The sequence below is a fragment of the Cognatishimia activa genome, assembly GCF_001458335.1.
Taxonomy (GTDB): domain Bacteria; phylum Pseudomonadota; class Alphaproteobacteria; order Rhodobacterales; family Rhodobacteraceae; genus Cognatishimia; species Cognatishimia activa.
Genome location: NZ_CYTO01000009.1, coordinates 167,203 through 222,696, shown reverse-complemented (window position 1 = coordinate 222,696; position 55,494 = coordinate 167,203). Strand labels below are relative to the sequence as shown.

Genomic DNA, 55,494 nt, shown 5'->3' with positions numbered 1-55,494 from the left:
GCCGCCTCTTGCATTGGCCCGTATGGTGGCTTTCCCGCATGCCAACCGGCGGTGCCCGCACTGTCGGTCTCAGCAGTCGTCATTTCGCGAAACACGCCCTCTGCCGACGGGCTGCGGCAAATATTGCCCAAACAGACGAACAAGACTTTCATGACGGGTCTCCGAAATTGCGATATGTCCCAGATAACGCAGCGCAGTCGTGACACGCAAGGAGCCCAAATGACGAATATCGTGATCCTCACCGGCGCGGGAATTTCAGCGGAAAGCGGCCTTGGAACGTTTCGCGACGAAGGCGGGCTTTGGGCGCAACATCGGATCGAAGATGTCGCCACGCCAGAAGGCTTCGCACGCAATCCTCAATTGGTGCATGACTTTTACAACGCGCGACGCGCGCAGGCCGCAAAAGCCAAGCCCAACGCAGCACATGTCGCGCTTGCGAAACTGGAGCAAAACTTGGATGGCGAAGTCCTAATCGTCACCCAAAACGTTGATTCTTTGCATGAAAAAGCAGGCAGCAAGAATGTCCTTCATATGCACGGAGCTTTGAACAAGGCTTGCTGCGCCGCCTGTGACCTGCGTTGGGATGCCCCCATGGTCATGTCCCCCAGCGACCCTTGTGCAGGCTGTGACACCCCCGCCACGCGACCCGAAGTGGTCTGGTTTGGCGAGATGCCATTTCATATGGAAGAGATTGGTCTCGCGCTGTCAAAAGCGGATGTGTTCGTATCAATCGGAACGTCAGGAGAGGTCTACCCGGCGGCCAATTTTGTCGCCGAAGCAGATCACTTCGGAGCCCATACGATCGAGTTAAACTTAGAACCATCGGCAGGCGCGTCACGGTTTTCCGAATGCCGGTTTGGCCCTGCAAGCAGCATTGTGCCGAAATGGGTGGAGGAAGAGCTAAATAGATAAGGCCGGGTCACCCCGGCCTTTGATTTAGTGATGTTTGTGTTTGTCGCCGTGGCCTTCGTGACCATGATCGACGTGACCATGCTCCGCCTTACGCTCAAGATCGACTGGGATTGTGACCGCAATCTCACCGGCCTGTTCAAAGACCAGGATCGCCTCCACTTCATCACCGTGTGCCAGACTGGTTGTCAGCCCCATCAGCATCAAGTGGTCGCCCCCGCGTTCAAGCATATGGCTACCACCGGCCGGGATCTCGAAACCCTCTTCGACTTCCATCATTTTCATGATGCCATCGCCCATCTCTTTATGGGTGTGCAGCTCGTTGCGCGCAGCAACATCGGTACGCACCGCGATCAGACGATCAGCGGAATCACCCAAATTGTGGATTTCTAAGAAAGCCGCACCGGACTTTGCCATTTTGGAAGAGACGCGCGCATATGCGTCTTTGATCATGATTTTGCTCTCTGCAAATGCAGGGGACGTCAACGCGATTGCCGCCACTGCAGCCAAGGTAAGTGATTTGAAAGACATAGCTTTCTCCGTTCTTTTAATTTGATTGTTAGGGGGAAATCAAACCAAAGAAGGAGGCGCCCTCGCATTAAGACGCAGGATTTTATTCGTCGTGCTCTCAATAGAATCAAAAGGTGCAGTGAACGCGAAAGCGACGGATTCAGGGACAGCTGGTCCAGCGCTCGTGTCAGGAAGCCCCAAAGCCAGAAGCGTGCAGTCCAGACAATGATGCTGCGCGTGAGTCGGTTCTCCATTCGCATCAATAGCGATGATCACCGTGTGCTGGCCCGAACAGATCTCCATCGTGCCGACACTCAGCGGCATACCCCGTGCCATCGCCAAAGCTTGGCCCGTAAAGAGCATAAGCGCGATTAGATAGGCGGACATATGAACACGCAGCGATGTCATTACTGAATATATAGGCTGCGTTTCGCGTGAAGGAAAAGCGACAAAATGCAACAGCCCCGCCTGATGTCAGGCGGGGCTTTCTTCACTGTCCAGTGAAAGAAAAACGCTTTAAAAGCAGCCGGCTTAAGCTTGAGCCGCCTGTGCTTTTGCGATTTCTTTTTTAACCTTCAGAGCGTTCGCAGACAGCTCGGTGTCCTTAGCTTTTGCCAGGAACGCGTCCAGACCACCGCGGTGATCAACGGAACGCAGAGCAGATGCAGAGATACGCAGTTTGACGCCGCGACCCAGTGTTTCGGATTGCAGAGTCACGTCGTTCAGGTTCGGCAGGAAACGACGCTTGGTTTTGTTGTTGGCGTGGCTGACATTGTTGCCAGTCATCGGGCCTTTTCCGGTCAATTCGCAACGGCGCGACATGGGTTCATCCTCGTTTTACGGTCTACGGGGATAACAACCCCGATAAAGCAAAAAGGCGCCGCCACGGGCAGCACCCAGAAATTCGTTGGGCGTCTTTAGGCCTGAATCCGGGCGGCGTCAAGTGATTCACGACAAGGAAATGACAAACCACGCGGGTATTTTTGCATTTCCCCAACAGAGGCCGAACGGCGCTATCGCTTGCGAATATCCAGCGCCTTCAGAACCTTATCGGCAGCCGCAGACGGGGTAATCGCTTGACCTGCAACTTTTGTCGCCAATTCAGCGATTTGCGCCTTGGCATCGCCGGAGTCCAACTGTGCAAGAACGCCCTGTTTAACTTCCTCGAGGAACCAGAACTGCGCCTGTGCTCGTCGGCGTTTGTCCCAATGGCCGTTTTCGTGCCGCCAATCGCTAAGCGCACCCATTTCGCCCCACGCATCAGAAAGCCCCTGCTCTTCCAGTGCAGAGACAGTCATCGCCTTGGGGAAATCATCTGGGTCTTGCGCACGCTTGCGCAGCAACCTTAATGCCCCTGCGTAGTCGGCACAGGTGCGGGTCGCGGTGGCTTTCAGATCGCCATCGGCTTTGTTCACCAAGATCAGGTCCGCGATCTCCATAATGCCCCGTTTGACCCCTTGAAGCTCGTCCCCGCCGGCTGGCGCAAGCAGCAAGACAAAGAGGTCTGACATCTCCGCTACAACCGTTTCGCTTTGTCCCACGCCTACGGTTTCAATGAGAACAACGTCAAACCCAGCCGCCTCACAGAGCGCGACAGCTTCGCGGGTTCGGCGCGCCACACCGCCCAGATGCGTTTGACTGGGGGATGGGCGAATGAAAGCGTTCTTGTCGCGCGACAACCGCTCCATGCGCGTTTTGTCGCCAAGGATCGAGCCACCGGAGCGCGTGGATGATGGGTCTACCGCCAGCACCGCCACCCGTTTGCCTTGGGCCGTGAGAAACATGCCGAAGCTTTCGATGAAGGTCGATTTTCCGACACCGGGTGTCCCTGACAAGCCAATGCGCAATGCCTCCCGGCCGGATCCTCGCAGTTCTTCCAAGAGTTCCGCAGCCTGGGCGCGGTGGTCAGCGCGCCCGCTTTCCACAAGCGTGATCGCCCGCGCCAAAGCCCGGCGGTCTTGCTTCAAAATCCTGTCACGCAGCTCTGCGATGTCCATGCCACGGCCCTATTGATGACTGTCTTTTCGTATTTTGTTCTGGAGCAACGTCATGCCCCTTCGACGGCACCTGTGTCTAGCTTATTTTCGCGCGTTTCTGTGGATTGGCGTCTTGATGACGCAGGGTTGGATTCTCTCGACGCAGGCCGCAATGGCCAATGACGCACCCCTCACACAAACATGGTCGGTTCGGGTGCTGGGCGTTCCCGTGGGACAATTTGACCTGAAGGCAAAGCTCAATGAGACGACATACCGTGGCCGAGCGAAATTTCGAACCAAAGGCGCGGCGGGCATCTTGGCGCGTGTCCGGTTTGACCTGCAAGGGAACGGGTTCATCAAGAAAGCCGACCTGATACCGCTGGAATACCGAGAAGAAATGGAAACCGGACGCAGGAGTAGCACGGCGTCCCTCAGTTTTGCAGACGGAGAAGTGCGTGACATTTCTGGGCGTTTGAATGCCAGTGGGACCTTTGTTGACGACAAATCTTTAAAGCGGCCCCTTGATCCATTTAGTGCGATATTGTCGGCCTTCCGTCCCGCCCCCGCCGCACCAAGCTGTCAATTGGATCGAACGGTTTTTGACGGAGCACGCGTCACACGCCTGCGTTTTCATTCAAAGCGCAATGATGGAAAGCGCATCATCTGCCATGGCAAATACATTCGCGTTGCTGGCTACAGTCCTGCGCAATTGCAAGAAACCGAGTTTTTCCCGCTGCGGCTCACCTTTGATGCGAGCAATGGACATTGGCGTCCCGTACGGGCGCAAGTTGGCTCTCTCTTTGGTCCGGTCACATTGGTCCGCAAGGATTGAAGCTTTACCCGACGCCGACCTTTCGGGATAAGGCCATATGGTCACGCTTCCCATCAACGACGCCTTACCCGATCTGATCGCCGCCCTAAAGGCGCATGGCCGCGCGGTGCTGCAGGCACCCCCAGGTGCCGGTAAAACGACGGTTGTTCCGCTCGCCATGCGAGACGCAAAGATTGTGCCCGGCAAAACCGTTATGTTAGAGCCGCGCCGCCTCGCTGCCCGCGCCGCCGCTGAACGCATGGCTCAGACGTTGGGGGAGCCGGTGGGTCAAACGGTGGGATACCGGGTGCGGGGTGAGACCAAGGTTTCGAAAGCCACACAAATTGAAGTGGTCACCGAAGGCATTCTGACACGGATGATCCAGTCAGACCCGGAACTCGCGGGTATTGGAGCCATTATTTTCGATGAATTCCACGAGCGCTCTCTGAATGCTGATCTGGGTCTTGCCCTGTGTTTGGAGATCGCAGGCGCGTTGCGTGACGACCTAATGTTACTCGTCATGTCTGCGACACTCGATGCAGAGCCGGTGGCGGCATTGATGGGTGATGCGCCCATGATCACCTCTGAGGGCCGCAGTTATCCGGTAGAAACACGCTGGCTCGACAAACCTATGCGCAAAGAGGACCGTTTAGAAACCGCCACAGCGCGCCTTATTGAAAAAGCGGTCTCAGAGACCGAGGGCGGCGTATTGGTTTTTTTGCCCGGCGAGGGAGAGATCCGGCGCACGGCCAGCAATCTGAACCTGCCCAACAACTGCCATGTCCACACACTGTTTGGCGCGATGGATTTCAAAGCACAACGTGCCGCCATTCAACCAGCTGACACGGGGCGCAAAGTGGTTCTTGCCAGCTCCATCGCTGAGACCTCTTTGACCATTCAAGACGTGCGGGTCGTGGTCGACGCTGGTCGCGCAAGGCGCGCGCGTTTTGATCCGGGATCGGGCATGTCTCGTTTAGTGACCGAGAAAGTGACCAAGGCAGAAGCCACCCAGCGCCAAGGCCGCGCGGGCCGTGTGGCGGAAGGGGTTTGTTATCGCCTGTGGACCAAAGGTGAAGAAGGGGGCTTGCTGCCCTTCCCTCCAGCTGAAATTGAAGCTGCTGATTTGGCGGGGCTTGCTTTGGAACTCGCGGCTTGGGGGGCGGCGCCTTCTGATCTGCCGTTTCTGACGCAGCCGCCATCAGGCACGTTCCAAGAAGCGCAAAACCTTCTGCAAATGCTGAACATCTTGGACAAAGACGGGCGCATCACACCGCATGGCGAGACCGTCTCTCGCATGCCGCTTCACCCGCGTTTGGCCCATATGCTTGCGCTTGCTGGCAAAAAAGCCGCGCCGCTCGCAGCTCTACTAGCGGCCCGCGATCCATTGGCGCGGCAGGCACCGGTGGATTTATCTTTGCGGGCCGAGGCCATCGCAGACCTCAAACGGTTTGAGCAAGCGCGCCCTTATCAGGTGAACCGAGGCGCGCTGCACACGATCCGCGATGAAGCAAAAAGACTTGCGCGGCTTGCGCCCGAAACGAACGACATGTCTTTGGCGGAAATGGCCGCCTTGGCCTACCCGGACCGCATTGGGTTGCGACGAAAGGGCGATGCCGCGCGCTTTGTTTTGTCCGGAGGGAAAGGCGCTGTCTTAAACGATGAAGACCCGCTCGCAAACGAGCGCTTGATTGTTGCAACAGACCTTGACGGCAATCCACGAGAGGCACGCATCCGGCAAGCCATCGCGATCTCGGAAGCAGAGGTACGCAGTCTATTCGCCGATCAGATCTCTTGGGAAGACACATGCGCATGGTCCAAACGCGACGGGCGTGTGGTGGCGCGGCGCCAAGAACGGCTAGGCGCAGTCACTCTGGATGATCGCATCTGGAAAGACGCTCCTGACGACCAGCTTGCCAAAGCGATGCTTGATGGCGTTCGCGAGATTGGCTTGCGCCCCAGACCAGCAGCGCTGCGTTTTATCGCCCGTGTTGAGCTTATTCGGAAAGCTGGTCACGCCCTTCCAGATATGACTGAAGCCGCCCTAATCGACAGCATCGACGACTGGTTGCTCCCGCATCTCAATGGCGTCAAAACATCTGACCAATGGAAGAAGTTCGATATTCTGGACGCCCTGCGTGCCATGCTCGACTGGCCCCAGATGCAGCTCTTAGACAAAGAAGCCCCGGCGCATTTCACCACACCTCTCAATCGCCAGATCCCAATCGATTACGCGGGCGAGCACCCCGAGATCACCCTGCGCCTGCAAGAGATGTTTGGCCAAAAAACGCACCCAATGGTCGGTCACACGCCGCTGAAAGTCACCCTATTGTCCCCAGCCCAGCGTCCGGTGCAAACAACCATGGACATCCCCGGATTCTGGGCCAGCAGCTACGGTGATGTGCGCAAGGACATGCGTGGGCGCTATCCCAAACACCCATGGCCCGAAGACCCAACCGAGGCCGACCCAACCCTGAAAGCAAAACGGCGCTCATAAGCGCCGCTTCTTACCTTCTTCTTTGAGACAATACTCTGGGGGTCGGCATTGGTTGCGCCATTGGTCCGAGTGACCAATGACGACGGGTGAAACCCCGGGTCTCGCCGCAAGCGATTACTTCCCCAAGCACCAGCGCATCACCGCCTTTTGTGCATGCAATCGGTTCTCGGCTTCATCAAAGATCACCGAAGCAGGACCGTCCATCACTGCATTGGTGGCTTCTTCATCCCGGTGCGCCGGCAGGCAGTGCATAAACAGCGCATCAGATTTCGCCGCCCCCATTAGCTCTTCATTCACCTGATAAGGCCGCAACTGATTATGGCGACGCTCGCGCGCAGATTGCGGATCGTGCATAGAGACCCAAGTGTCTGTCACCACCAGATCCGCGCCTTCCACGGCTTTCAACGGATCGCGTTCAATGATCACATTGCTGCCTTTTGAGCGCGCCAGATCAATGAACTCTTGCTCTGGGTCCAGTGCTTCAGGTCCCGTAAATGTCAGATCAAAACCAAATTGGCCTGCTGCGTGCGCGAAGCTCGCGAAGACATTGTTGCCATCCCCGGACCACACAACCTTTTTGCCTTTGATCGGGCCATTATGCTCTTCAAAAGTCAGAATATCGGCCATGATCTGGCAAGGATGCGTGCGGTCGGTCAGGCCGTTGATGACAGGCACATCAGCATATTCCGCCAGTTCCAGCAGAGTTTGCTCCTCAAAGGTCCGGATCATGATCAGATCCACGTAACGGCTTAGAACCCGCGCTGTATCCGCGATGGTTTCGCCATGACCCAACTGCATTTCTTTGCCCGACAGGACCATAGTTTGGCCGCCCATCTGGCGCACGCCCACATCAAAGGACACGCGGGTCCGGGTTGACGGCTTTTCAAAGATCAGCGCAACCATATGATTTTCCAAAGGTTTCCCTACGTCGAGTGTACCCTTAGGCAGACCCGCGCGCGCGTCCTTCATAGCCTTCGCATTGTCGATGATGGCCCGCAATTCCGCTGGGTCGGTTTTGTGAATATCCAGGAAATGGTTCATGGCACTTATCCTTTTTGCGCCGCATCAACAGCGGTGGCGGCTTTGGTGAGGCGCGTGATGGCCTCATCAATTTCATCGTCAGAGATCGTCAGCGGCGGCAACAAACGGATCACATTATCCGCTGCCGGAATGGTGATCAGGTCTGCATCATATGCCGCCTGCAACACATCGCCCTGCGCCGCTTTGCATTTCAAGCCCAACATCAGGCCGCTGCCCCGGACGAATTCGAAGACGTCCGGAAATTCCGCAACAAGGCCTTCTAGTTTTTGACGCAGCAATCCAGCCTTGCGGTTCACATCATCCAAAAATTCCGGCGTGGTCACGATGTCCATAACCGCATTGCCAACCGCACAGGCCAGAGGGTTGCCGCCATAGGTCGAGCCATGGGAGCCTGCGACCATACCGCTTGCAGCGTCTTCGGTGGCCAGCACAGCCCCCAACGGAAAACCGCCGCCGATGCCCTTTGCAACCATCATGATGTCCGGCTGGATGCCCGCCCATTCATGTGCAAAAAGCTTGCCCGTCCGGGCCACACCACATTGCACTTCATCTAAAATGAGCAGAACGCCGGCGTCATCACAGATCGCCCGCACCGCTTTCAGGTCCGCGTCATCCATGGGGCGAATTCCGCCCTCGCCCTGTACAGGCTCGAGGATCACTGCGCCGGTTGTATCAGTGATGGCCGCTTTCAGCGCATCCAAGTCGCCCCAAGGCAGATGCTTGAACCCAGGCAGCAACGGGCCAAAACCCTTCACCATTTTCTCAGAGCCAGCAGCGGCAATACCCGCGGAACTGCGTCCGTGGAAAGCCCCTTCAAACCCGATAATATCGGTCTTCTCAGGCTGGCCTTTCTCATACCAGTATTTGCGGGCCATTTTCACGGCCAATTCACAGCTTTCGGTGCCGGAGTTCGTAAAGAACACGGTGTCCGCAAAGCTGTGCGCAACCAGCTTGTCAGCCAAGTCCTGCTGCTCGGGGATTTGGTAAAGGTTAGAGACGTGCCAAATCGCATTGGCTTGGCTTGTCAGCGCATCAACCAAGGCCGGATGTGCGTGCCCAAGCACGTTCACCGCGATCCCAGCGCCCAGATCCAGAAAACGTCGCCCATCGGCCTCGTATGCCCAGCAGCCTTCGCCTTTCACGAAGGTCAACGGTGCCCGATTATAGGTCGGCAAAACAGAGGAGATCATAGTCTGGTCCTTTTGCATGAGCCCGGCAGTAAATCCCGAGCTTGAAAACAACGGGGTGCTATAGCTGGGCTGAGGTGTCAATGAAAGAAGAGTGGATTGATGCGCCTTTGCGCGTTTTTTGCAAAATCAAAGCGTTTGAAATTGCACGATGATGGGTCTCAGGCCTTTCGCTGTGTTCTTGTGAAACACAACAGGCTGAGCTTTAGCGTCGGAATCGTCGAGCGATTTTATGGCAAACTGACATCATCATGGGCGCTCTATAGGAGGGAATGATCCGCTTGAGAAGCAAAATCTTTCACCCCGTTAGGTTAGCGGTGGCACACGCATCGAGAAAAACTTGTAAGGCTCTGCGGCAATCGCCATCACTTTGCGCGCTGCGCGACCAACGATCCAAACCCGGAACATGCAATCAGGACGAGCCCTAGAAACGCATATGCGTCGGGCCAGTCTCCAAAGACCAGAACACCCGCAATGGTCGCCGAAATCAACTGAGTGTAGATGAGTGGCGCAATCAGGCTCGCCTCTGCAGCTTTATTGGCGACCACCAAAAGATAATTCCCAGCTGCAGACGCCGCGGAGCTGAGCACAATCAATGCGCCTAACGGCAAATCAAAGGCAGGAAACGGTGTCATCAATCCAAGAGGCGTCAGCACGGCAGAGCCCACAAGCAGCTGGGAAATCAACAAAAGCCGTGGGCGATAGATCCCGGACACGGTCCGTGTCATCGCCAAGAAACACCCATAGAACGTGCCTGACGCCAAGGCAAAAAGAATGCCCAAAGACGCGCCAAACCCCGGCTTCACAACGAACATTACCCCAATGAAACCAACCGCAAGCAAAACAGTTCGACTTTTGGACGGGCGCTCACCCAGAAACAGCATCGCAAGAATGTAGGAAACGATTGGGCCAATGAAAAAAGCGCCGAACACGTTGGCGATGGGTTCGGTTCGGAGCGCATTCATGATGCAGAAAATTGCACAGGCAATTAACCCCCCGCGCGCGAGAACGCGTGGGTCACGAAAATAGCGCAGCTCGCCCCTTGTAAGCCCGCTCAAAGGCAACAGGATGATCGCTGCCAAACCAAACCGCGTCCATGCGATGAAAATCGGAGCGACACCCTGCGCGGTCAACAATTTCCCAGCGGTATCGCCCACGACAATGAACGTGACCGCCAGGAACACCAAACCGGCGATGCGCAGCAATTTTGAGAGCGGCATGAGCTGTCCTGTCTAAGTCAGAGCTGTTTTAAATGACGATTGAATTATGGGCTGCATTGAACCGGTTTTGGCGTGCAAATCTACCCCAATGAACGGGTCATTACGCTGCTCATGACAGTTTTGAGCAGCAAAGTCCGCGCTCTCAAAGGTTTCTTTCAGACGCTCTGCCCGCTCAAAAAACTGCGCGCGCACCTGAGCTGCGAATGGATTTGAGGCCTCGATTGCTTGAAGCACCGTGGGCGGATCGTCTTTCACCATTTCAATTGCCTGAGACAGCAATTCAAAACTCGCCGTGGTCATGCGCGTTGGTAATGGGCCCATTTCGGTTATCACTTTCGCTATCAAATGAGTCAGCCCCTGCACCATGGCAGCCTCTTTGTCGTGCTCTTCAGGGGTGCAGGTGATCACCCTCAATTTCAGAACCCGTGACAGGAAAGAACGCACCATCCGCCAATCGCTGCCGCGTACAGGGCAAAGCGCGATGTTATGGCCAGCGATACCCGCTTTGGCGCTTTGCGGACCAAACAGTGGATGCGTGCCGACGATTTGAACATGGTCAGGCAGGCACTCAACCATATCGGCAATCGGACTGATCTTCACCGAACCAACATCGACGACCATCGCGCCGGGTTTCAGGAAGTCTCCGATATCTTCGCAGATCCCGCGCACCTCGCTGACGGGGACGGAGAGGATCACAACGTCAGCTTCTGCCGCCTCGATCAAACTTACGCCTCCGAAAACAGAGGTGTAGGGGTCATGGATCCTCAAATCCACATGGGGCGCGAGATGATCAGCAATCAGCTGACCAAAGCCCCCAAAGCCAAACAAACCAACGGTTGGCCGTGCGGCAGTTTCTGTTGCATTACGCATGTCTTCAGCCCTTCGGGTCAGAGCCGCGAGCCGATGCGTGTGATGTTGGGAAGTTACGTGATCCACCGGCCAGCGGCGGTCACGTCAAATGCCCCGCCGTTATTTAGGCAGGGGATAATAGGTTACAAAGATGTTGGTCATCCGTGTCATGCGAGGATTGGTGCCACCCAAATCCTCGCAAGTCAACTGGTTGTTTTTTAGCCTAGTTTTGACCCAGCAGTTTCAGAAGCTGATTGCCAACTTCTTTCTCAAGCTTTTCCTTGGCAGCGTCTTCAAGCGATTGGCCTTCTTCCGCCTGCACGCCCAGCTTATCAGCCACCGCCTGCTTTGCCTTTTCTTCAAGCTGTTTGGTCTCTTCTTTGAAGTTCTGATTCACCACAGCTTCCAAATCTGGCCAGATGCGAGGATCTGCCCATGGCCCTTTCACCCGCACAGGGATCGCAATGCCTGTATCGGTGTCGTTCTTCACTTGCGGTGTGAACGTGTAGTCGATGTTTTGCGGCCCTAGGCCAATCGTGCCAGCCCCTTTCGCTTGGACGTTTGGCAGGTCCATCAGCAGATCGTTATTCGTCAAGATGCCGCTGGCGATGGTCCAGCTACCGGTCATGTTGTCAAAGACGGTGGTGCCGCCACTTGGGGTGCCCCGGAACAGCTGATCCAGATCGATACCGGAAATGGTCCCCTGCCCGACTTGGACATTACCGTCCCCGTCAAGCGAGTTCATGATCGCGTGCAATGAATTTCCGGAAGCGAGAAACCCAAGGGCCGCATCCGCTGCGCCGGTAAAGCGCGAGATATCGGCAAAATCTGTCAGCAGACCTTGCAGCTGCATCCCGGCCACGTTGATCTTACCACCGACAGACAAACCATTTCGGTTATTGGCCACAAACTGACCCGAGATTTTTCCGTCATAGCCGTTCAGCTCTTTCAAGGTCGCAACCGCACGAGAGCGATCCACGTCGACAATCAGTTGCGACGCGCCAAAGTTCAAAGTGCCGGTTGCAATCGAACTCGCGCTGATCGTGATCTGACCATCAAACAATCCAAGCGCACTGGCATCGATGGGGTCTTTCGACCAGCCTTCAGCGCTTTCAGATGACGCGCCTTCGCCGCCCGTTCCAGTGAATTGTGTCAGCTCGAAATCCCCGGCGTTGATCTTCGCGGTTACGACAGGTTTGCCTTTCAAATCCACATCGGCGTCGGCGGAAAAGCTGTTGCCTGAGAGTTTGATTTTACCCCCCCGCAGGCTAAAGATTTGGTCTTTGGTGAAGGTGACATCGCCACTAAAATCCGTCGCCGGGGCGCCCGCTCCTGCGAGGCCAAGCGCCGCCATGAAGGCGTCTGGATTTGGCACACTGGCACTTGCAACCCCTTGAATTTCTGGAATAATTGATGCGCGACCGTCAAATTTGACAGTATTGCCAGCAGCACTGACCTCGGCCAGCAGGGTTGTGATATCACCGCCCAGAAGCGTGTCTAAATTTCCAATTGTGGCTTCAACAGATACCGCCTCGCTCGCCGGGCGGGCCGTCAACGAAATCACCGCGTCGCTGCCGCCCCAATCTAAGGAAGCATTTACGTCATTCAACGTAATTTCTTGGCCGGCACCATCAAGGTAACGCACGGACGCATCGGAAATCGTAAGTTTATCAAGCGTGAAACCCGCGCCTTCTTCTGTAGCCGCGCTGTCAGATGTCGCCACGTCTGCGCTTTCGCCCGACGGCAACAGATCCCAATTCGCATGACCTTCACCGTCTTGCTCAAGCAGGACCTTCGCGCCGTCTAGTTCGATATTCTTGATCTGGACCGCGCCACCGATCAAAGCCATCAAATCAACACCAATCTTAGCCCCATCGGCTTCAAACATCGGCCCTTTATCGGACCAATCCGCATTGCTCAATGAAACAGCACCGGTAGAGACGCCGAGCGTCGGGAACACGCTAAAGTTCACATCACCAGTGAAGGCCAAATCCCTGCCAGTGCGCGCTTTCACCTGATCCGCTGCCAAATTGGCTATTTTCTCGCCCGGCAACACAAAGACCAGACCGACCACAGTCAGCACCAGCACCACAATGACAGAGAGAAGAATTTTGATGATCCGCATCTTTTTAACCTTCTGAAGGAACCCTTGCCTAAAGAGGTAAGCCCTCCCAAGGAGTCTCGCAAGACAGAGCGTGGTTTATCGAGCTTTGTCTGTCAGTTTTGTCGGATGGATGCCGGGCTGAAGCCCGGCCTACGTTTCTGGGTATTGCGCAGCACATTGTGCCAAGGCAGCGCTGCGTGCCCGCTCTTCTTGTGCAAGCCGCGCTTTGGCCGAGGCAAGTTTGCGACGTTCTTCATCCAAATCGATTGCCACGGGCTTGGACTTGCGCTTGAGGTCTTGTTTCAAACAGGTCTCGATCCGGTCGCCCCCGACACAAAGTCCGTAATAGAAATTTGGCTCAATCTCTGTCTGCAACCCATAGCCGCGCGCGAGATTGGCCTCGCTGTCAGCAATCGCTTGTTTGAGGGCTTTGATGTTGCCATCAATATTCGCCTCACACTGCTCCCGTGGTGTATCGCAGGCAGCAAGAGCAAGAAGTCCGGTGGTCAAAACAAAAGCACGGTACATAGGAACCTCTGATATCTCAAAATAAAATCGCGCGTTGCTAAGGGATGCTACCGAACAACGGGGGCGGGCTGCAAATCAACTCTGGTGTCAACCATCCAGATAAGCGTTTACGCAATCCTGCACACGCCGAAAGCGGTCTCCGCCAAGTTTGGTGCCGCCGTACCAGCGGGTGACAACGATCAAATGCTCCCGCAATTCCGCGCGCTCTAGCATGCGCACAATGACCATGCCCGCACCGCTTTCTCCGTCATCGCCTTTCATAGGCGTGCCATCCCCCAGGATCACGGCCCAAGTGTTGTGGGTTGCTTTGGCGAATTTCTTATCGCGTTTCAGCTGCTTAAGGGCGGTGTCGACTTCGGCGCGGTTGGTCACCTCAAACCCAGTCACCGCATATTTGCTGCCCCGGTCAGACACCACATTCAGGATTTGGCGCATTAGAAATTAGCAGCCGCCCAGCGCACGGTTGCAATGCGTTCGGCGTTTGGTGGGTGGGTGCCAAGGAACACATTGCCCGGATCAGGGATACGCTCAAAAAAGGCCGCGCCCATAACTGGATCATAGCCAGCATCGTGGGTGATGCGTGCCCCCAAAGCGTCTGCTTCGAGTTCGTGATCCTTTGAATAAGCCCGCGCACCCACGGTGCCGCCGAGGTTTGTGCCGATATCAACGGCCGATTGCCCGCCCCCCAAAAGGACAGCTATGCCGCCACCGAGAACGGCACCCAAGGTCGCGGTTTGCTGCATCTGCGGAATGTGGCCCGCAATATGGTGCGCCGCTTCATGGCCAAAGACAAAGGCCGCTTCGTGGTCGTTCTGCATCTCTTTGAGCAAAGCAACCGTGAACGTAATCACAGGCTGCCCGTCTCGTTCCAATGACTGATAGGCATTGGCTGGTTTATCGGGATCAGTGTCCAAAACCACTTTGAAATCGCAATTCACACCGGAACGCACCCGTTGCTGGCATGTGCGCTCAGACACGGCTTCCATCCGCGCGAGGACGCGGTTGTAACGCTGAACCGCCGGATCATTTGACGCCACAGCAGGTGAACGTGTGGTCGGGCCGCTGGGGGCCGTACTCACCGCAGAGCCGGTCGTTTCAACACAGCCACTGATCACGACCGCACTACAGATCGCCGCAACGGATTTCATTGTCTTAAAAGCCCGCATCTCTTCGCTCGTTTGTTTTTGCCCAATTGTTTCTTAGGAGTTTACGTCGCTGGCAGCAAAATCTCCAGAGCGCCTTCAGGCATGCGATTATTGAGCACGGCATCGCGCACGGTTGCACGACGCAGTGCGTTTGGAGGATGAGAATTCAGCGCATGCTTGCCGGGATCAGGGATGCGCAAGAAAAAGCGTGCGCCATTTATGGCATCAAACCCGGCTTCGCGCGCCATCACCGCGCCCAGCGCGTCCGCTTCCAACTCATATTCTTGCGCAAAGAGACGCCGACCTACGACCGCCCCAACCCGCCGCGCGTCGCGGACATCCTGGCGTGTCCCGCCCTTTCGTTCTGCAGCATTCGCGAGGATGGTTGCCCCTTGAGCCGCGTCAGATTTTTGTCGACCCAGATGGTTGAGAATATGGTGCGCGGCCTCATGAGACAGCACGAGCGCGATCTCGTCTTCATTGCGCAGCTCGTCGAGCAAGGGTCGGGTGACCAAAACCACTGGCCGGCCAAAACCATCTAGGGTTTGAAACGCGTTTGAAACATCATCCTCAGTCTCAACGACGAACAGCTTAAACCGACAACTGCGCACGAAATCAAAGGTTTCACAGGTATCCGTGACTATCGGACCGAGCCGCGTCACAACCTCCTCAAAGGCCTCAATCTTGGACGCTTCAATCGGCTCTATCGGTTCAGACGTGGGCGCGACAGCACAGCCTGCAAGGGCAAAACCGAAGCAAAGCAAAGCCGTACGGATCACATGTCGAAAGCGAGGCATCCTGTCTCCTTTCTCTTCAGCTTAGTTAGGATTTGTGCGCAACAAAACCAGCCTGTCAGGTCATCCGCGCAATTTCGCGTGATCTTGCGCGACTTACTGCGTTTCAATCGCTTGCGCTTTTGTAAAACCGCGTTAGGCTGAGATCATGTTCAGCATAGAGCACGAATTTGACTCCACCGTTGTCACCCTTGTGGATGAAGGGAAATCCCATCTGCAAGAAGACATTACCATCAACCTTTTTGAAGATTGCATCACGCTAGAGCAGTTGGATCCGCGCACGGAAACCGTGCAGAAGATCACGCTGTCTATTGCGCAGGCGGAAGATCTGGCTGCAGCGCTTGATTTGCCCGAAGGGGTCTATCGCATTGCACGGGAAGAGACGTGAGGTTAAGGAATTCTCGCGAAACGAATTGAGAATTCCTGCCAAACGGCCCCAATAGCTCGGAATTTTTGGTATTGCCCGTTGAAATCTACTTCAGCGAAGCAGACATCTGGGGCGACTGACTGGAGATCCCCATGCCCGAGCGCAATGACGCTGCCCTAGAATTTCTGCTGACCCGCCGGTCCCGCCCCGCCAAGACATTGCAAGAGCCGGTGCCAAGCCGTGCAGAGCTTGCCCTCATTTTGGAAGCAGCCATGCGTACGCCGGACCACGGCAAGCTGGAGCCATGGCGTTTCATCGTCCTGGAAAAAGGCGCAATGCCACGGTTGGCCGATCTTGCGGTGAAACGGGCCGAAGCGCTTGGCTTAGACAGCAATCAAACCTTCAAAGGCAAAGATCAGTTTGTGAAGGGCAACTTGGCGGTTGTTGTCGTTGAAAGCAAAGTTGAAAGCGACAAGATCCCCGAAATTGAACAGACCTATTCCGCCGGTGCCGTCTGCTTGGCGCTCTTGAACGCCGCCCTCGCCTCTGGATGGGGCGCCAACTGGCTAAGCGGTTGGGCTAGCCATGACCGCGCATTTGTTGAAGAAGGTTTTGGTCTTGGGGCCCATGAAAAAGTGGCCGGTATCATCCACATCGGCACCGAAGGCTTCGCGCCACCAGAACGCCCTCGCCCCAATCCAGAGGAAAAGGTCACATGGCAGTCGGAGTAATCTTTTCAGCCTTTTTAACAGCTTTAGGCCAGATGACTGACCCGCGCTTTCGCAAAGTGTTTTGGCGCGGGATTGGTCTGACGCTGGCGCTGTTGGTCGGTGCCTATTTCTTGATGGTCGCGGGCCTAAACTGGGTTGGCCTTCCCGATCTTCTGGAACGCTGGTTCGGTGAAAGCGGCTGGATCGGTGCTGGGATTGGCATTGGGTCATTCCTGATGATCCTGCTTGCCTCTGTGTTTTTGATGGTGCCCGTCGCTTCGGCGATCACGTCGCTCTTTCTAGACCAAGTGGCAGACGCAGTCGAAGACAAGCACTATGGTCATTTACCAAAGGCCGACAAGGTCAGTTTCGCAGAAGGCTTCAAAGACACCGTGAGCTTTCTAGGGATCATGATCATCGCCAACCTATTGGCGTTGCTGATCTATGTTGTACTACCGCCATTTGCGCCATTTGTGTTCTGGGCTTTGAACGGTTTCCTTCTGGGGCGAGAGTATTTCACACTCGTTGCCATGCGACGCGTAGGGCGCAGCGGGGCCAAGGACTTGCGTCGAGAGCATTTCCCGACCATTTGGGCGGCAGGTATTTTGATGGCTATGCCGCTCTCCATTCCAATCGTGAACCTATTGGTCCCGATCATGGGCGCGGCCACTTACACGCATATTTTCCATTTGCTGGAAGGTGAGTTACCCAGTTCAAAACGCGCAGCCTGAGGGACGAAGCTTAGCTTAATAGTCCGACTCGCTCACGGGCGGCAGGCGATTCATCCAGTCAAAATCACGGACTTCGATGATGCCCTGCGTGATGATCCAAAAGAGGATCGCCCATACAACCGCAGCAATTGCTGTGGTGATCCAAGCTTTCTTCTTAAGATGGTGATGTTCCGGCGCGCCTGCCTGCGTTCCCGGAACGACCTTGCCCACATCCCCTTGCGTTTGCAGACGTACCGGTATGACCATGAGAAAGGTCATGAACCAGACAACGGCATACATGACGAGCGCGGATGTAATGGACATTTGGCTTCCTTATTCAAGGGTGGCTTTGGGCAACCTGATGGCTGCCCGTATACCTAAGCCGCAAGCATCGCCCCGACAAGGGCAGCATCAATGCTGCGACCCTTAGACCTGCTCTAGCTCAACAAGGCAGCCGTTGAAGTCTTTTGGGTGCAAGAAAAGCACGGGTTTGCCATGGGCACCAACCTTAGGCTCGCCGCTGCCCAGCACCCGCGCACCGGTGGCTTGCAGTTGGTCGCGTGCTGCAAGGATATCGTCGACTTCGTAGCAGATATGGTGAATGCCGCCGGATGGGTTTTTATCCAAGAAACCTTGGATAGGGCTATTTTCGCCAAGCGGATACAAGAGCTCGATCTTTGTATTTGGCAGCTCGATGAAGATCACAGTTACACCATGGTCCGGCTCATCTTGTGGTGCACCAACTTTGGCACCCAAAGCGTTGCGATATTGGTCTGCGGCGGCGTCCAGATCTGGAACTGCAATCGCCACGTGGTTCAAACGGCCGATCATTGGCGTCTCCTTCGTCGTAGTCGTTTTAAGTGGCTTCGTTATGGGGGAGCGCCCTGCCCCTGACAAGCGATCCGCGCCGCCAGCTTAACCAGTTGTTATCTATGTGCCCCATAACGTGACGTCGTAACCCGTCATTCGTCACGAGGAGCCACCCATGGAAGATTTCAACACCTTCATGACAAACCCCACGCCCGCGCGCCCATTGTTGGGATTAACGGTGTTGGCGGTCGAGGACAGCCGATTTGCGAGCGAAGCACTTCGATTGATTTGTTTGAAAAGCGGTGCACGAATTCGACGGGCTGACTGTGTGGCCTCGGCGCGCCGACATTTGCGAGTCTATCGCCCGTCCATCGCGATCATTGATCTTGGATTGCCGGATGGATCGGGTTTGGATCTGATCCGCGACCTCAATCGCGCAACGCCGCGCGTTGACGTTCTGCTTGCGATTTCTGGTGATCCGCATTTGGCCCATGCGGCACGATCCGCAGGCGCGGATCGTTTCGTGGACAAGCCGCTGACATCCGTTGCAGAGTTTCAGAACATCATCCTGTCGCACCTTCCAAGAGAGCGCGTCCCCAACGGTCCCAGAGCCGTTCCGAAACAAGACATCAAACCTGATCCGATCGCCTATATCGATGATCTTGCGCACGCATCGGACATGTTAGGAGACGGTATGGACCGAAAGAGCGTGGCTTATGTGGCGCAATTCCTGTCAGGCGTAGCGCGCAGTGCTGACGACAACGGATTGGCACGCGCATCGGATCTGGTTTTAAAAACTCTGTCTGACGGAAAGTCGGACCGTTCATGTGTTTCACAGCTCGCAGGGCTCATGCAGGACCGAATGGATGATCGAAAAGTGGTCTAGAGCAAGAGATTGGGGCTGCTGCCCATGTCCAGACCGGCAAAAACCTGATTTTCAAAGACAGATTTCGGCAGTCCAAAACTGTCATGCATCGCCCAAGCGGCCCAGGCGCGCACATCCGAAGTCGGCATGACATCGCGGCGCTGATAAAGATCGGCCTCGGCTAATCCCGGCCACTCCCCATAAATTCGGCCCCCGCGAATTGCACCGCCCGCCATGATCATTGTACCCCCGGTGCCATGATCCGTGCCCTTCGTTCCGTTCTCACGCACGGTCCGGCCAAACTCAGTCATACAAAGAACCGAAGTCTGATCCCAAACCCGCGCACCAAGCTGATCTTTCAAGCGCAGGATCACTTCGCTAAGCCGCTCCAAGGGGCCATTCAATGCACGCTGTTGATTGGCATGTGTGTCCCAGCCGCCAACAGAGAAAGACGCGATCCGGCTTTCTCCTCGCAATTGTTCTGCTGCGAAATCAGCAATTTTCAGATGGGTTTTGCCTTTTCGCGCCTCTTTCGCGTCAGCCATCATTTCGTCCATCATGGCGTCTTCTGACATCTCAAAGGTCACGCTGTCCCCATCAGAGCCGGCAAGCGCAATCGCCTCTGCCATGCTCGCCGCCATTTCAGGATCGCTTTGCATCATCAGCTCTAGCAGACGCAGACCCTGCGAACTCAGCGTCAAATCGACTTCGGGGGACCAATTGGACACTGGCGTTTCGCCGGTCAGCAAAAGCATATCCTCGCGCCCCAAGGCAAAAGCGGTGCGCTCTTCTGCCCCCGGCAAATGCGGCAGCATGCGATTGAGCCAACCGGTGCGACGCCCCATCGGCGCAAGATCGATAGTGCCCGCTTCCAGCAGGTCCTGCCCATCAAAATGGCTGCGCTTGTCGCGATATGGTGTCGAAGTTGCCTGCACAAAGGCCAAATCGCCGTCAGCCCAAAGGGGGCGCAAGTCTTTCAGCGCGGCGTGCATGCCGTGAAACTCTGTCAGACGCAGGCCATCTCGACCTGACGCCGCCAAATTCGGGCGATGGCTGGCAAAATCTCGGTCGCCCATTGGACGCAACACATCCAACCCATCCATACCCCCGCGCAGGATGATCACGATCAGTCGGCGTTCACCGGGGGCAGACGCAAGGCTAACGGGTGTCAAAAGTGGGCTCGCGGCGGCAGAACAGCCAATTGCAGCAGAGAGTTTTAGAAAACCACGGCGGGGTAAGATCACACTCATCGTTCTCTCCTATTGCTTCTGAAACGCAGGCGAGGTCAGCACTAGAGCAATGCCTTCCCAGCGGTTCTCAGCGGCACCTGCCGCAAAGGCTACATCCTTGGGCAAACGATCGCCCAACGCTGCGCGCGCAAAGTCCCGCGGATCAGGCAACGTTTGACGCAGCGCCTGCGGAGCAGCTAGGGCCCATTGCAAGCGGGCTGCCATAAACTGCGGCGTGATCCAGTAGTTGTTTTCCTCCGGCCAACCATCAGGCCCATTCGGGGCTTCCCAAGGCTGCCCCATGATCTGCATTGGCACATAAAGAATGTTTCTCAGATCGCGTGTTCGCGTGTTCTTCAGGGTCTTTTCATCCACATTCAACGCCCGCAATGCGCTGGCCATGAAGTCGAAAGGAAGCTTGACCTTCTGCGATTTGGGCGACCAGCTTGCTGGGTGAGAGAGCATGGCAGAGTAAACGCTCAACAACTCGCCATCGCTGTCTAAAAAAGCCTGTTCCATGGACGCGATTAAGGCGGGATCTGGTTGATCCGAAATGAAATGAAGCGCCAGTTTTTTGGAGAGATGTTTCGCGGTCGCTGGATGGCGCGCGAGGTCCCGCAAAACAGCTTTGACCTCCCTTAGCCCACCGCCCGGCCCATAGGACTTACCCAACACGGTTTCGGCACCTGGTTCCGCGAGTGCGGCTTTGAACTGGAAGGTAAGATCACGCTTGAACGTCAGCCCGGTGAAGAGCTCGGCCAGCTCCCGAACGTCGTATTGTGAGTATTGCGCATCGACCCCAAGCGTGTGGAGCTCCAAGACTTCACGCGCCAAATTTTCATTGAGCCCCTTAGCATTACCGCGTCTTGCGGAACGTTTTCCCAATCTACTGTTGGGTCCAACGGACTGGTTTTGATCAAGGTAGGACAACATCAACGGATGGGTCACCGCGGCGATCAAAAGATCCTCAAACCGTCCGCTCAAATTCGGGCGAATTGCCTCTTCCACATAAGGCCCCGTGGCATTGCGGGCGACTTGCAGCCGACCACGGGCAGTGAAATGATCTTGCCAGAAAAAGGATAGCCTTTCCCGAAACCCGGTTTCCGTATGAATGCGTCTGAGAAAGGCGTTGCGAAAGAAGTCACCATAGGCGCTGTTCGCACTGCGGCGGAGCTGTTTTCGCGCCTCATTAAGTTCTTGTTCTTCCGGCTTCCCTCGGTTCTGCCGATAGGCTTTTTGCGCATCCATATGGGCGCGAATGCGGTGGCGAAAGACATCGTAAGGCTCGATTGGGAAGCGCCGTGCCATTGCGTCCCTGACCCGGACACCATCCAAAAGATCCCGCACGCTGCCCGGTGGAGAAAGCTTAGGGGACAGTCCGGTGCCAAACCGGATTTCTGCTAAGGTCGGATCAAACATCAATGGCCGCCGTTATGGTCTGCGTCTGCTGTCTTTTGTTCTGAGTGCAGAGTTTAACGCATTGGGCTTTGACTTCCGTCGTTTTTATTTTCATGCGGCGGATACCCGCACAAAAAAGGAGGCCGAAGCCTCCTTTTTCTATGCGTCTTCAAAGAGTGCTTAATCCTGTGGGATCACTCGCAGGCCCAGTTCCATCAACTGATCGCTTTGTGGATCATTCGGCGCGTTCATCATCAGATCTTCTGCGCGCTGGTTCATTGGGAACATCATGACTTCGCGAATGTTTTGCTGATCGGCCAGCAACATGACAATCCGGTCAACACCTGCCGCGCAACCTGCGTGAGGCGGCGCGCCGTATTGGAACGCGTTCACAAGCGCCCCAAAACGATTGCGCACTTCGTCTTCACCGTAACCGGCAATTTCAAACGCCTTGAACATGATTTCTGGCTTGTGGTTCCGAACCGCGCCGGACACCAGCTCATAGCCGTTACATGCTAGGTCATATTGGAAGCCTTTGACCTCCAGCGGATCGCCATTCAGTGCGTCCATACCACCTTGCGGCATAGAGAACGGGTTGTGTTCAAAGTCGATTTTGCCGGTCTCTTCGTCCGCCTCGTAGATTGGGAAATCCACGATCCAAGCAAAGGCAAAACGGTCTTTGTCAATCAGGCCCAGTTCTTCACCAATCACATCACGGGCACGGCCCGCAACTTTTTCAAAGCTCTTTGGTTTACCACCCAAGAAGAAGGCGGCATCGCCCACACCCAGACCCAGCTGCTGACGGATCGCTTCCGTACGCTCTGGGCCGATGTTTTTCGCGAGTGGTCCGGCCGCTTCTTCGCCCAGGATGATCTCACCCGCTTTGATTTTCGCGTTGACCTCTTTCACAGAGATGCCCTGCTCTTGCGCGATGCTGTCCGCAGATTGCTTGCGCCAGAAGATGTAGCCCATGCCCGGCAGACCTTCCTGCTGAGCAAACTTGTTCATGCGGTCGCAGAACTTACGAGACCCACCGGTCGGCGCTGGGATCGCGCGCACTTGGGTGCCGTCTTGTTCCAGCAGTTTTGCGAAGATCGCGAAACCGGACCCGGCGAAGTGCTCAGAAACAACCTGCATCTCAATCGGGTTGCGCAGGTCAGGTTTGTCAGAACCGTATTTCAGCGCGGCTTCTTTATAGGAAATCTGCGGCCATTCATTTGGCGCGTCCACTTTGCGGCCCCCACCAAACTCTTCAAACACACCCGCCAGAACTGGCGCGATGGTGTCAAAGACGTCCTGCTGCTCTACAAAGCTCATTTCCATGTCGAGCTGGTAGAAGTCGGTCGGAGAGCGGTCCGCACGCGGATCTTCATCGCGGAAGCACGGCGCGATTTGGAAATACTTGTCGAAACCCGCAACCATCATCAGCTGTTTGAACTGCTGTGGGGCCTGCGGCAGGGCGTAGAATTTGCCCGGGTGCAGACGGGATGGGACGAGGAAGTCACGCGCGCCTTCCGGGGAGGACGCGGTGATGATCGGCGTTTGGTATTCGCGGAAGTTCAGGTCCCACATGCGTTTGCGCATGGACATGACAACGTCAGAGCGCAGCTTCATGTTCTCCTGCATCTGCTCACGACGCAGATCAAGGAAGCGGTACTTCAGACGGGTTTCTTCTGGGTATTCCTGATCGCCGAATACCATCAATGGCAGTTCTTCGGACTGACCCAGCACTTCCAGATCACGGATGAAGACTTCGACTTCACCGGTTGGCAGGTTCGGGTTCACAAGGCTTTCGTCACGTGCCAGCACATTGCCGTCGATGCGGATACACCATTCGGAACGGACCTTCTCCAGCTCAGAGAAAACCGGGCTGTCGCCATCTGCGATCACTTGAGTGACGCCGTAATGGTCACGCAGGTCGATGAAGAGAACGCCGCCGTGGTCGCGTACACGGTGCACCCAGCCGGCCAGACGCACAGTCTCGCCTACATTGGATTTGGTCAGTTCCGCGCAAGTGTGGCTGCGGTATGCATGCATGGTATCTGCCATTCTTCGGGGCCTTTCATCGGGCATGTCTCAGGGCACGCTGCGGGCGTGCGAAATCAGTCTGGGGTGATACACCTTTTGTAGAGGCGGAAGTCAAGCCGGAAGTCAGGTTTGACCGCCGTGTTGGCAGGGTTTCTACCCTTCGTCGTTCGTTTAAGCCAGAACTGCAGGGATCAAGCCACGCAAGGCGTTGCCAACGTGAATGGCGTGAGCGGTTTGGAGGTGGTCGCGCGTGATGATCATCTCACGCGCCTGTCCTGACTCAATCAGTGTTTGACGCAAAATGCCCGGCAGGACGCCAGAATGAATGGGCGGTGTCACCATTTGCCCATCTTTGAGTGTCACAAATAGGTTGGTAATCGTACCCTCGCAAAGCTCGTTTCTTTCGTTGAGAAAAATCAGCTCGTCGATGCCTTCAGGCGAATTCGCGCGGGCCGCATCATAGAGCGCACGTTGCGTTGTTTTGTGTTGTAGCCAGATGTCGTTGGAAGAAAGGCGTTGATCGGCGATTGCAACGGTCCACGAGGCCGGGTTCTCTGCCATGGGCGTGGCCGTAAACTCAAACCCGTCTTCGCCCAGAGTCAAACGGCAGCGCAGCGGCGCATCGCCTTGCGTTTTCATGCACTGATGCGCGGCCGCTGCATCGAAACCAAATCCCAACTGGCGCGCAGAGCGTTCCATCCGCGCCAGATGCAAATCTAGACGCTTAAACCCGGTATCGTGCCACCAGCCATAGGTTTCAATCAGTCGCGTTCCAGCTGGAACGCTGCCGCGTAGCGTGCTTTCCAAAGGGCTTCCTCGTATTCCGATGGGCCGGTGCTGTCCCAAACAACACCACCCCCCACATTCAGGCGGGCCTTGCCATCTTTGACCATCAAAGTACGGATCGCCACGTTAAAATCGCTGCGCCCGTCTGGGGCCGCCCAGCCGATGGTGCCGCAATAGATGTCACGGGCGTCGGGTTCTAGATCGTTCAAGATCTCCATCGCCCGCAGTTTAGGTGCCCCAGTTATCGAGCCACAAGGGAAGAGAGCTGTGAAAATGTCACCCAACGAAACGCCTTGGCGCAAAGTAGCACGCACCAAAGACACCATCTGATGCACGGTCGCGTAGCTTTCGACTTTGAAGAGTTCCGGCACGTGCACCGACCCAAGCTCGGCAACGCGACTAATATCGTTTCGCAGCAAGTCCACGATCATCAGGTTTTCGGCGCGATTCTTTTCGTCGGCTTGTAGAAAAGCGACCCGTTTTGCATCCTCTTCCGGATCTTCAGAGCGCGGCTGCGTGCCCTTCATGGGCCGCGTCTCGATTACACCTGCACTGGTTGTACGAAAGAACAGCTCAGGCGAGCGGCTCAGAAGGTCCGGCAAACCATCCTGCAAAACCATTGCCCCCTGCCCGACCGGCTGGCGCGTGCTCAAAGCCGCATAAAGCGCCTCGGACGTGCCTTTATATTCCGCTGTCATCGGAAATGTCAGGTTTGCCTGATAGATGTCCCCGGCCCCGATATAGCCGTTAACCTGATCAAAGGCTTGCTGATAACGCGGCTCATCCCAAAGCGGTTTTGGGTTCGTCAACGCTGCGGAACCATGGGCCAATGCCTTCAATCCCGGCGCATCATAGACACCAAAACAAATCAGCGGCAGTGCTCGGCCTTCTGGCATGCGCGGCAAAAGGCGCGGCTCCAATGCATAACCCAGCTCATAGGTTGCATAGCCCGCCAGCCATTTGCCGTCTGCTCGCGCCTGATCCATGGCCGCAAAGGCTTCTGCGACTTGATCGGGAGTGTCCGCCACGATCAACCGCTCGGCGCCATCAAACCATGTGCCGGCCCCCAATGGGCCCTGATCAAACCGAATCTGCAACCTATCGCCTTTCTAAGCTGATCCGCCCGATATAGCGCTGATGGCACGCTCTGACATCCCGGAAATCGACGCACGCCATCATGCTTGCGAAGAATGTGCTAAGCTCCAACCGAGCGCTTTGCGCATTCGCTCGAAATACCTGCCGGTTTCTTGCGAATCCCATTCGAATCCCCTTGCGCCTTGGCGTTTGATTTGTATAACCCACGACAATTTGCGCAAACGGTGGTGCTGCCCATCCCGTGCCGCCACCTATACCGAGGTCTGCCATGCCAAAAAGAACCGACATCTCCTCTATCATGATCATCGGCGCTGGTCCTATTGTGATCGGCCAAGCCTGTGAATTTGACTATTCCGGGGCCCAAGCGTGTAAAGCGCTGAAAGAAGAAGGCTACCGCGTCATTCTGGTGAACTCTAACCCAGCGACGATCATGACAGACCCGGGTCTGGCGGATGCAACCTATATCGAGCCGATCACCCCTGAAGTGGTGGCAAAGATCATCGAAAAAGAACGCCCAGATGCGCTGCTGCCTACAATGGGCGGCCAGACTGGTCTGAACACCTCGCTTGCGCTTGAGGAAATGGGCGTTCTGGACAAGTTCAAAGTCGAGATGATCGGCGCGAAACGTGATGCGATTGAAATGGCAGAAGATCGCAAACTGTTCCGCGAAGCGATGGACCGTCTGGGCATTGAAAACCCGCGTGCGTCCATCGTGACGGCACCAAAGAAAGACAACGGCGAAGACGATTTGGACGAAGGCATTCGCCTAGCACTGGAAGAGCTGGAAGATATCGGTCTGCCAGCCATCATCCGCCCGGCCTTCACCATGGGCGGCACCGGTGGTGGTGTGGCTTATAACCGCGAAGATTACATCCACTTCTGCCGCACCGGCATGGACGCCTCCCCTGTGAACCAGATCCTGGTGGATGAAAGCCTGCTGGGCTGGAAAGAATTCGAGATGGAAGTGGTCCGCGACAAAGCGGATAACGCCATTATCGTTTGTGCGATTGAGAACATCGACCCGATGGGCGTGCATACCGGTGACTCCATCACCGTGGCCCCTGCTCTGACACTGACCGATAAAGAATATCAGATCATGCGGAACCATTCCGTGAATGTTCTGCGGGAAATCGGCGTGGAAACCGGCGGCTCTAACGTGCAATGGGCGGTGAACCCAAAAGACGGCCGCATGGTTGTGATCGAGATGAACCCTCGGGTGTCTCGCTCTTCCGCTTTGGCCTCCAAAGCGACCGGTTTCCCAATTGCGAAAATCGCGGCGAAACTGGCGGTTGGCTACACATTGGATGAGCTGGACAATGACATCACGAAAGTGACGCCTGCGTCCTTTGAGCCATCAATCGACTATGTCGTCACCAAGATCCCGAAATTCGCGTTTGAGAAATTCCCAGGTTCGGAACCATATCTGACCACCGCGATGAAATCCGTGGGCGAAGCCATGTCTATTGGCCGCACCATTCACGAATCCATGCAGAAGGCCCTGTCTTCTATGGAAAGTGGCCTAACTGGTTTTGACGAAATCGATATTGAAGGCGCACCAGAGAAAGCCGCCATTGTGCGCGCGCTGTCTCAGCAGACGCCAGATCGTCTGCGTGTGATTGCCCAAGCCATGCGCCACGGTTTGACCAATGAGGAAATCCAGAACGTGACTATGTTTGATCCATGGTTCCTGGATCGCATTCGCGAAATCATTGATGCAGAGGCAGAGGTCCGCGCAAACGGCCTTCCTGTTGAGGAACAAGGCCTGCGCCACCTGAAAATGCTGGGCTTCTCTGACGCGCGCCTTGCGATTTTGACAGGTCGCGACGAAGACAATGTCCGCCGCGCCCGTCTGAACCTTGGCGTGACCGCCGTGTTCAAACGCATCGACACATGCGCTGCAGAATTCGAAGCGCAGACCCCTTACATGTACTCCACCTATGAAAAGCCTGTCTTTGGCGAAGTGGAATGCGAAGCACGCCCATCGGACCGCAAAAAAGTGGTCGTTCTGGGCGGCGGTCCAAACCGGATCGGCCAAGGGATCGAGTTTGACTATTGCTGCTGTCACGCGTGTTTCGCACTGGCAGACGCGGGTTACGAGACCATCATGGTCAACTGTAACCCAGAGACCGTGTCCACGGACTACGATACATCTGACCGCTTGTACTTTGAGCCGCTGACATTCGAACATGTCATGGAAATCCTGCGGGTTGAGCAGGAAAACGGCACGCTTCACGGTGTGATCGTTCAGTTTGGTGGTCAGACCCCACTGAAACTGGCAAACGCATTGGAAGATGCGGGTATCCCTATTTTGGGCACCACCCCTGACGCAATTGACCTCGCTGAAGACCGTGAACGTTTCCAAGCGCTGGTCAACGAACTTGGCCTGAAGCAACCAAATAACGGCATTGCATCTACGGACGCGCAAGCTCTAGAAATCGCAGAGAAAATCGGCTTCCCGCTGGTCATTCGTCCATCCTATGTTCTAGGTGGCCGCGCCATGGAAATCGTACGCGATATGGGGCAGCTGGAACGCTACATCTCTGAAGCGGTTGTGGTCTCTGGCGATAGCCCGGTTCTGCTGGACAGCTATTTGGATGGCGCAACAGAGCTAGATGTCGACGCGCTTTGCGACGGTGAAAATGTCCATATCGCTGGCATCATGCAACACATCGAAGAAGCCGGTGTTCACTCCGGTGACTCTGCGTGTTCCCTTCCGCCTTACAGCCTGTCTGCGGAGCTGATCGAAGAGATCAAACGCCAGACCGTGGCGCTTGCAAAAGCGCTGCACGTGAAGGGTTTGATGAACGTTCAGTTCGCCACCAAAGGCAATGAAGTCTACCTCATTGAGGTGAACCCACGCGCCTCCCGGACCGTGCCCTTCGTTGCGAAAGCAACAGACAGTGCAATCGCATCCATTGCTGCCCGTTTGATGGCAGGCGAGCCGCTCTCTAACTTCCCAGAGCGCCCACCTTACAAAGAAGGCGCTGACATCAGCCAGCCGCAGCCAATCGCAGACCAGATGACTTTGGCCGACCCAATGATGCCTTGGTTCTCTGTGAAAGAAGCCGTGCTGCCGTTCAACCGCTTCCCAGGCGTGGACACGATCCTCGGCCCAGAGATGCGTTCGACCGGTGAAGTCATGGGCTGGGACCGCGATTTCGCAACCGCCTTCCTCAAGGCGCAATTGGGCGCGGGTATGAAACTGCCAAACTCTGGCAAAGTCTTCATCTCCATCAAAGACTCCGACAAAACATCGCTCATGTCTGACGCGGCTAAGCTGCTGATCGAAATGGGCTTTGAAGTGGTCGCGACGTCTGGCACATCCACATGGCTTGCCGAGCAAGGCGTGGCTTGTGAGCGTGTCAACAAGGTCTATGAAGGCCGCCCGAACATCGTAGACATGCTGAAAAACGGCGAGATCGCCCTGGTGATGAACACCACCGAAGGTGCGCAAGCCGTGGAAGACAGCCGCGATATCCGCGCTGTCACCCTGAACGACAAGATCCCGTACTTCACCACCGCAGCAGCGTCCCACGCAGCAGCGCTGGCGATCCAAGCCCAACAAAGCGGCGAGATCGAAGTGCGCAGCTTGCAAGGCCTCACAGTCGCCGCTGAGTAAGCGCAATCGTCCTAAAACTCAAAACGCCGGGGCTTCAGCGCTCCGGCGTTTTTCTTAGGATCATTTGTTCCGCAGCGCCAATCCGACGCCACCAAGGACCAATGCCGTGGACAACGCAAATTCCAGGGTCACGGTTTCTGACAAGAACAGCACCCCGCCAAAGGTCGCAATGACCGGCACCGTGAGCTGGGAAACTGCCGCGCGTGTTGCGCCCAAATCAGGCACCACCGCATACCAAAGCGCATAACCCATACCGGACATGATCGCGCCGGAGATGATCGCTAAAGCAACGCCTGCCCCTGAAATCGCAGCCATATTCACCGGCAAAACCAACAGTAAAACCAAACCAATCGGGGCAGCAATGATGAAATTCATTGCGGTCGCCTGAACCGGATCTATCGCGGAACGTCCAACCAAAGAATAAACACCCCAGCCGACACCGGCGATCAACATGGATCCCATGGCCACGAATGGCGACGCGGCCTCCCCGCTCGGCCAAAGCATCCAGCACAGCCCAGCAAAGGCTAATCCAGTGCCCAGCCACCGCTTCCGGCCAATCACTTCACCCCCGGTAACGGCGGCGAAAAACATGGTCATTTGCACCATGCCAAACAGCAAGAGTGCCCCAACACCCGATGGAAGCGCCTGATAAGCCAGGGAAAACCCAAACAGGTACACCAGCAAAGACAGCGCACCAATCGGGCGTTTCACTGAACTAAAATCGAAGGCCTTGCGCTGCCAAAGCAAAAGCCCAGCCAACAGCCCAGCGCCCGCAAGCAATCGCACAACCGCAAACAAGATCGCATCCATGCCGCCATCCACGATCGCCATGCGATTAAGAACGGAATTCGCCGCAAAGGCGACCATGGTTAGCGCTGTCAGTAGAAATAGCCGCAATGCCTACACCTTCTTCTTTGCCCAAATACTCTCGCCGAAGGCGTCTCGCCCTCTCCCCAAACGCTTACAAACAAAAAAGGGCCGCACCAACCGGTACGGCCCTAAATTCACACGAATGTGCGGTGATGATTACATCATGCCGCCCATGCCGCCCATGTCAGGCATTGCAGGTGCGCCTGCACCGCCTTCAGATGGCTTGTCCGCAATCATTGCTTCTGTGGTGATCAGCAGACCCGCGATGGAGGCTGCGTCTTCCAACGCTGTGCGTGTCACTTTTGCTGGGTCAATCACACCGAAGGAGAACATGTCGCCATATTCTTCAGTTTGTGCATTGAAACCAAATGCAGTGTCTTCGCTCTCACGGATCTTGCCCGCAACAACCGCACCGTCAACGCCGGAGTTCTCAGCGATCTGACGCAGAGGTGCCTCAATCGCTTTTGCAACGATCTTTATACCTGCGTTCTGGTCAGCGTTTGCGCCTTCCAGAGATGCCAGAGCTTTACCAGCCTGAACCAAAGCAACACCACCACCAACGATCACGCCTTCTTGCACGGCCGCGCGGGTCGCGTTCAGGGCGTCATCAACGCGGTCTTTGCGCTCTTTCACTTCAACTTCGGTCATGCCGCCAACGCGGATCACAGCAACACCGCCTGCCAGTTTGGCAACACGTTCTTGCAGCTTCTCACGGTCATAGTCAGACGTGGTTTCTTCGATCTGAGTGCGGATCTGAGCAACACGTGCTTCGATTTCGCCTTTGTTACCAGCGCCGTCCACAACAGTGGTTTCGTCTTTGGTGATCTGAACTTTCTTGGCAGTGCCCAGCATGTCCATGGTGACAGACTCAAGCTTCATGCCCAGATCTTCAGAGATCACTTGGCCGCCAGTCAGGATCGCGATGTCTTGCAGCATTGCTTTACGACGGTCGCCGAAGCCAGGTGCTTTAACAGCTGCGATTTTCAGACCGCCACGCAGTTTGTTCACAACCAGAGTTGCCAGCGCTTCGCCTTCAACATCTTCTGCGATGATCAGCAGTGGTTTCTGAGACTGGATCACTTGCTCGAGCAGTGGAACCATTGGCTGCAGGGAAGACAGTTTCTTCTCGTGCAGCAGGATCATGCAGTCTTCCAGATCTGCAATCATCTTGTCTGGGTTGGTCACGAAGTAAGGGGACAGGTAACCGCGGTCAAACTGCATGCCTTCAACAACATCGGTCTCTGTTTCCAGACCTTTGTTTTCTTCAACAGTGATAACGCCTTCGTTGCCAACTTTTTGCATCGCGTCTGCGATTTGCTGGCCGATTTCCGCTTCGCCGTTTGCAGAGATTGTACCAACCTGTGCAACTTCGTCAGAGTCTTTGACTTCGCGTGCAGACGCAACGATGCCTTCGACAACTTTTGCAGTCGCAAGGTCGATACCGCGCTTCAGGTCCATTGGGTTCAGGCCAGCTGCAACCTGCTTCAGACCTTCTTTTACAATCGCTTGCGCCAGAACGGTTGCGGTTGTTGTACCGTCACCCGCTTCGTCATTGGTGCGAGAAGCAACTTCTTTCACCATCTGTGCGCCCATGTTTTCGAACTTGTCTTCCAGTTCGATTTCCTTCGCAACAGACACACCGTCTTTGGTGATGCGTGGTGCGCCGAAGGATTTGTCCAGCACAACGTTACGACCCTTTGGGCCCAAAGTAACTTTTACAGCGTCTGCCAGTACGTTCACGCCGCGCAGCATCGCGTTACGTGCATCGGTATCAAATTTGACGTCTTTTGCCATCTTGATAGCTCCTAAATTCTAAGTGTTCGTTTGGTGTTCAGGGTCGGCGACTTAGGACAGGATGCCCATGATGTCGGACTCTTTCATGATCAGCAGCTCTTCACCGTCTACGGTGACTTCTGTGCCAGACCATTTGCCGAACAGAACCTTGTCGCCTGCGCTTACGGCAGGAGCGATCAGTTCGCCGCTGTCTTTGCGTGCGCCTTCGCCCACGGAAACAACTTCGCCTTCAGAAGGCTTTTCTTTTGCGGAATCTGGAATGATCAGGCCGCCAGCTGTTTTCTCTTCGCTTTCAAGACGACGAACCAGCACGCGGTCATGCAATGGTGTAAATGCCATGATTAGGTTTCCCTACTTAAGTTTCTCCCTCACTCCGAGCGGAGCGATTAGCACTCCCAGTCGGCGAGTGCTAACAGACGAATAGCTAGGCATGTCTTAAGATAGAGTCAACAACGTCTACCGAGAAATTTTTGTGACGATTTATGAGCTTTCCAACGGGGCAAGCGCCTTCACAGAGTCGATCTCTAGCAGGTCTGGGCAATGGAACATGCCTGCTGCGACAGTCAGCTTAAAGGACACCAGCTCTTTATCATTTGCGATCATTTGATCCTGACGGGCGAGATTGGCGATATGGGACTGAAACTCCCCCAGCTCTCTGACAATTTGCTTCAGCGTATCGGGCAGCATGCGCCGGCTCATGGCCGAAAATGCCAGATCTTCGCCGTTGGATTCATCAATCGCCAAGCTCAGGAAGTTTTGATTGACCGATTTGACAATGGAATGCAGCGGACCAAATGGGCGTATTTTCACCGGATAGGGCATATCAAGCCGAACTTTTCCTTCGGGTAGTAACTCAGCAAGCCCAAGGTTCTCTAGCAGTCGCCCATAATGGTCGATATCCAAACGGGTTAGATTATAAATCGAGGCGATCTGACGAGACGAGAAACTCTCGCGAAGTAAGAGCATAAAGTGAAAGAGCGACGGATTGGCCGCCAGCGCCGCTTCCGTTTCCAATGGCAAATACACCGCGTCCGTCCGGGTCCGGCGCGCCCGTTGCAATATTTCTTCGGGCGGCAACTCCAACAATTCGCAGAGTTCGAAGAGCCGCGACATCTTACAATCTCGCTGGGCAAACATCCTTTTGACGGACACTTCAGATAGGCCCAAAGCCTCGCCCACTTGTGCGTAGGTCATGCCACGCGCCCGTAATGAGCGTTTCAAAATCTCAAACGCGTCGGTCAATAAACGGTTTTCCATACTTTGAACCTCCAAAAAGTATCATAAATTGATACGTCAAACGGGATACCTTGAAAATAAGGTCGTAAAACAATTCTTTGCAAGTGTCATCAGCAAAGGAATTCAAAAATGATACGTCTGACACTTGCCACCCTTCTCCTCGCCACATCTGCCCAAGCGTGGGAAGCAACCGGATTTGAGCTTCCTGAATCTGTCTTGCCCGACCCGAGCAAGGGCCAGCTCTATGTCTCAAATATGGTGGACAGCCCGTTTGAGCCGGACGGAAACGGCTACATCTCTCGGCTGTCCATGGACGGCAAGGTTCTTGATATGAAATGGGCCACAGGCATGCACTCCCCTAAGGGCATGGCCTTGTTTGGCGACCATCTGGTTGTTGCCGATTTGAACGCGCTTCACTTCGTGGATCGCAAAACTGGTGAAATCACAAAGACCCTGACGCCCGAAGGCATTGGTCTTTTCAACGACGTCACCGCAAGCGGCGACCGGGTTTGGGTGTCTGATATGCTGACAGGCGTGATCTGGTCCTATGACGGAGAAACACTCGCCCCGTTTTACCAAGACGCTGCCCTTCCCCACCCAAATGGGCTTTGGACGGATGGCTTGTCATTGGTCGTGGGCCATTGGGGGCCGGGCATGAAGCCGGACTTTTCAACGGACGCACCAGGTGATCTGCTATCCATTGATTTGGCCACAAAAGAAGCCACGCAAATCTATCCTGAACTGGCCAATATCGATGGAGTCGCAAAAATCGGTGACAGCTACATCGCCAATGACTGGATCACAGGCGAGATATTCAAAGTCACCGATGGCACATCAGAACTGCTTCTTTCCGCACCGGCAAGCACCGCAGATATCGGTGTTTTCGGGAACACGATCTATCTGCCCATCATGATGGAAGGTCGGATCACCACTTTTGAAATGGGCACGACAACAAACTAAGATTTCAGTGAAGCCAGCCCTTCGGGGCTGGCTTCATACACCCCCCGATCGACTTTCTGAAACCATCCATAGTGATTATCGCGCATGATCGCCGTCGCCGCCGGAGCGACCGCTTCCTTGGCAACAACCGCGCCGCGGCTTGGCCCATGGGCGACCACATAGGCCAAACAGCGCTCTGCTTCCTGTAAGTACCCAGTCACGATCTTACCATTTGTGCCGCCAAGGTTTGGATCGCCAACGCGACGCTCAAACTCTTTCAACAAAGCGCCTTTACGCGGCTTTGACTTTCTGGGTCGAAACTCGGCCGGATCCGCATGCACATGGACTGATTGGTCCACGAGATTGACCGACATCACCCCAATACCCAGCCGCTTGCACAGCCCAACATTGGCTTTGAATGACCGCCATGCCGACTTTCCTTTCCAGCGCGGCACCGCCACATAGACCCAATCCGACAGTCGTTGCCGCGCAATGGCCTGCTGCAAAAGTGTCAAAGAAAACCCGGTCTTCAATTCTACAATCACAGGATCTTCGCCTGGCCGACAGGCCACCACATCCGCCGCGCCCACTTCGGCCTTAACCTCAAACCCCTGCCCTTCAAGCCAGGATTTCACCGGCAGATATAGCTCTGTCTCCTTCATACCCGCACCCTAAGAAGTCCTGCACAATTTCTCCAGCATCCCGTATTCTTCTTTGCAAAAATACTCTGGGGTGAATGGCGCGCAGCGCCAGAGGGGCAAAGCCCCAAATCGATCACAACACATATCGATCCCGCTGTTCTTGACCAATCCGCTGCAAAATATCCCCAAGCCCTGAAAGCTGCTCTGCCAAGGGATTGGTCTTGCGCCAGATCATGCCAATCGTGCGTTTCGGGGGCTTTCCTTCGAACCGGGTCAAAGTCACTGATGTCCCTTTTCTCTCCAGTGGCACCGCCATTTCGGGGATCAACGTCAGCCCAAGCCCCGCATCCACCATTTGCACCAAAGTCGACAAAGAAGACCCTTCCATCAAAAGGCTAGGGTCAGAGCGTTTCATGTCACAAAAAGAAAGCGCCTGATCCCGAAAGCAATGCCCCTCTTCCAGCAAAAGCAGTTTCATTTCCTGCAACCGATCCGGCCGCGGCGTCGGCAGCCCTGCATCCTGAGCGCCTCGGACCAAGATAAACTCTTCATCAAACAGCGCGAACTCTTCTAAGGCAGGCTCGGACACTGGCAAGGCCGCGACCACAAAATCCAGCCGCGATTGGCGCAGGTCTTCGAGCAATGACTGGGTCACAGATTCGCGTGGCCGAAGTTCTAGCTCTGGCAAAGCATCAGACAGACCTCGAATAATTGCAGGCAAAAGGTAAGGCGCAACTGTTGGTATGATTCCCATCCGCAACGTCCCGCGCAGTGGCCCCTCGCCTGTGCGCGCCAATTCGCCCATTGCTTCCACATCCGCCAAGACCTGACGCGCGCGGATCAAGAATTCTTCTCCCAATGTGGTGAGCCGAATTTGCCTTGCGGTCCTTTCCACCAATGGCGCGCCCATCATCGCCTCTAACTCCTTGATTTGCACAGAAAGTGCGGGCTGCGAGATCGAGCACGCCTCCGCCGCTCGCCCAAAGTGCCCTTTCTGCGCCAAAGCATCAAAGTATCGGAAGTGTTTCAGCGTTAGACCAATCATAACTCTAAATTATCACTACTTAAGTTTTTTCCAATTGGAAATTATCAAATCTTAGATCTAATCTAAATTCAGAAACCCAGACAAACGACTTATTCAGGAGAGAGATTATGGACGGAAACACTTCTGCAGGCGGCTGCCCCTTCCATCATGGCGGCAACACCGCATCCGACAAGCCGGTCACCAAATGGTGGCCTAATGCCCTTAATCTCGACATCCTGCACCAGCATGGCGCGCGCACGAATCCGATGGATGCGGATTACGACCACCGCGACGCGGTGAAGTCCCTCGACTTTGAAGGCGTGAAGGCAGACGTCAAAAAAGTGCTGGAAGAAAACCAGGATTGGTGGCCTGCGGATTGGGGTACCTATGGTGGCCTGATGGTGCGTTTGGCGTGGCACTCTGCCGGGTCATACCGCATGCAAGACGGGCGTGGCGGTGCTGGGTCCGGCAATATCCGTTTTGCGCCGCTAAACTCTTGGCCTGACAACGCAAGCCTGGACAAAGCCCGTCGCTTGCTGTGGCCCGTGAAAAAGAAATACGGCAATGCCCTTTCTTGGGCGGACCTGATTATCCTGTCTGGCAACATGGCTTATGAAGCTGCAGGCCTAAAAACCTTCGGGTTTGGCTTTGGCCGCGAAGACATTTGGGGACCAGAGACGGACGTTTACTGGGGCTCTGAAAACGAATGGCTCGCCCCGTCTGAGAACCGGTATGATGATCTGGATGATGCCTCGACGTTGGAAAACCCGCTGTCTGCTGTGCATATGGGCCTGATCTATGTGAACCCAGAAGGTGTGAACGGCCAACCGGATCCTGCACGCACCGCGCATCACGTACGCGAGACTTTCGCGCGCATGGCGATGAACGACGAGGAAACCGCAGCGCTGACCTGCGGTGGTCACACCATCGGCAAAGCCCATGGTGCGTTGGCAGGCGATAATATCGGCGTTGAGCCTGAAGCGGCGGGGATTGAAGCGCAAGGCTTTGGTTGGAACAACCCAGACCACGGCGGCACCGCGTCCAAATCGTTCACATCCGGTATCGAAGGCGCATGGACCAAAGAGCCGACCAAGTTCGATATGGGGTATTTTGACTACCTGTTTAACTGGGAATGGGAGCTTCAAAAGTCCCCTGCCGGCGCGTGGCAATGGCAGCCGGTCAATATGCCCGATAGCGAAAAGCCAAAGAATGCAGGAGACAGCACAACACCGCAAAACCCAATCATGACCGATGCGGACATGGCGATGAAGGTTGACCCGATCTACAATGAGATCTGCCAGAAATTCATGGCGGACCCTGAGTATTTCAAAGACACTTTTGCGCGCGCTTGGTTCAAACTGACTCACCGCGACATGGGGCCTCGTGCAAATTACATGGGTCCAGACGTGCCTGCAGAAGACCTGATCTGGCAGGACCCGATCCCAGCAGGCAACACCGGTTACGATGTAGCCGCGCTGAAAACCAAGATCGCGGACAGCGGCTTGACGTCTGCCGAGCTGATCGCAACCGCATGGGACAGCGCCCGCACCTTCCGTGGCTCTGACAAACGCGGCGGTGCAAATGGTGCACGCATCCGTTTGGCCCCTCAAAAAGACTGGGCCGGCAACGAGCCAGCGCGTCTGGCAAAGGTGCTTGGCGTACTTGAGCCATTGGCGGCGGATGCCGGTGCTTCAATCGCAGATACAATTGTGCTGGGCGGCAATGTCGGCCTTGAAATGGCGATCAAAGCCGGCGGCCATGCCGCTGATGTTCCATTCACGCCGGGTCGTGGCGATGCAGATGACAGCATGACAGATGCAGAGAGCTTTAGCGTTCTAGAGCCGCTCGCAGATGGTTTCCGCAATTGGCAGAAAGACACCTATGCGGTCTCTGCTGAAGAAATGCTCCTGGATCGCGCGCAGTTGATGGGTCTGACCGGAGCTGAAATGACAGTGCTGCTGGGTGGTATGCGCGGCCTTGGTGTGAACTATGGCGGCAACCAAATGGGTGTCTTCACAGATCGCGTCGGTGCGCTGACCACCGACTTCTTCGTGAACCTGACGGATATGTCTTATAGCTGGCACCCAGTTAAAGACGGCAGCTACGAACTCCGCGACCGCGCAAGTGGTGCTGTGAAGTTCACAGCCACCAGCGCCGATCTGGTGTTTGGCTCCAACTCCATCCTACGCTCTTATGCAGAGGTCTATGCGCAAGACGACAACCACGAGAAATTCGTAAAAGACTTCGTCGCAGCTTGGACCAAAGTCATGAACGCAGATCGCTTTGATTTGCTGAGCTAAACGCATCCAAATCCATCAATCGGGCCTGGTGGGAAACCACCGGGCCTTTTTGTTGGCGCTCACATAATCCTGTCACGTGACAACCTGTGACACTGCGCCTATAAGGCCCTCAAAATTTGCATTTTCTGACGAGGTCACCTCATGACAACTCTGGTTTTCGGCCATAAATCCCCCGACACAGACTCCACCGGTTCCCCAATCATCTGGGCGTGGTACCTGAACGAAATCAAAGGCGAAAAAGCAGAAGCTGTTCTGCTGGGTGAACCAAACACCGAAGCGGCGTTTGTTGTTGAAAAATGGGGTTGCCCGAAACCACGTATCGTCACTGAATTTGACGCAGGCCAAGCGGCGGTTATCGTTGACACCAACAACCCTGCTGAACTGCCAGCGAACGTGAACGACCTCGACGTCACTGCGATCATCGACCACCACAAACTGGTGGGCGGCCTGGAAACAAAGGGCCCAATCGATATCACCATCCGTCCTTTGGCTTGCACCGCAACCATCATGTACGACCTGATGGGGGACGACGCAGCCAAAATGCCAGACTGGGTCAAAGGCCTGACATTGTCGTGCATCCTGTCTGACACACTGGAATTCCGCTCTCCGACCACAACCGACCACGACAAGGCACTGGCCGAAAAACTGGCAAGCGAGCTGAACTTGGATCTGGGCGCATATGCATCCGAGATGTTCGAAGCGAAATCTGACATCTCTGCGTTCTCTGACGCAGAGCTGATCCGCATGGACTCCAAAGAATACGAAGTCGACGGCACCAAGTTCCGTGTGTCCGTTCTGGAAACCACAGCACCGAAACTGGTTCTGGACCGCAAAGACAGCCTGATTGCGTCTTTCAAAGCGGTTGAAGCAGAAGACGGTGTTGATCAGGTTCTGCTGTTCGTTGTCGATATCCTCAATGAAGAAGCAACACTGTTTGTACCAAACGATCTGGTGAAAACCGTCGCCGCGAAATCCTTTGACGCAGAAGCATCAAGCGACCTATTGGTCCTGCCGGGCGTCATGAGCCGCAAAAAGCAGATCATTCCAAACCTGAAGGTTTGAACCAAAACCTTAAAAAAAGAAAAGGCGCTCTTTTGAGCGCCTTTTTTGTATCTGCAACTTAGTCGTCCCCAGCTGCATTTTTATTTTTTTCTCCAATACCGCCATGAACGGTTTCCAGTTGATCTGCAAAGCCAGGATCGCCATCCGCGGGATCCGCGCCGGACTGTCCCGGAGTGTTCCCAATTCCGTGGATTCCACCACCATTTGATCCGTTCCCAGCGTTTCCGTTCGGGTTCGCGTTGTTGTTGTCGCCAGCGCCTAAGCCAACTTTATCATGGATGTTCGGGTGCAATATATCCGCTGGAGTATCAGAGGCATTCGCCGCAAAAGATGCAGGCGCAGCCAGGATCAGCGCGACTGTGGCAGCAGTCATGAGCTTCATAAGCTTTATCCTTTATAGGTTTCACAGAGCCCCCCAAGGGCACTTGGCAACTGAATGTCGTAAATTCGGCGCAAATTTGCGGGAAATATGAAAAAACTGGGGCGGCCCCTGTGAGAGAAACAGCTGCCACTTTCGCTTCTGTCTTTAAAATGAAGCAACTTAATGCCATAGCACTCGCAACCAAATAATTCTCGGCTAGGCCTTCACATGACCCAGATCATCACACAACTTTCCGAAGTCTCTGACAATTACGACGCATTGTTCGTCGATCTTTGGGGCTGCATGCACAATGGCGTGGACGCATTCCCAAGTGCGGTCAAAGCCATGCAAGACTACCGCGCACGTGGCGGGACCGTGGTATTGGTCACCAACTCCCCAAAGCCACGCGCAGGCGTGACTGTGCAGCTTGAACAATTCGGTGTGCCGAAAGACGCCTATGACACGATCGCCACATCTGGTGACTCTGCGCGTTCTGCAATGTTTCGCGGCGTGGTCGGCGAGAAAGTCTATTTCATGGGAGAATGGGAGCGCGATGAGGGGTTTTTTGAACCATTGAACCTGCTGGATAGCCCAGTCGAGATCCAGCGCGTGCCGCTCGCCGAGGCAGAAGGTATCGTTTGCTGCGGACCGTTTGACCCAATGGCTGATCCAGACGTGAACCGCGCGGATTTCCTATTCGCCAAAACCAAAGGCATGAAGCTGCTTTGCGCCAATCCAGACATTGTCGTGGACCGCGGCGAAATCCGTGAATGGTGCGCGGGCGCTTTGGCAAAGCTCTACACCGAAATGGGCGGCGAAAGCCTCTATTTTGGCAAACCACACCCACCGATTTACGATCTGGCCCGCCGTCGCCTTGCGGAATTGGGCAAAGACGTTTCTGACAACCGAATCCTTGCCATAGGGGATGGGGTCCTAACAGACATCAAAGGGGCCATGGGCGAAGATATCGATTCTTTGTTTATCTCGGGTGGCCTTGCAGCCAGTGAGACAAAAACATCAGTCCAGCCTGACCCTGATGCGCTAAACAATTATCTAGAAACAGAAAAATCCAACCCAACCTTCACCATTGGGCACCTACGCTAAGTCAGAAAAGACTTGATTTTCTGCGCCTGCAAAGTAATAAAGTTGCTCAAACGGGCGGCTTGAAGCCCTTTTATTGCATACCCAATAAGGCGAAGGGTGAAATGTTGGACAATCTACCGCGCGGAACGATCTGCATTGAAGACATCGAAATGGGCATGGTGCGCTATGTTCAGAAGATCGTGACCGATGAAGATATTGAAAAGTTCTCTGAGGTCTCCACGGATCGCAATCCGGTGCATCTGGATGATGACTATGCCAACGACACCATCTTTGAAGGCCGCATTGCCCATGGCATGCTGACCGCTGGTTTGGTCTCTGCCGTCATTGGCGAGCAACTGCCTGGTCATGGCACGATTTACATGAGTCAGTCTCTGAAGTTCCTCGCCCCTGTGCGTCCCGGTGATCTGGTGCGCGCAGAAGTCGAAGTGACAGGGATTGAAATCGACAAGCGCCGGGTGAAACTTGACTGCCGTTGTCTTGTTGATGGCAAGAAAGTTCTGGTCGGCGAAGCAATGGTCATGGCCCCGTCCCGCAAGTTCGACTAATCCACACGCGAACGGGCTTGCATGCGCTTCACGGCGGCGATAACCCTGCCTCATGCGGATCATTCGTGACTATCAATTCGTCAGCCCAGAGGACCGAGGCGCCAGCGTCGCCATCGGTAATTTCGACGGCGTGCATGTGGGCCACCAATCGGTGATCGATCTGGCGCGGCAAGCGGCACCCGATGCGCCTTTGGGCGTCATGACGTTCGAGCCCCACCCGCGCGAGTATTTTGCACCGGACGCGCCTCCGTTCCGCCTGACCAACTCCGAAGCACGCGCCAGCCGTCTCGAGAAGATCGGGATCGAGCGGCTCTATGAGCTGCCATTTAACACCGCTTTGGCGACGCTTGAGCCACGTGAATTTGCCGAACAAGTCATTGTCGAGGGCTTAGGCCTGAAACATGTCGTCGTTGGCGCGGATTTCTGTTTTGGCAAAGGCCGTTTGGGCACGGCTGACGATCTGATCGCGTTTGGAAAAGAGTTCGGCTTTGGCGTGACCATCGCTCCACTGATTGAAGCCGGCGATGGCAAAGTGTCCTCATCCACCAATATCCGAGCTGCTTTGACCAATGGTCTTCCGCGCGAAGCAGCGGAAATGCTGGGGCACTGGCACCGAATTGAAGGGCCCGTTATTGGCGGCGAACAACGTGGTCGCGAACTGGGCTATCCTACGGCGAACATGTCTATCGACGGATTGCACCCGCCTAAGTTCGGCGTCTACGCAGTGCTCATTGATGTGCTCGACGGACCTTATGAAGGGACGTATCACGGGGCAGCCTCTGTGGGCGTCCGCCCGATGTTCGGAGAGAACCTCCCGAATATCGAAACCTTCCTATTCGATTTCTCTGGCGACCTTTACGGCACGCAACTCTCTATTGGTTTGGTGGAATATCTGCGCCCAGAGATGAAATTTGATGGGCTGGACGCGCTGATTGCACAAATGGATGCAGATTGTGACAAAGCGCGTGCTATTCTATCCGCGTTATGAGCACGCCAAAAATTGACCGAGACCGCCTGACCGCGCGGTTCTGGGAACGCAAACCTCTGAAGAAGCTGACAAAACCCGAATGGGAAGCGCTTTGCGATGGCTGCGGAAAATGCTGTCTGAACAAGCTGGAAGATGAAGATACCGGCGCGGTCGCACTGACCTGCGTGGCCTGCCGCATGCTGGATGATGAGACGGGTCTTTGCTCTCAATATCCGATCCGGCACCAGTTTGTGCCTGAATGCATTGTGCTCACGCCCGACAATCTGGACACCCACGCCTATTGGATGCCTCAGACCTGCGCCTACCGCCTGCTTTGGGAAGGCAAACCGCTTTTTGACTGGCACCCTTTGGTCAGTGGTGATCCAGAGACCGTTCATGAAGCAGGCGTGTCCGTGCGGGATCGCACCGTTTCTGAATTCGAAGTCCCCATCGAAGAATGGGAGAACTACATCATCGAGGAACCCAGCTGATGCATTTCGCCTCTGACAACACAGGCCCTGCCCTGCCACAGGTTATGGCCGCGGTGAATGAGGCAAATCAGGGCTATGTTCTGGGCTATGGCAACGACGACCTCTCCCATGCAGTCACGGCGCAAATCCGAGAGATCTTTGAGGCACATGACGCGGCTGTCTATTTGGTGCCCACAGGCACAGCAGCCAACGCGCTGGCCCTCGCTTGCCTAGCGCAACCATATGAGACGATCTTCTGTGCGCCCATGGCCCATATCCAAGAAGACGAATGCGGCGCGCCAGAGTTTTATTCAGGGGCGAAGCTCACGCTGGTTGGGGATGAGGACAAAATCACCCCGGACGCGCTGGGACAAGAAATCAGGCGTTGTCTGGATCGCGGGTTTCAGGGGGTAAAGCCCGGCGCCCTATCGCTCTCTCAGGTCACTGAATTCGGCCAAGTCTACTCTCTTGAAGAACTCCGCGCCCTGACGGATGTCGCGCGCGCCCATGGGCTTCCGACTCATTTGGATGGGGCTCGCTTTGCCAATGCAATGGTTGCACTGGGTTGCACCCCCGCCGAGATGAGCTGGAAAGCGGGCATCGATGCGGTGAGTTTTGGCGGCACAAAGAACGGCTGTATGGGCGTTGAGGCCGTTATCTTGTTTGATCCTAAAAAGGCTGCGGAATTCGAAGGAAGACGCAAGCGCGGCGGACATTTGTTTTCCAAGCACCGCTATCTTGCGGCTCAGATGCAGGGTTATCTAGGCGATGATGCTTGGGTTAATTCTGCGCGACAGGCCAATCAAAACTGCGCAATGCTCGCGGAAGGTCTGAGAGCGATTGAGGGGGTCAGTTTCGATTACCCAGCGCAAGCTAATGTTATCTTCTGCAAACTACCTCTGGCCACGCATGAACGTCTCAAAGCTGCCGGGGGGCGCTATTACGACAATGGCGTAGAAGGCGGAAAAATCTCTGTCCGTTTGGTCTGCGACTGGTCCATTTCAACGGATCAGATAACGCGGTTTCTGGATATCTGTCGCGGTTAAGACCGCCAGAACGCAGGTGTGAGCATGGCATAGACCGCCAATAGCTCGAGCCGCCCGATCAGCATCCCGAAAGCAAGCAGCCATTTCGCGGTATCATTAAGCGGTTCAAAGTTACCAGCCGGGCCGATGATGTCACCCAGCCCCGGCCCGATATTGGCAATGGCTGCCGCTGCCCCGGACAGAGATGTCACAAAATCCAAACCTGTTAGGCCCAAAAGCACAGCCAGAACACCCAAAGTCACGATAAAGAACACAAAGAACACCATAACGGAGTTCAGCACGTCATCGGACACCGGGCGGCCTGCATAGCGCGGCGTGAACACGCCGCTGGGTGTGTGGATCTTTTGGATTTGCACTTTGATCGCAGAGAACAGTAGCTGATACCGGAAGATTTTGATCGAACAAGCCGTTGAGCCCGCGCAGCCACCGATCAAGCCGATAAAGAAGAAAAGCGCGACGAGGAAACCGCCCCACTGCATGTAATTCGCGCTGGCATAGCCGGTGCCAGTGGTGATTGAGGTCACGTTGAAAAGTGCTTGGCGGAACGCAGGCTCTAAGTCTCGATCCTGACCAATGGCTAGGACGAGCGACACAAGAACGACCAAGCCAGCAATGGTGCCGAAAAACGTGATGACCTGCCGATCCCGAAACAACGGCTGCGCGGCACCGTTGATTAACTGCACATAGCGCACGAAGGGCAAAGCAGCGAGCAGCATAAAGATTGTGCCGGCATATTCGCCCGCGCCAGAAAAGGTCCCAAAGGACGCGTCATAATTGGCAAAACCACCGGTCGCGATGGTGGTGAACGCATGAACCAGCGCGTCAAACGGCTCCATCCCAACGACCAGATAGGTCAGAAAGCACATGAAGGTCAGCGCGACATAGATGGTCGAAACCTGACCAGAAATCTCGGTCGCGCGCGGCAGGATTTTCCCAAATGTATCAAAGCCTTCCGATCGGAAGATCTGCATACCACCGACACGCAGTTCTGGCAAAAACACCATGGCCACAACAATGATACCGATGCCGCCGATCCATTGCAGCAAGCCACGCCACAGCAAGATACCGCGTGGCAGCTCTTCAAGACCTGCGAACACCGTGGAACCGGTCGTGGTCAGCCCGGACATGGCCTCAAAGAAGGCATCCACAAAACGCGCTTCTGTTGCGCCAAGCATAAAGGGCAATGCACCAAAGACTGGCAACGCAAGCCAGACCCCCGTCGTCAACACAAAGGTCTGTTGCAACGACAGTCCCGGACGGTTCCCGTCCTGACAGGAAATCGCAACCAGCGCCCCAATCAGAAAGGTAAAGAGCGCGCTTTCAAGGAACACAGTCCAATGCGCGCTGTTGTCCAGCAAATCAGCGGTCATGGGGATCAGCATGGTGAGCCCTAGCATGGCCACCAAAAGGCCGATCACATATCCGACGGGTCGTAGATCAAACATTGGCTGCAGGGTTGGCCTGAGGCTGCGCTGCTGTCAAGCATTTGCCGCTTAAAGCATGCCTTTGGCAAAGGCCAAAAGGGACTCAGTACGGGCACGGGTCTGCTGCTCAAGACATCCTGCGTAAATCAAAGGCTGCATAGAGCCGCCACGCACAACCAAACTATCCACTTCGCAGGCTTTATCCCGGAAGGCAATCCAAGCGCGCTGCGCGTCCCGCAGCAATGTTACTGCAGGCTCTTCACCGTCCTGCAGATATTCATCCATCTCGCGCGCCTGAGCGACTGCGAGCTTGTAGGCACGGTTCAGTTCTTCATCGGCCAACTCATACGAGGCATGAGCACATTGGTTCATGGCCTGTTGGGTCATCGCATTGCTGCAATCCAGATCGTCAGCGACAACGGGCGCGGCCAGCAAGGCCAACAAAAATGTCAGAATACGCATTCAACGGTACCGATTAGCCAACATGAAATAAGGTCGTGAACAATTTTGGATCGATCGAGCCGCTTACGAAAGTATCGCCTTCTGTCAGGATCGACACCGCGTCATGGCTGTGCAGACTCTCTTGATGGCTCGCGATAACCCGGAAGTCACCGATGCGTTCATCCTGCTGCAATTCGCGACAGAAAAGCCGCGCCGCATCTTCCACAAAAATAGGATTCGCCGCGTTCAGCTCAGCAAAAGCCTGTTCATCCTCGCGTTTCACCATCACTTGGGTTTCTGTCGGCACAGCGCGACGCGCCATGTCGATCAGGTCCTCAAACCAAAGGCGTTGAATGCTTTTGGTCACGACAGAAATGCGCGCCACAGATCGTTGGGAGTGTGGCGTTGCCAATTGACCACGGAATTGACGGGCGTGCTCAGATAGTTCCAGAGAACATGGGCAAGTGGAGGAATAAACGTAGTCCAAATGCATGATCTTCATTGGCTGGCCGCCGATCTCGACCTTCTCCATGGCCAGGTCGTAATATTGGTACCCTTCCAGCCCAGACCGCAAAGACGGGATCTTCATTGGATAGCGAAAGCGCATTTGAATGCGCGCATCAAAGCTATCTAGATCAGCTTTGTAATCCGCCAAAGCATGTTCAAGCACTTCAAAACTAAAGGTCTTTTCCGCATGCTTATAGAAGGACCGCATGATGCGGCTCATATTGATGCCCTTCTTATCCTCTTCCAGACTGACCGTGCCGGTCACTGAGGTTTCAAGGGTGACATCGCCGCCGTCGCGGGTGCGGTAGCTGATCGGCAAACGGAAATTTGAAATCCCCACATGCTGGATCTGCTTTTTCGCGCCCTTGATCAGGCTGGTTGGACCGTTCTGAAGATCAGGCAAGGTCGCCTTGTAGTCCGGATCAACGGTGAAATCTTCCGGGTAGTCGCGAGACAGGTCCGGATAGTTCGACACCTCATTGCCCGGAATAAGCCGCGCAACGGCAGGGTCTAATTCTGCAATTTCCGTTGGATTGGCCGCACTGGCCCAAGCGCGCAATTTGTCCAGCGCATCTTTGGCCTCTTCTCTGGTCATCGGCCTATCAGACTTTGACGACTGGATATTCATAGGCGTTCCTTTTTCGCGACCTACTGCCTTCTATCTTAGAGACATAGGTCGCGAAATGCCAATTCCACTCGGAAAAGGGGCAAAAGCCGACATCCTGAGTGGAATTTCGCGCAATGGTTAAGCCTGAGACGCCACAAGCGCCGCAAGCACGTCGGCCAGCAGGTCATCAGCATCTTCCAAACCAACAGAGAAGCGCACCAGACCAGGGGTGATGCCCAGATCGTCTTTCTGTTCATCACTGAGACGCTGGTGGGTGGTGGTCGCCGGGTGGGTTGCGATCGACTTCGCGTCCCCCAGATTGTTGGAAATCACTGGGATCGTCAGTGCATTCAGGAATTTGAACGCTGCATCCTTGCCGCCTTTGATGTCCAAAGACAGAACGGTGCCGCCTTTGCCACCAAGCTGGGTTTGCACCAGTGCGTTCTGCGCATGGGTTTTGAGGCCCGGGTAGAGTGTACGCAATAGCGCAGGGTTGCCATCAACGCCCTCAGCAATCTTCTGAGCGCTTTCCACCTGCGCCCGCACCCGCAGATCGATGGTTTCCAGACCCTTCAGCATGATCCACGCATTGAACGGGGACAGCGAGCCACCGGTATGCTTCATGTAAGCTTCAAGCGGGCCACGGATATAATCTTTGGTGCCAATCACAATGCCACCCAAAGCACGGCCTTGGCCGTCAATGTGTTTGGTGGCTGAGTAAACCACCACGTCGGCGCCTTGTGCAATCGCATCGGAATTGACTGGCGTGGAGAACACGTTGTCCACCACCACTGTCGCCCCAACGGAGTGCGCGATTTCAGAAACACCAGCAATGTCGATCACTTCAAGGGTCGGGTTGGACATGGATTCAAAGAAACAAACTTTGGTGTCTTCGCGCACCGCAGCGCGCCACTCATCCAAATTGGTGCCATCCACAAAGGTCACTTCCACCCCAAAATTCATCAGGATGTTCTCTAGAATATAGAGACAGGAACCAAACAAAGCTTTCGCTGAAACAACATGGTCGCCCGCTTTGAGCAAAGACGTCAGAGCGCCATTGACCGCTGCCATGCCAGAAGCGGTGGCAAAAGCGTCTTCGCCGCCTTCAAGCAGCGCCATACGTTGTTCAAACATCGAGACGGTTGGGTTGCCATAACGTGCGTAGATGAACTCATCCGGGCCGGTCTCAATGAACCGTGCCTCAGCTTGTTCTGCGTTTTCGTATACAAACCCTTGGGTCAGGAAAATCGCTTCGCTGACCTCGTTATACTGGCTGCGGCGGGTGCCGCCATGCACGAGTTTCGTGCGCTTGTTCCAGTTCTCCATCTTCGTCTCCTTGCGCCGCAGACCTATGCCGTTGGCAATAAAAAACCCCCGTACGGCCAAGCGTAAGGGGGTCCTTGCGTCCTGACCTCTTTAGCGGAATTCAGGTTTTACGCAGGTACTCTGCATCAAACCCCGTGGCCCGCAATCCGGTAACAAATCGCCACGGGGTCGATGTACTCCTCTGAAACCGCAGGGTCAACACCATAGCGGTCACAGCGAGAGGCTTTCCTAGTTCAGTCGTGTTTCGTCACTGCCAATCGGCCGGTTTGGTTATTTCTTAGACTTGATAGCCGCAAGATATTCCACCTTTTGGCGTTCACCTTCAGCGAGGCAGATTGCATCCGCATCTTCTTTGCTCATGCTTTCTGGATGCGCAATTGCATGGTCCCAATAAGTTCGTTCAACTGTGTAGAGCTGACACGTGACCGGGCCCGATTTGTGTTTCAGGACAGTTGGTTTGCTTTCATACCCAGTCCTGTCGCAACCAAGCAGAAGAAACCCGCAGGCGGCCAGCACGGATCCTTTTACCAATAAACTCATCACTCTTCCTCATGCGTTATGTCTTTGTAAGGCAACACCTATTTGACGGATCTGAAGACGCCGTTAAAGGTGAATTGTCACGAAGAATTACCCATAAGGCTGCCACAACAAAGAAAGGTGCACCGATGAGCGCCTAACCTATCCTTTAGAATGGGTGCTGATCTCAGCGTCAGGCGGCGTCTTCGCCCTCTTCTTCGATGGCATATCTCGACAAAACACCCGCTTGGGTCATGAAGAACAGGAACACTGCGGCTGTTAGGCCAAAGGTCTTGAAATAGACCCAAGTGTCCGTGCTTTGGGTCCGCCAGATGACCTCGTTCAGCACCGCGAGGCCGATGAAAAAAGCCGTGAGGCGTTTGGTCAGGATCATCCAGCCTTCATTGCGCAGGGCCAAGGCTTCTTCCATCACAAATTTCAGATAGCTTTGTCCGCGCAGCAAACCGAACCCAAGAACCCCGCCGAAAAGCAGGTAGATCATGGTCGGCTTCATTTTGAAGAAGCGATCGTCATTGAGCCAAACGGACAGCCCGCCAAAGACCGTCACCAAGACCACCGTTGCGATCTGCATTTTGGACAGATGCCCGGTGAGACGCCAAAGAATGAAACTGGATAGCGCGATCAGCGGTACAAAAGCCGCTGTAACCAGAATAAAGCCATCGTAAGCGGTGCCTCCAATCAGAAAGCTCTGGTCGCGAAACTTCAGATAGCCCACGAAAAACAGAATGATGGGGCCAAGTTCAAGCGCCATCTTCAGCGTTGGGTTGATCGGTTTACCTGCCATTTGGGGTCTTTGCTCCTGAAGTCTGGACGTAATCTAAGGGCTCAGCCGCCCATTTCAACAATGACTGCACCAACAGCGATCAATGTCATCAGCGCGATGCGGCGTGGACCGACGGTTTCTTTCAAAACGATCCAACCAATGAGGGCTGCAAAAACGGTGGAGGTCTCTCGCAGGACCGCTGCTTCGCCCACATTGCCGATCCGTGTGGCCAGCATAATGGCCCCAAAACTGGCAAAGGCAACGAAGCCCCCGATGATACCGCGGGCCATGAGGGGCAGCAGGTCTGGTTTCTGCGCCATCCGGCGGTAATGCACATAGGCGATTGGCGGCATAAAAAGCCCGTCGATCATGAAAAACCACGCCAGAAAGGTGAAGGGATCAGCGGTCGAACGGATACCGTAGGCATCATAGGTGGTGTAAAGTGCCACAAAGGCGCCAGTCATAAAGGCCAAAAGAAGCGCGACACCTAACGTATCGCGATCTGTTTCCAGAAAGATCAGGTTATAAATCGCGAGGCCAAAGATCCCGCTCAGCAGGACAAAGACCCCGATCCATTGGGTCAGGGTGAAGGTCTCGCCAAAAATCAAGTAGGCAGCAATGACCGCGAAAAGCGGACCTGTCCCCCGCACCACCGGGTAGACCACTGTGTAAGACCCTTTGGTGTAGGCAAAGCCCTGCAAGAGCTTATAGCCGACATGAATGACAAACACCCAGAAGAAGATGATCCACATATGGGGCTCGGGCCACGGCACCACAAAAAGCGCAAAGGGTGCTGCCATGAGGCCATAGCTTAAGTCAATCGCGCCACGGCTAAGCCATGGATCGTGGCGACCTTTCTGCAGCGCGCCAAAGACCGCATGCAGGAAAGCGGCACCTAGCGCGAGCATCAGGGCCAGCCGATGTCCAGCTTCAGTGCCTTCAAGAGAAATGATCCACTCGGTCATTTAGTGAGCCTTGCTGCGCAAGGCGCGGGGGCGCTGCCACCAGACCCCCGGAGTATTTTTGCAAAGAAGAAGATCAAAGGGAGTCAGAGCCTGTGAGCGCTTGGGCGAAATCCTTTGGATCAAACGGGGCAAGGTCGTCGATTTTCTCTCCGACACCGATCGCATGGATTGGTAGGCCGAATTTATCCGCCAGCGCCACAAGCACGCCACCTTTTGCAGTGCCGTCGAGCTTGGTCATCACAAGGCCAGAAACATCGGCGAGTTTCTGGAAGGTTTCCACCTGACTCAGCGCGTTCTGACCGGTGGTCGCATCCAGCACCAACAAAGTATTATGCGGCGCGCTTTCGTCTTTTTTACGGATGACGCGCACGATTTTGGCGAGTTCTTCCATCAGGTCTTGACGGTTTTGCAAGCGGCCTGCGGTGTCGATCATCAAGAGATCAGCTCCCATTTCTTGCGCTTTGGTCATGGCATCAAATGCGAGAGAGGCTGGGTCTGAGCCTTCTGGCGCGGTCAGAACGGGCACTCCCGCCCGGTCGCCCCAGACCTGGAGTTGCTCTACGGCGGCCGCACGGAACGTGTCACCCGCTGCGATCACCACGGATTTGCCTGCTTCTTTGAATTGACTTGCCAGTTTGCCGATGGTGGTGGTTTTACCAGACCCGTTCACGCCCACGACCAAGACAACTTGTGGCGTTTGCGGATAAAGCGGCAGCGGTTTGGCCACGGTTTCCATGATGCGGGCGACTTCGTCGGCCAATATCTGTTTGATCTCTTGGGTCGAAACCTTTTTGCCAAAGCGGCCCTCAGCGATATTGGCGCTGACGCGAAGGGCTGTGTCGACGCCCATATCGGAAGCAATGAGCAGCTCTTCCAATTGCTCCAGCATATCATCGTCAAGCTCGCGCTTTACGACGGGCTTTGCCGGTTTGCGCCCTGTGAGACGACCTAGAAGGCTTTGTCTTTCAACGGGTTTCGCTGCCGGCTCCGGCACTGATTCCGCGGGTTTTGACGCGGGGGTCGGTTCCGGTTCTTTCGCAGGAATAGACTCGGGTGCAGGCGAAGTTTCTTCGCGTACGACCGGGTCTGGTGCCGCAACAGGCGCTTCCGGCGCTACCTCGTCAACAGGCGCTTCAACTTGCGGTGCAACATTTGGCTCGTCGACCACTTCTGGAGTGGTTTCTTCGACAGCTTCAACCACTTCTTCCCCACCATCTTCCACGATGGCATCCAAACCTTCTTCAAGTCGCGAAGAGGATTTGAACAAACGGTCTTTGAGTTTTGAGAAAAACGCCATGAGGCCTCCGGAAATTGCCGTTCCTTCCAGTTAATGGGGATTAGGGCAATTGAAAAGACCAGCGTGAAAGAAGGGGGCAAGAAGGGCGCAATAAGACTGCGCCCCATTTGCATTTGACGCGAGATCAGATCTCGTCAGCGAAATGTTTGATGGTCAAACGGATCGGGTTGCCCGCCGCCTGGCCCAAGCCACAGATCGATGTGTCTGTCATGGCGTCAGAAAGCTCTGTCAAAAGGCCGGTATCCCAACTGTGCAGAGACATGAGCTTGACCGCTTTTTCACAACCCACCCGACAAGGGGTGCATTGGCCGCAGCTTTCATCCTCAAAGAACTTGAGCATATTGAGTGCGGCTTCCTTTGCGCTGTCCTGATCTGACAGAACCACCACAGCAGCAGAACCAATAAAGGTGCCATGAGGCTGAAGCGTATCAAAATCCAGCGGGATATCGTTCATGTGCGCAGGCAAGAGGCCTGAAGACGGTCCACCCGGCTGATAGGCTTTGAACACGTGACCATCCAGCATACCGCCAGAGGCTTCGATGATATCGTCAATTGTTGAGCCCGCCGGCAACAGATGCACGCCAGGATTTTTCACGCGACCCGAGACGGAATAGGACCGCAGACCGGTGCGCCCGTTTTTCTCGACCGAATTCAGGCATGCGGGACCTTCCCGGTTGATTTTGCAGATCCAATGCAGCGTCTCAACATTATGCACCAAAGTGGGGCGACCGAAGATGCCCACTTGGGCCACAAAAGGCGGACGATGGCGCGGCTCACCGCGCTTGCCTTCAATGGACTCAATCATCGCGCTTTCTTCGCCGCAGATATAGGCGCCCGCGCCGCGACGCAGGTCGATGTAACCCGGTTCAACGATACCCGCGTCTTCCAATGCTTTGATCTCTCGGCGCAAAATCTCCAGCACCGCCGGGTATTCGTCGCGCATGTAAATAAAGGCTTTTTCCGCTTCCACCGCCCAAGCGGCGATCAGCATGCCTTCCAGCATCACATGGGGCGTGCGCTCCAGATAATACCGATCTTTGAATGTACCCGGTTCGCCCTCGTCACCATTCACGGCAAGATAGCGCGGGCCTTCATTCATCCGAACAAAGCCCCATTTTTTGCCGGAGGGGAATCCGGCGCCACCAAGACCGCGAAGGCCTGCGTCAAGCACCTTGTCTTGCACCGCTTCCCAATCACCATTGGCGCGCAGATCTTTTAGAACGCCATAGCCGCCATTCGCCACATATCGGTCATAGGTTTCGTAGTCAGGGATATGGGCGTGGGTGTCCCCTGCTTCGATCGCCGCATCCACCTTTTCGGGGGTCGCGTGGTCAATGTGGTTATGGCCGATCTCAAGCACCGGCGCGGTATCACAGCGTCCCATACATGGGGCACGAAGCACGCGCACTTCGGTTGCGTCCAATCCATCTTCCAGCGCTGCCTTAAGTTGCTGCCCCCCGGCCATTTCACAGGACAGGCTATCACAAACGCGAATGGTCAGCGCAGGTGGCGGTGTATCGTCTTCGCGCACCACGTCGAAATGGGCGTAAAAGCTTGCAACTTCATAAACTTCCGCTTGCCCGACGCGCATGATTTCTGCCAGTGCGCGGATGTGGCGCGCGGACAAATGACCATAGTGATCTTGGATGAGATGCAAGAATTCAATCAGCTGATCGCGCGTCACCTCGCGGCCTTCGATCAAAGCATGAATCTCTTGCAGCGCCGCGTCTTCGACTTGGCGGCCCTTAGGTGTATGACGACCTTTGCCCTTACCGGACTTCCAGACGCCTTTCTTGAATTGCTGGGTCATTGATTTTCCTAGCAGAAAGCTACCTTCACTTTAAGTTTCACCGATTTCGACAAAGAGGTCAAAAGCGACATTCACGACACGAGAAGCGCACAAAAATCAAAACAGCGACATTGAGCCGTCTCACATTTTCCTAAATTACGCTGTATGGTAGCCAGAAGAACAACAAACAAACGCGCGCGTTTGGAGGCATAACACATGCTATGGTTTAACCTGGCAACGGCAGTACCGGTTTTCTTGCTGGCTCTCTCTGGATTCTTCGGAGGGGTGTGGGCGATTTTGGCGGTGATCTATCTGACCATTTTCGTCTTTACGATGGATCGCTTGATTGAAGGCGCCGCAGCGCGCAAGAACTCTGATGGTGAGTTTCCCGCAGGTCTCGGCCTCTCTATTTTCCTTGGTTTCACGCATATCGCCTTGTTGGTTGTCGCGGTACTGGCATTGTCGGGCAAAACCGGACTTGTGCTATGGGAGCGGCTGGCCTGCCTCATTCTCTTTGGTCAGTATTTCGGACAGGTTTCCAATGCCAACGCCCATGAGTTGATCCATAAAGGCAATCGTTGGCTGCGCCGACTGGGTGTTGTCGTCTATTCAACCTTGATGTTTGGCCATCACGCGTCGGCACATACCAAAGTGCATCACGTGTTTGTTGCCAGCCACCGGGACCCAAACTCCGCCTATATGGGCGAAAGCGTTTATCACTTCTGGCCGCGTGCTTGGTATGGCTCTTTCGTGAAAGGGCTTGAGGCTGAAAACAAAGACCGCAAACGTGCCAGCACACCGCAGCCGAAATGGACACATCCCTATTTCGTTTATGCCTGCTGTTCGACGATCACCCTTGTGATCGCGTTCCTTTTGGCGGGATGGATGGGCGTCGCTTCCCTGTTATTCGTCTGCCTCTACGCAACTCTCCAACACCTTGCCAGTGACTATATCCAACACTATGGGCTGCGCCGCCGTTTGCTTGCCAATGGCCGGTTCGAGCCGGTTGGCCCGAAACACAGCTGGAACGCGCCGCATACCTTTTCGTCGGCCATGATGCTGAATGTCCCGCGTCATTCCGATCACCATATGAACCCGCGCCGTAATTACACCGAGCTACGGCTGGATGAAGATGACGTACCAATGCTGCCGCGCTCTTTACCAGCGATGGGGATCATTTCCCTTTGGCCACCTCTGTGGCGCGCGATGATGGATGAGCGGGTGTTGGCCGCAACAGGTCAGACCGCCGCGCAAGCCGCTGAGCTAAATGCTGCGCAGGCCAACACTTAACCTCGCAATACAGACTTAATTTTGCAAAGCTGGGGCATGCGTTTCATGAAAACCGTGCCCTTATTTCTTAGCCTTGCCCTGCCCGCTTTCGCGGACACGCCGATGACCGCTGAAGAGTTTGACGCCTACACCCAAGGGCGAACCATTCTTTATAGCACCGATGGCGTTCCGACCGGAGCAGAGACTTACCTGCGCAATCGGCGGGTGCGCTGGTCGTTTTTACAAGATGATTGTCAGGACGGGTATTGGTATCCGGAAGGCGAGAATATCTGTTTCGTCTATGATGCGGTGGATGGCCCGCAATGCTGGACGTTTTCTCTAAACGCTGGTCGGTTGCGCGCCGACTTTGTGGGTGGCGGCACGCCTTTGCTTGAGGTTCCAGTGGAACACGAATTGATCTGCATGGGACCAGATGTCGGCGTCTAGGCTTAGAACAAACTGCCTTGGTCTGGGCTTTCTGACTTGGGTTTCGGCTTGGATTTCGGAGCAGCTTTCTCGGGCGTTTTCTTGACCGCTGTCGGCGCTGGTTGATCACCTTCCACCAACACATGCCGCCCATCCGCGAACTGGATCTCAAGAGATGTCGCCTTCTCGGCAGCCTTGGTGTTGGTCACAACTGTCTCTCCGTCCCAAACGACTGCATAACCACGCTCCAGCGTTGCCTCATACCCAAGGGTCTGGCGCAAACGCTCCAAACCATCGAGCTTTGTTGACCAAACTGAAATCTGAGCGTCCGCGGCGGTTTTGAACCGATGAGAGACTGAGGCGAGCCGGTCTTTTTTGCTCTCAATATCCCGCTTGATCGGCTGCACTGATAGGCGATCCGCGCGGCGACCAAATTCGCTGCGTTTGCCGTCAATCATACGGCGCAAATTATTGGGCCTTAGCCCGGCCGCTTTCTCCGTCAGCTTCAAGCGCCGCGTATCAACTGTGGTGCGCAACGCGCGCGGCAAAGCCTCCGCCGCCCGGTCTAATCTTTGTCGAGGTGTCTCAAGAAGCACCTC

Annotated in this window: 56 protein-coding genes (2 of these 56 cut by a window edge); 18 read left to right on the top strand and 38 right to left on the bottom strand. The window is 55.2% G+C overall.

What is annotated here, in order from left to right; translation table 11 throughout:
- Positions 1 to 152, bottom strand: the start of a protein-coding gene (locus TA5113_RS05545) for a low molecular weight protein-tyrosine-phosphatase (protein WP_058315362.1). It extends 280 nt beyond the left edge of the window; the window shows 152 of its 432 coding nt (coding positions 1–152); the start codon lies at positions 150 to 152; its stop codon lies beyond the left edge, outside the window.
- A 67-nt stretch (positions 153 to 219) separates the two neighbouring features.
- On the opposite strand from TA5113_RS05545, the gene TA5113_RS05540 reads away from it, so the two are divergent.
- Complete coding sequence (locus TA5113_RS05540; protein ID WP_058315798.1) at positions 220 to 912, top strand: NAD-dependent deacylase; 693 nt, start codon at positions 220 to 222, stop codon at positions 910 to 912.
- Positions 913 to 936: 24 nt separating this feature from the next.
- On the opposite strand, the gene TA5113_RS05535 is transcribed toward TA5113_RS05540, so the two are convergent.
- From TA5113_RS05535 to meaB, 4 genes are all read right to left on the bottom strand, one after another.
- The gene (locus tag TA5113_RS05535; protein ID WP_058315361.1) at positions 937 to 1,440 is read right to left on the bottom strand and encodes a copper chaperone PCu(A)C; all 504 of its coding nucleotides are present in this window, start codon (positions 1,438 to 1,440) and stop codon (positions 937 to 939) included.
- Between the two features lie 39 nt (positions 1,441 to 1,479).
- Complete coding sequence (locus TA5113_RS05530; RefSeq protein WP_131726426.1) at positions 1,480 to 1,806, bottom strand: DUF2946 family protein; 327 nt, start codon at positions 1,804 to 1,806, stop codon at positions 1,480 to 1,482.
- A gap of 144 nt (positions 1,807 to 1,950) precedes the next feature.
- Entirely contained in the window at positions 1,951 to 2,241 is a 291-nt protein-coding gene (gene rpmB, locus TA5113_RS05525) for a 50S ribosomal protein L28 (RefSeq protein WP_058315359.1), read from the bottom strand.
- 191 nt (positions 2,242 to 2,432) lie between these two features.
- Positions 2,433 to 3,416, bottom strand: a complete 984-nt coding sequence (meaB, locus tag TA5113_RS05520) for a methylmalonyl Co-A mutase-associated GTPase MeaB (protein WP_058315358.1) — start codon at positions 3,414 to 3,416, stop codon at positions 2,433 to 2,435.
- A gap of 115 nt (positions 3,417 to 3,531) precedes the next feature.
- Between meaB and TA5113_RS05515 the strand changes: the two genes are divergently transcribed.
- Both TA5113_RS05515 and hrpB read left to right on the top strand, forming a co-directional pair.
- Positions 3,532 to 4,227 carry a DUF3108 domain-containing protein gene (locus TA5113_RS05515; RefSeq protein WP_058315357.1) on the top strand — a complete coding sequence of 232 codons (696 nt, stop codon included), beginning with the start codon at positions 3,532 to 3,534 and terminating at the stop codon, positions 4,225 to 4,227.
- Positions 4,228 to 4,264: 37 nt separating this feature from the next.
- Positions 4,265 to 6,700, top strand: coding sequence for an ATP-dependent helicase HrpB (gene hrpB, locus TA5113_RS05510; protein WP_058315356.1), 2,436 nt, complete (start codon positions 4,265 to 4,267; stop codon positions 6,698 to 6,700).
- A gap of 114 nt (positions 6,701 to 6,814) precedes the next feature.
- Here the strand turns inward: hrpB and argF are convergent, their stop codons facing one another.
- The 9 genes from argF to TA5113_RS05465 all read right to left on the bottom strand — a co-directional run bounded on the left by argF (position 6,815) and on the right by TA5113_RS05465 (position 15,571).
- On the bottom strand, positions 6,815 to 7,741 hold the full coding sequence (gene argF, locus TA5113_RS05505) for an ornithine carbamoyltransferase (RefSeq protein WP_058315355.1): 927 nt from the start codon (positions 7,739 to 7,741) through the stop codon (positions 6,815 to 6,817).
- 5 nt (positions 7,742 to 7,746) lie between these two features.
- The gene (locus TA5113_RS05500; RefSeq protein ID WP_058315797.1) at positions 7,747 to 8,931 is read right to left on the bottom strand and encodes an aspartate aminotransferase family protein; all 1,185 of its coding nucleotides are present in this window, start codon (positions 8,929 to 8,931) and stop codon (positions 7,747 to 7,749) included.
- A gap of 362 nt (positions 8,932 to 9,293) precedes the next feature.
- A complete protein-coding gene (locus TA5113_RS05495) occupies positions 9,294 to 10,148 on the bottom strand; it encodes a DMT family transporter (RefSeq protein ID WP_058315354.1) in 855 nt (284 codons plus the stop codon).
- Positions 10,149 to 10,160: 12 nt separating this feature from the next.
- Positions 10,161 to 11,018 carry a prephenate dehydrogenase gene (locus TA5113_RS05490; RefSeq protein WP_082625890.1) on the bottom strand — a complete coding sequence of 286 codons (858 nt, stop codon included), beginning with the start codon at positions 11,016 to 11,018 and terminating at the stop codon, positions 10,161 to 10,163.
- A gap of 202 nt (positions 11,019 to 11,220) precedes the next feature.
- Complete coding sequence (locus TA5113_RS05485) at positions 11,221 to 13,122, bottom strand: AsmA family protein (protein ID WP_058315353.1); 1,902 nt, start codon at positions 13,120 to 13,122, stop codon at positions 11,221 to 11,223.
- 129 nt (positions 13,123 to 13,251) lie between these two features.
- Positions 13,252 to 13,629 (bottom strand): hypothetical protein, encoded by a 378-nt coding sequence (locus tag TA5113_RS05480; protein ID WP_058315352.1) that lies wholly within the window; start codon positions 13,627 to 13,629, stop codon positions 13,252 to 13,254.
- 87 nt (positions 13,630 to 13,716) lie between these two features.
- Positions 13,717 to 14,064, bottom strand: a complete 348-nt coding sequence (locus tag TA5113_RS05475; RefSeq protein WP_058315351.1) for a YigZ family protein — start codon at positions 14,062 to 14,064, stop codon at positions 13,717 to 13,719.
- Entirely contained in the window at positions 14,064 to 14,795 is a 732-nt protein-coding gene (locus TA5113_RS05470) for a M48 family metalloprotease (protein WP_245627167.1), read from the bottom strand. The genes TA5113_RS05475 and TA5113_RS05470 overlap by 1 nt, the downstream gene beginning before the upstream one ends.
- Positions 14,796 to 14,836: 41 nt before the next feature.
- Positions 14,837 to 15,571 (bottom strand): M48 family metalloprotease, encoded by a 735-nt coding sequence (locus TA5113_RS05465; protein WP_058316636.1) that lies wholly within the window; start codon positions 15,569 to 15,571, stop codon positions 14,837 to 14,839.
- A 145-nt stretch (positions 15,572 to 15,716) separates the two neighbouring features.
- Here TA5113_RS05465 and TA5113_RS05460 point away from each other — a divergent pair, with 145 nt between their 5' ends.
- The 3 genes from TA5113_RS05460 to TA5113_RS05450 all read left to right on the top strand — a co-directional run bounded on the left by TA5113_RS05460 (position 15,717) and on the right by TA5113_RS05450 (position 17,376).
- Positions 15,717 to 15,956, top strand: coding sequence for a DUF8831 family protein (locus tag TA5113_RS05460; protein ID WP_058315349.1), 240 nt, complete (start codon positions 15,717 to 15,719; stop codon positions 15,954 to 15,956).
- Between the two features lie 131 nt (positions 15,957 to 16,087).
- The gene (locus TA5113_RS05455; RefSeq protein WP_058315348.1) at positions 16,088 to 16,666 is read left to right on the top strand and encodes a nitroreductase family protein; all 579 of its coding nucleotides are present in this window, start codon (positions 16,088 to 16,090) and stop codon (positions 16,664 to 16,666) included.
- Positions 16,651 to 17,376, top strand: coding sequence for an EI24 domain-containing protein (locus tag TA5113_RS05450; protein WP_058315347.1), 726 nt, complete (start codon positions 16,651 to 16,653; stop codon positions 17,374 to 17,376). The genes TA5113_RS05455 and TA5113_RS05450 overlap by 16 nt, the downstream gene beginning before the upstream one ends.
- 15 nt (positions 17,377 to 17,391) lie before the next feature.
- Here the strand turns inward: TA5113_RS05450 and TA5113_RS05445 are convergent, their stop codons facing one another.
- Together TA5113_RS05445 and mce are read right to left on the bottom strand one after the other, a co-directional pair.
- A complete protein-coding gene (locus TA5113_RS05445; protein ID WP_058315346.1) occupies positions 17,392 to 17,679 on the bottom strand; it encodes a DUF1467 family protein in 288 nt (95 codons plus the stop codon).
- Positions 17,680 to 17,781: 102 nt separating this feature from the next.
- Entirely contained in the window at positions 17,782 to 18,186 is a 405-nt protein-coding gene (mce, locus tag TA5113_RS05440; RefSeq protein WP_058315345.1) for a methylmalonyl-CoA epimerase, read from the bottom strand.
- A 154-nt stretch (positions 18,187 to 18,340) separates the two neighbouring features.
- Here mce and TA5113_RS05435 point away from each other — a divergent pair, with 154 nt between their 5' ends.
- A complete protein-coding gene (locus TA5113_RS05435; protein ID WP_058315344.1) occupies positions 18,341 to 19,051 on the top strand; it encodes a response regulator in 711 nt (236 codons plus the stop codon).
- On the opposite strand, the gene TA5113_RS05430 is transcribed toward TA5113_RS05435, so the two are convergent.
- From TA5113_RS05430 to TA5113_RS05410, 5 genes are all read right to left on the bottom strand, one after another.
- On the bottom strand, positions 19,048 to 20,280 hold the full coding sequence (locus TA5113_RS05430; RefSeq protein WP_058315343.1) for a DUF1501 domain-containing protein: 1,233 nt from the start codon (positions 20,278 to 20,280) through the stop codon (positions 19,048 to 19,050). The genes TA5113_RS05435 and TA5113_RS05430 overlap by 4 nt on opposite strands.
- 9 nt (positions 20,281 to 20,289) lie before the next feature.
- Positions 20,290 to 21,678, bottom strand: a complete 1,389-nt coding sequence (locus TA5113_RS05425) for a DUF1800 domain-containing protein (RefSeq protein ID WP_306337827.1) — start codon at positions 21,676 to 21,678, stop codon at positions 20,290 to 20,292.
- 159 nt (positions 21,679 to 21,837) lie between these two features.
- On the bottom strand, positions 21,838 to 23,694 hold the full coding sequence (gene aspS / locus TA5113_RS05420) for an aspartate--tRNA ligase (protein ID WP_058315795.1): 1,857 nt from the start codon (positions 23,692 to 23,694) through the stop codon (positions 21,838 to 21,840).
- Between the two features lie 162 nt (positions 23,695 to 23,856).
- Positions 23,857 to 24,492 carry an aminotransferase class IV family protein gene (locus tag TA5113_RS05415; RefSeq protein ID WP_058315341.1) on the bottom strand — a complete coding sequence of 212 codons (636 nt, stop codon included), beginning with the start codon at positions 24,490 to 24,492 and terminating at the stop codon, positions 23,857 to 23,859.
- Positions 24,447 to 25,568: an aminodeoxychorismate synthase component I gene (locus TA5113_RS05410; RefSeq protein ID WP_058315340.1), complete on the bottom strand. Its 1,122-nt coding sequence runs from the start codon at positions 25,566 to 25,568 to the stop codon at positions 24,447 to 24,449. The genes TA5113_RS05415 and TA5113_RS05410 overlap by 46 nt, the downstream gene beginning before the upstream one ends.
- Positions 25,569 to 25,834: 266 nt before the next feature.
- Between TA5113_RS05410 and carB the strand changes: the two genes are divergently transcribed.
- The gene (gene carB / locus TA5113_RS05400) at positions 25,835 to 29,185 is read left to right on the top strand and encodes a carbamoyl-phosphate synthase large subunit (protein WP_058315338.1); all 3,351 of its coding nucleotides are present in this window, start codon (positions 25,835 to 25,837) and stop codon (positions 29,183 to 29,185) included.
- Positions 29,186 to 29,245: 60 nt separating this feature from the next.
- Here the strand turns inward: carB and TA5113_RS05395 are convergent, their stop codons facing one another.
- The 4 genes from TA5113_RS05395 to TA5113_RS05380 form a co-directional block, all read right to left on the bottom strand.
- Positions 29,246 to 30,082 carry a DMT family transporter gene (locus TA5113_RS05395; RefSeq protein WP_058315337.1) on the bottom strand — a complete coding sequence of 279 codons (837 nt, stop codon included), beginning with the start codon at positions 30,080 to 30,082 and terminating at the stop codon, positions 29,246 to 29,248.
- 129 nt (positions 30,083 to 30,211) lie between these two features.
- Positions 30,212 to 31,849, bottom strand: a complete 1,638-nt coding sequence (gene groL, locus TA5113_RS05390; protein WP_058315336.1) for a chaperonin GroEL — start codon at positions 31,847 to 31,849, stop codon at positions 30,212 to 30,214.
- A gap of 51 nt (positions 31,850 to 31,900) precedes the next feature.
- Entirely contained in the window at positions 31,901 to 32,188 is a 288-nt protein-coding gene (locus tag TA5113_RS05385; protein WP_058315335.1) for a co-chaperone GroES, read from the bottom strand.
- A 141-nt stretch (positions 32,189 to 32,329) separates the two neighbouring features.
- On the bottom strand, positions 32,330 to 33,106 hold the full coding sequence (locus TA5113_RS05380; protein WP_058315334.1) for a helix-turn-helix domain-containing protein: 777 nt from the start codon (positions 33,104 to 33,106) through the stop codon (positions 32,330 to 32,332).
- 108 nt (positions 33,107 to 33,214) lie between these two features.
- Here TA5113_RS05380 and TA5113_RS05375 point away from each other — a divergent pair, with 108 nt between their 5' ends.
- Positions 33,215 to 34,045 (top strand): SMP-30/gluconolactonase/LRE family protein, encoded by an 831-nt coding sequence (locus tag TA5113_RS05375; protein ID WP_058315333.1) that lies wholly within the window; start codon positions 33,215 to 33,217, stop codon positions 34,043 to 34,045.
- On the opposite strand, the gene TA5113_RS05370 is transcribed toward TA5113_RS05375, so the two are convergent.
- Positions 34,042 to 34,686, bottom strand: coding sequence for a DUF2161 domain-containing phosphodiesterase (locus TA5113_RS05370; RefSeq protein WP_058315332.1), 645 nt, complete (start codon positions 34,684 to 34,686; stop codon positions 34,042 to 34,044). The two genes, TA5113_RS05375 and TA5113_RS05370, sit on opposite strands and share 4 nt — an antisense overlap.
- A gap of 112 nt (positions 34,687 to 34,798) precedes the next feature.
- Positions 34,799 to 35,710: a hydrogen peroxide-inducible genes activator gene (locus TA5113_RS05365; RefSeq protein ID WP_058315331.1), complete on the bottom strand. Its 912-nt coding sequence runs from the start codon at positions 35,708 to 35,710 to the stop codon at positions 34,799 to 34,801.
- Between the two features lie 107 nt (positions 35,711 to 35,817).
- Here TA5113_RS05365 and katG point away from each other — a divergent pair, with 107 nt between their 5' ends.
- Both katG and TA5113_RS05355 read left to right on the top strand, forming a co-directional pair.
- Positions 35,818 to 37,989: a catalase/peroxidase HPI gene (katG, locus tag TA5113_RS05360; RefSeq protein ID WP_058315330.1), complete on the top strand. Its 2,172-nt coding sequence runs from the start codon at positions 35,818 to 35,820 to the stop codon at positions 37,987 to 37,989.
- Between the two features lie 141 nt (positions 37,990 to 38,130).
- On the top strand, positions 38,131 to 39,051 hold the full coding sequence (locus tag TA5113_RS05355; RefSeq protein WP_058315329.1) for a manganese-dependent inorganic pyrophosphatase: 921 nt from the start codon (positions 38,131 to 38,133) through the stop codon (positions 39,049 to 39,051).
- Positions 39,052 to 39,109: 58 nt separating this feature from the next.
- Here TA5113_RS05355 and TA5113_RS05350 read toward each other — a convergent pair whose 3' ends face one another.
- Positions 39,110 to 39,433 carry a hypothetical protein gene (locus tag TA5113_RS05350; RefSeq protein ID WP_058315328.1) on the bottom strand — a complete coding sequence of 108 codons (324 nt, stop codon included), beginning with the start codon at positions 39,431 to 39,433 and terminating at the stop codon, positions 39,110 to 39,112.
- A 207-nt stretch (positions 39,434 to 39,640) separates the two neighbouring features.
- Here TA5113_RS05350 and TA5113_RS05345 point away from each other — a divergent pair, with 207 nt between their 5' ends.
- The 5 genes from TA5113_RS05345 to TA5113_RS05325 all read left to right on the top strand — a co-directional run bounded on the left by TA5113_RS05345 (position 39,641) and on the right by TA5113_RS05325 (position 43,544).
- Positions 39,641 to 40,516 carry a TIGR01459 family HAD-type hydrolase gene (locus TA5113_RS05345; RefSeq protein ID WP_058315327.1) on the top strand — a complete coding sequence of 292 codons (876 nt, stop codon included), beginning with the start codon at positions 39,641 to 39,643 and terminating at the stop codon, positions 40,514 to 40,516.
- A 101-nt stretch (positions 40,517 to 40,617) separates the two neighbouring features.
- A complete protein-coding gene (locus TA5113_RS05340; protein WP_058315326.1) occupies positions 40,618 to 41,061 on the top strand; it encodes a MaoC family dehydratase in 444 nt (147 codons plus the stop codon).
- Between the two features lie 52 nt (positions 41,062 to 41,113).
- Positions 41,114 to 42,049, top strand: a complete 936-nt coding sequence (locus TA5113_RS05335) for a bifunctional riboflavin kinase/FAD synthetase (protein WP_058316635.1) — start codon at positions 41,114 to 41,116, stop codon at positions 42,047 to 42,049.
- On the top strand, positions 42,046 to 42,519 hold the full coding sequence (locus tag TA5113_RS05330; RefSeq protein WP_058315324.1) for a YcgN family cysteine cluster protein: 474 nt from the start codon (positions 42,046 to 42,048) through the stop codon (positions 42,517 to 42,519). The genes TA5113_RS05335 and TA5113_RS05330 overlap by 4 nt, the downstream gene beginning before the upstream one ends.
- Positions 42,519 to 43,544 carry a threonine aldolase family protein gene (locus TA5113_RS05325; RefSeq protein WP_058315323.1) on the top strand — a complete coding sequence of 342 codons (1,026 nt, stop codon included), beginning with the start codon at positions 42,519 to 42,521 and terminating at the stop codon, positions 43,542 to 43,544. The genes TA5113_RS05330 and TA5113_RS05325 overlap by 1 nt, the downstream gene beginning before the upstream one ends.
- Here the strand turns inward: TA5113_RS05325 and TA5113_RS05320 are convergent.
- The 9 genes from TA5113_RS05320 to TA5113_RS05280 form a co-directional block, all read right to left on the bottom strand.
- Entirely contained in the window at positions 43,541 to 44,989 is a 1,449-nt protein-coding gene (locus TA5113_RS05320) for a TrkH family potassium uptake protein (RefSeq protein WP_058315322.1), read from the bottom strand. The two genes, TA5113_RS05325 and TA5113_RS05320, sit on opposite strands and share 4 nt — an antisense overlap.
- Before the next feature lie 48 nt (positions 44,990 to 45,037).
- Positions 45,038 to 45,430 carry a lysozyme inhibitor LprI family protein gene (locus TA5113_RS05315; RefSeq protein ID WP_058315321.1) on the bottom strand — a complete coding sequence of 131 codons (393 nt, stop codon included), beginning with the start codon at positions 45,428 to 45,430 and terminating at the stop codon, positions 45,038 to 45,040.
- A 13-nt stretch (positions 45,431 to 45,443) separates the two neighbouring features.
- Positions 45,444 to 46,544 (bottom strand): GTP cyclohydrolase FolE2, encoded by a 1,101-nt coding sequence (gene folE2 / locus TA5113_RS05310; RefSeq protein ID WP_058315320.1) that lies wholly within the window; start codon positions 46,542 to 46,544, stop codon positions 45,444 to 45,446.
- A gap of 117 nt (positions 46,545 to 46,661) precedes the next feature.
- On the bottom strand, positions 46,662 to 47,849 hold the full coding sequence (gene metZ / locus TA5113_RS05305) for an O-succinylhomoserine sulfhydrylase (RefSeq protein WP_058315319.1): 1,188 nt from the start codon (positions 47,847 to 47,849) through the stop codon (positions 46,662 to 46,664).
- 270 nt (positions 47,850 to 48,119) lie between these two features.
- A complete protein-coding gene (locus tag TA5113_RS05300; RefSeq protein ID WP_058315318.1) occupies positions 48,120 to 48,389 on the bottom strand; it encodes a hypothetical protein in 270 nt (89 codons plus the stop codon).
- A gap of 169 nt (positions 48,390 to 48,558) precedes the next feature.
- Positions 48,559 to 49,170 carry an inner membrane-spanning protein YciB gene (locus tag TA5113_RS05295; protein ID WP_058315317.1) on the bottom strand — a complete coding sequence of 204 codons (612 nt, stop codon included), beginning with the start codon at positions 49,168 to 49,170 and terminating at the stop codon, positions 48,559 to 48,561.
- A gap of 41 nt (positions 49,171 to 49,211) precedes the next feature.
- Positions 49,212 to 50,114 carry a DMT family transporter gene (locus TA5113_RS05290; RefSeq protein ID WP_058315316.1) on the bottom strand — a complete coding sequence of 301 codons (903 nt, stop codon included), beginning with the start codon at positions 50,112 to 50,114 and terminating at the stop codon, positions 49,212 to 49,214.
- Between the two features lie 73 nt (positions 50,115 to 50,187).
- Positions 50,188 to 51,411 (bottom strand): signal recognition particle-docking protein FtsY, encoded by a 1,224-nt coding sequence (ftsY, locus tag TA5113_RS05285; RefSeq protein WP_058315315.1) that lies wholly within the window; start codon positions 51,409 to 51,411, stop codon positions 50,188 to 50,190.
- Between the two features lie 124 nt (positions 51,412 to 51,535).
- Complete coding sequence (locus TA5113_RS05280) at positions 51,536 to 53,221, bottom strand: NAD(P)H-dependent oxidoreductase subunit E (RefSeq protein ID WP_058315314.1); 1,686 nt, start codon at positions 53,219 to 53,221, stop codon at positions 51,536 to 51,538.
- 195 nt (positions 53,222 to 53,416) lie between these two features.
- On the opposite strand from TA5113_RS05280, the gene TA5113_RS05275 reads away from it, so the two are divergent.
- Both TA5113_RS05275 and TA5113_RS05270 read left to right on the top strand, forming a co-directional pair.
- Positions 53,417 to 54,490: an alkane 1-monooxygenase gene (locus TA5113_RS05275; protein WP_058315313.1), complete on the top strand. Its 1,074-nt coding sequence runs from the start codon at positions 53,417 to 53,419 to the stop codon at positions 54,488 to 54,490.
- 36 nt (positions 54,491 to 54,526) lie between these two features.
- Entirely contained in the window at positions 54,527 to 54,916 is a 390-nt protein-coding gene (locus tag TA5113_RS05270; RefSeq protein ID WP_058315312.1) for a hypothetical protein, read from the top strand.
- Positions 54,917 to 54,918: 2 nt separating this feature from the next.
- On the opposite strand, the gene xseA is transcribed toward TA5113_RS05270, so the two are convergent.
- On the bottom strand, positions 54,919 to 55,494 hold the end of the coding sequence (xseA, locus tag TA5113_RS05265) for an exodeoxyribonuclease VII large subunit (protein WP_058315311.1). Its footprint extends 954 nt past the window's final position; 576 of the gene's 1,530 nt are visible here — the last part of the coding sequence; its start codon lies off the right edge, out of view — the gene reads right to left on this strand; the stop codon is at positions 54,919 to 54,921.

What these genes read in the sequence shown, in the direction of transcription:
- TA5113_RS05270 (WP_058315312.1), top strand. Translation starts at nt 54,527, where the DNA reads ATGCGTTTCATGAAAACCGTGCCCTTATTTCTTAGCCTTGCCCTGCCC.
- aspS (WP_058315795.1), bottom strand. Translation starts at nt 23,694, where the DNA reads ATGCATGCATACCGCAGCCACACTTGCGCGGAACTGACCAAATCCAAT.
- argF (WP_058315355.1), bottom strand. Translation starts at nt 7,741, where the DNA reads ATGAACCATTTCCTGGATATTCACAAAACCGACCCAGCGGAATTGCGG.
- metZ (WP_058315319.1), bottom strand. Translation starts at nt 47,849, where the DNA reads ATGGAGAACTGGAACAAGCGCACGAAACTCGTGCATGGCGGCACCCGC.
- TA5113_RS05425 (WP_306337827.1), bottom strand. Translation starts at nt 21,678, where the DNA reads ATGTTTGATCCGACCTTAGCAGAAATCCGGTTTGGCACCGGACTGTCC.
- TA5113_RS05435 (WP_058315344.1), top strand. Translation starts at nt 18,341, where the DNA reads ATGGAAGATTTCAACACCTTCATGACAAACCCCACGCCCGCGCGCCCA.
- mce (WP_058315345.1), bottom strand. Translation starts at nt 18,186, where the DNA reads ATGATCGGCCGTTTGAACCACGTGGCGATTGCAGTTCCAGATCTGGAC.
- TA5113_RS05380 (WP_058315334.1), bottom strand. Translation starts at nt 33,106, where the DNA reads ATGGAAAACCGTTTATTGACCGACGCGTTTGAGATTTTGAAACGCTCA.
- TA5113_RS05275 (WP_058315313.1), top strand. Translation starts at nt 53,417, where the DNA reads ATGCTATGGTTTAACCTGGCAACGGCAGTACCGGTTTTCTTGCTGGCT.
- TA5113_RS05335 (WP_058316635.1), top strand. Translation starts at nt 41,114, where the DNA reads ATGCGGATCATTCGTGACTATCAATTCGTCAGCCCAGAGGACCGAGGC.
- TA5113_RS05325 (WP_058315323.1), top strand. Translation starts at nt 42,519, where the DNA reads ATGCATTTCGCCTCTGACAACACAGGCCCTGCCCTGCCACAGGTTATG.
- TA5113_RS05430 (WP_058315343.1), bottom strand. Translation starts at nt 20,280, where the DNA reads ATGAGTGTGATCTTACCCCGCCGTGGTTTTCTAAAACTCTCTGCTGCA.
- TA5113_RS05455 (WP_058315348.1), top strand. Translation starts at nt 16,088, where the DNA reads ATGCCCGAGCGCAATGACGCTGCCCTAGAATTTCTGCTGACCCGCCGG.
- TA5113_RS05330 (WP_058315324.1), top strand. Translation starts at nt 42,046, where the DNA reads ATGAGCACGCCAAAAATTGACCGAGACCGCCTGACCGCGCGGTTCTGG.
- TA5113_RS05375 (WP_058315333.1), top strand. Translation starts at nt 33,215, where the DNA reads ATGATACGTCTGACACTTGCCACCCTTCTCCTCGCCACATCTGCCCAA.
- rpmB (WP_058315359.1), bottom strand. Translation starts at nt 2,241, where the DNA reads ATGTCGCGCCGTTGCGAATTGACCGGAAAAGGCCCGATGACTGGCAAC.
- TA5113_RS05345 (WP_058315327.1), top strand. Translation starts at nt 39,641, where the DNA reads ATGACCCAGATCATCACACAACTTTCCGAAGTCTCTGACAATTACGAC.
- TA5113_RS05500 (WP_058315797.1), bottom strand. Translation starts at nt 8,931, where the DNA reads ATGATCTCCTCTGTTTTGCCGACCTATAATCGGGCACCGTTGACCTTC.
- TA5113_RS05350 (WP_058315328.1), bottom strand. Translation starts at nt 39,433, where the DNA reads ATGAAGCTCATGACTGCTGCCACAGTCGCGCTGATCCTGGCTGCGCCT.
- TA5113_RS05530 (WP_131726426.1), bottom strand. Translation starts at nt 1,806, where the DNA reads ATGTCCGCCTATCTAATCGCGCTTATGCTCTTTACGGGCCAAGCTTTG.
- TA5113_RS05445 (WP_058315346.1), bottom strand. Translation starts at nt 17,679, where the DNA reads ATGTCCATTACATCCGCGCTCGTCATGTATGCCGTTGTCTGGTTCATG.
- TA5113_RS05450 (WP_058315347.1), top strand. Translation starts at nt 16,651, where the DNA reads ATGGCAGTCGGAGTAATCTTTTCAGCCTTTTTAACAGCTTTAGGCCAG.
- ftsY (WP_058315315.1), bottom strand. Translation starts at nt 51,411, where the DNA reads ATGGCGTTTTTCTCAAAACTCAAAGACCGTTTGTTCAAATCCTCTTCG.
- TA5113_RS05295 (WP_058315317.1), bottom strand. Translation starts at nt 49,170, where the DNA reads ATGGCAGGTAAACCGATCAACCCAACGCTGAAGATGGCGCTTGAACTT.
- TA5113_RS05370 (WP_058315332.1), bottom strand. Translation starts at nt 34,686, where the DNA reads ATGAAGGAGACAGAGCTATATCTGCCGGTGAAATCCTGGCTTGAAGGG.
- TA5113_RS05365 (WP_058315331.1), bottom strand. Translation starts at nt 35,710, where the DNA reads ATGATTGGTCTAACGCTGAAACACTTCCGATACTTTGATGCTTTGGCG.
- folE2 (WP_058315320.1), bottom strand. Translation starts at nt 46,544, where the DNA reads ATGAATATCCAGTCGTCAAAGTCTGATAGGCCGATGACCAGAGAAGAG.
- TA5113_RS05490 (WP_082625890.1), bottom strand. Translation starts at nt 11,018, where the DNA reads ATGCGTAATGCAACAGAAACTGCCGCACGGCCAACCGTTGGTTTGTTT.
- TA5113_RS05540 (WP_058315798.1), top strand. Translation starts at nt 220, where the DNA reads ATGACGAATATCGTGATCCTCACCGGCGCGGGAATTTCAGCGGAAAGC.
- TA5113_RS05290 (WP_058315316.1), bottom strand. Translation starts at nt 50,114, where the DNA reads ATGACCGAGTGGATCATTTCTCTTGAAGGCACTGAAGCTGGACATCGG.
- groL (WP_058315336.1), bottom strand. Translation starts at nt 31,849, where the DNA reads ATGGCAAAAGACGTCAAATTTGATACCGATGCACGTAACGCGATGCTG.
- TA5113_RS05280 (WP_058315314.1), bottom strand. Translation starts at nt 53,221, where the DNA reads ATGACCCAGCAATTCAAGAAAGGCGTCTGGAAGTCCGGTAAGGGCAAA.
- TA5113_RS05485 (WP_058315353.1), bottom strand. Translation starts at nt 13,122, where the DNA reads ATGCGGATCATCAAAATTCTTCTCTCTGTCATTGTGGTGCTGGTGCTG.
- TA5113_RS05465 (WP_058316636.1), bottom strand. Translation starts at nt 15,571, where the DNA reads ATGCCTCGCTTTCGACATGTGATCCGTACGGCTTTGCTTTGCTTCGGT.
- meaB (WP_058315358.1), bottom strand. Translation starts at nt 3,416, where the DNA reads ATGGACATCGCAGAGCTGCGTGACAGGATTTTGAAGCAAGACCGCCGG.
- TA5113_RS05355 (WP_058315329.1), top strand. Translation starts at nt 38,131, where the DNA reads ATGACAACTCTGGTTTTCGGCCATAAATCCCCCGACACAGACTCCACC.
- TA5113_RS05515 (WP_058315357.1), top strand. Translation starts at nt 3,532, where the DNA reads ATGACGCAGGGTTGGATTCTCTCGACGCAGGCCGCAATGGCCAATGAC.
- TA5113_RS05475 (WP_058315351.1), bottom strand. Translation starts at nt 14,064, where the DNA reads ATGCGCCAAATCCTGAATGTGGTGTCTGACCGGGGCAGCAAATATGCG.
- TA5113_RS05495 (WP_058315354.1), bottom strand. Translation starts at nt 10,148, where the DNA reads ATGCCGCTCTCAAAATTGCTGCGCATCGCCGGTTTGGTGTTCCTGGCG.
- TA5113_RS05470 (WP_245627167.1), bottom strand. Translation starts at nt 14,795, where the DNA reads ATGCGGGCTTTTAAGACAATGAAATCCGTTGCGGCGATCTGTAGTGCG.
- TA5113_RS05300 (WP_058315318.1), bottom strand. Translation starts at nt 48,389, where the DNA reads ATGAGTTTATTGGTAAAAGGATCCGTGCTGGCCGCCTGCGGGTTTCTT.
- TA5113_RS05480 (WP_058315352.1), bottom strand. Translation starts at nt 13,629, where the DNA reads ATGTACCGTGCTTTTGTTTTGACCACCGGACTTCTTGCTCTTGCTGCC.
- TA5113_RS05385 (WP_058315335.1), bottom strand. Translation starts at nt 32,188, where the DNA reads ATGGCATTTACACCATTGCATGACCGCGTGCTGGTTCGTCGTCTTGAA.
- TA5113_RS05535 (WP_058315361.1), bottom strand. Translation starts at nt 1,440, where the DNA reads ATGTCTTTCAAATCACTTACCTTGGCTGCAGTGGCGGCAATCGCGTTG.
- TA5113_RS05320 (WP_058315322.1), bottom strand. Translation starts at nt 44,989, where the DNA reads ATGTTTGATCTACGACCCGTCGGATATGTGATCGGCCTTTTGGTGGCC.
- TA5113_RS05340 (WP_058315326.1), top strand. Translation starts at nt 40,618, where the DNA reads ATGTTGGACAATCTACCGCGCGGAACGATCTGCATTGAAGACATCGAA.
- katG (WP_058315330.1), top strand. Translation starts at nt 35,818, where the DNA reads ATGGACGGAAACACTTCTGCAGGCGGCTGCCCCTTCCATCATGGCGGC.
- hrpB (WP_058315356.1), top strand. Translation starts at nt 4,265, where the DNA reads ATGGTCACGCTTCCCATCAACGACGCCTTACCCGATCTGATCGCCGCC.
- carB (WP_058315338.1), top strand. Translation starts at nt 25,835, where the DNA reads ATGCCAAAAAGAACCGACATCTCCTCTATCATGATCATCGGCGCTGGT.
- TA5113_RS05460 (WP_058315349.1), top strand. Translation starts at nt 15,717, where the DNA reads ATGTTCAGCATAGAGCACGAATTTGACTCCACCGTTGTCACCCTTGTG.
- TA5113_RS05315 (WP_058315321.1), bottom strand. Translation starts at nt 45,430, where the DNA reads ATGCGTATTCTGACATTTTTGTTGGCCTTGCTGGCCGCGCCCGTTGTC.